Raw genomic sequence first — 53200 nt, forward strand, 5'->3', positions numbered from 1 at the left:
CTTTTGCAACCCTTTGCAAATATATGGAATTTTATTCAAATGAAAAAGAGAGGCTTAAAAAGCCTCTCTTTTAATATAATATTCTTATTAGCTAAGATTTTTTATCCGGATTAATATTTGCTGGTTTTTCTTTTTTAGTTGTTATTGTAACTTGTGTATCCTTTGATTTTATTGTATTTGGAGTCCAACTTGACACTTTATCACTTGCACCTCCATTTAAAGTTATATTTGTAATTCCTGCATTTCTAAGTGCATCTTCAGCTTCTTCACCAGTCATATTAGTATTAATAATATTTCCTATAGTAATTGAAACTTCATCTTTTTTAGTTGTTATTGTAACTGATGCATCTTTTGATGTTATATTATCTGGAGTCCAGCTTGATACTTTATCACTACCGTTACCATTTATTGATACATTTGTTATACCTTTTGCACTTAATGCTTTTACGGCTTGCGCTCCTGTCATATCAGTACTTATTATACTTCCAATGCTTATTTTTTCTTGCTTATAATTTCCAATTTGAACTGTAATTGTATCTCCTTCTTTAGCGTCCGCTCCAGCTGATGGGCTTTGACTAATTACTTTTCCATTTAAGCTTTCATCTGTTGTTGTTGAAGTAGTGGCATTAATCTTTAATCCAACATTGCTAAGCTTATCTCTAGCTTCACTTTCTGTTAGTCCATTTAATGATGGAACTTCAACTGTTTTTGCTTTTTTACCTTTACTTACTACTAAAGTAACCTTAGTATTCTTTTCTACCTCTGCACCACTATCTGGATCTTGAGATATTACTTTGCCTTCTGGTATGTCATCACTATAATCTGTGTTAATAGTAATGTTTGTTAATCCTAGGCTCTCTAATTTATTTTTAGCATCATCTCTACTATCCTCTGTTACATTTGGCATAAATATTTTATCTCCACCACTTACTGTAACTTCAATTGTACTACCTTTATCAACTGCTGTGCCAGCTGTAGGATTTGATTCAATTATTGTTCCAGTTTTGGCTTCATTCTTAACTTCTTTAACCTTTACGACCTTTAAATCTAATGCATTTGCTGCCTTATTAGCTTCATCCATTGTCATACCAACAAAGTTTGGTACATCTACTTTTTTTGAAGTACTCCCTCCACTGAACATGAAGAATGCCCCTACACCTAAAAGTATTACAATAATTGCTGCGCCTATTCCTATGAATAAGCCTTTATTTTTCTTTTTAGTTTTATCTTTTTTTCTATCATCAAATTCATCTTCATCTTCATCATAATAATCTCCATCTTCGTCTTCGTACTCATCATCATAGTACTCATCCGCAAGATCATTAGTTTCAGTATTTTCTGATATTACAGGCTCTTTTACAGCATTCATAACAATTGTATGTTGCGCTGTTTCTTGTGCTTGCAATTCTTCTTCACCAATCAAAGTATCTGGATTAGCTTTTATTTTTTGAAGATCTGCAATAAGCTCTTTAACATTTTGATACCTATTGTCAGCATCCTTTTCCATACATTTTAAAATAACTTTATTTAAACTTTCAGGAACTCTGTTGTTTAATTCCTTAGGTGGAACTACTTCTTCCTGAAGATGTTTTAAAGCAATTGTAACTGGTGAATCTGCTTCGAAAGGCAACTTACCTGTAACCATTTCGTACATTACTATTCCTAAAGAATATATATCTGTTCTTTCATCAATAAAAGCACCTTTTGCTTGTTCTGGTGAAAAATAATGTGCAGATCCTAAAATAGTACTAGTATTTGTTAGTGTTGCTGAATCAGAAGATTTTGCTATTCCAAAATCAGTTACTTTAACCAACCCTTCTTCAGTCACTAATATGTTTTGAGGTTTAATATCTCTATGAATGATATTATTTCTATGTGCACAATCTAATGCTTTAGCTACTTGATTTGCAATTGTTATTGCAGTATCGTAGTTTAAGTTTCCAAATTGTCCAATAACCTCTTTTAAAGTTTTTCCTTCTACTAGTTCCATTACGATATAATTAATATCGCCTTCTGTTCCAACATCTAATACATTTACTATGTTATTGTCAGATAGTTTCGCTATAGCTGTAGCTTCTTTTTTGAACTTTTTTACGATTTCTTCATTATCAGAGTACTCATCTTTTAAGATCTTCACAGCTACAAATCTATTTAGCTTATTGCATCTAGCTTTATAGACAACCGCCATGCCGCCTTCTCCGATTTTTTCAAGAAGTTCATATCTATCGCCTAATACTTCCCCATTCATACATTCTCTCCTCCAAACAACATTACTGTAATATTATCTCTGCCTCCATTTTTATTAGCTTCGCTAACTAAAATTTCTGCAGCAATTCCATTGTTTTCTTCTCTTGTTAAAATATCGTTTATTTCCTCAATAGTTACTTCGTTTGTAAGTCCATCTGAACATATAAGGTATCTAGTATACTCACATTTTTCAAAACTGAAAATGTCCACCTCTAGTTCTTCGTTTGTTCCAACTGCTCTTGTAATTATATTTTTATTAGGATGGTTTTTAGCTTCTTCCTCTGATATACTACCAGCATCAACAAGCTGTTGTACTAAAGAATGATCTTTAGTAAGTTTATGCATTTCTCCATCTTTAATTCCAAAACAAGAACTATCTCCAACATTTGCAATTGTAACTATGTCATTATAGCATAAACATGCTGTTATAGTTGTTCCCATACCTCTAAGGTCAAGATTACTTATTGAATATTCGTGTATTTTAAAGTTAACATTTTCGATAGCTTTCTTAAGAACATCTACACCTTCTTCAGATAAGTTTCTGCTTACATAACTAAGTACAGTTTCAACCGCCATTTTACTAGCAACTTCCCCTGCATTATGACCACCCATGCCATCTGCAACGATATATAAACCATAAGAGTCATTCTCAAAATATCCTAAATTATCTTCGTTAAATTTTCTTCTTACTCCAACATCACTTTTATATCCTACCATACACATACTCTCCCCCTAACTTTGGGACTTAATATAGCTTCTTCTAAGTTGGCCGCATGCTGCATTAATATCATTACCCATTTCACGTCTAACAGTTGCTTCAATTCCTTTACTTTTAAGTATTTCAGCAAAATCTTCAACTCTTTTGTTAGATGATCTTTTAAATGAATTTTCTTTAATTTCATTTACTGGTATTAAATTAACGTGGCATAACATACCTTTTAATAATTGTCCTAAAGCTTTAGCATCTTCGTTTCCATCATTAACATCTTTAACTAATGCATACTCAAAAGTTACTCTTCTATTTGTCTTCTCAATATAGTACTCACACGCATCTAAGATTTCTTTTATTGAATACTTATTAGCAATTGGCATTATCTCTCTTCTCTTTTCATCACTAAATGCATGTAATGAAATAGCCAAAGTTATAGTTAATCCCTCATCTGCTAATTCGTAAATCTTTGGAACTATACCGCATGTTGATATTGTAATATGTCTTTGACCTATATTTAGGCCATATTCTGAATTTACTTCTTTTAAGAACTTTACAACATCATCATAGTTATCAAGTGGCTCCCCACTTCCCATTAAAACTATATTTGAAATTCTTTCTCCAAGAACCTTTTGAGCTATCATTATTTCTGAAAGTATTTCCCCAGAAGTTAAGTTTCTAACTCTTCCATCAATAGTTGATGCACAGAACTTACATCCCATTCTACACCCTACCTGTGTTGAAATACATACAGTGTTACCGTGTTTGTACTGCATTATTACACATTCAATTAAGTTACCATCTTCTAGAGCTAAAAGTAACTTTCTTGTGTTATCATCACTTGACTTAAATGCTTCTATCACTTCTGGTATTACTATTTTAAAATTTTGTTTAAGCTTTTCTTTTAATGATTTTGGTAAGTTCTTCATATCATCAAAGTTCCAAACTTCCTTATAAATCCAAGAATACACTTGTTTTGCTCTAAAAGCACTCTCACCATTTTCCTTTAGCCAAGTTGAAAACTCCTCTAAAGTAAAATCCAATAAATTTTTCATATTCTTATACTCCCACTAAATCTTCTTAAGTTTAGCCATAAAGAAACCATCCATAAATTCATTAGGTAGTACAGTAAGCATCCCTTCATTGTACATAAGGTTATCTCCCTTACCTATAAATACTGGCTCTAACTTGCAATCTTTATGTCTATTTAGGAACCATTCAATGTTTGATTCATTTTCTTCCTTATTTAAAGTACACGTTGAATAAACTAAAGTTCCACCAATTTTTAAATATTGCCAAGCTGTTTCCATTATATCTCTTTGAATTTTAATTATTTCTTTAAGTTCTTCTCTTTTTTTATTCCATTTTATTTCAGGTTTTCTCTTTATTATTCCAATTCCTGAACAAGGAACGTCTATTAATACCTTGTCGCCTGTTCCTATTAGTGATACATCTAATTTTGTTGCATCCATTTCCTTAAGTATAACATTATCTATTCCAAGTCTATCACAATTTTCTTTTATTAAACCAAGTTTATTTTCATGCAAATCAAAAGCTAAAACTTTACCAGTATTATTTAAAATTTCTGATATATGAGTTGTCTTTCCACCTGGTGCACTACATAGATCTAATACAGTATCTCCATCTTCTAAATCTAATAACGGCGCTATAAGCATTGCACTTTCATCTTGAACAGTTATCTTTCCTTCATTGAAAAGTTCATTATTTTCTATATTACTTCCACCTTTGATTGAAATAGCTTCTGGTGCAATGAACCCTTCTTCTACATTATACCCACTTTTTTCTAACTCTTCAAATACTTCATCAAAATCTCCTTTTAATGAGTTTACTCTAACAGTTACTTTAGGTGTATAATTTAGTCCATCTAATATTTTTATAGTTTCATCTTCTCCATATTGCGCTATAAATAATCTTATAAGCCATGGTTCAAAAGAATAGTCATAAGCAAGCTTATATATTCTGTTTTGGAATTTTAAAGAAGAATCTCCCTTTTTTCCATATGTTCTTAATATTCCGTTTACAAGCTTTGAAGACTTATCAGAAATTTTCTTAGCTTCTTCAACTGCTTCATTACATGCAGCATAACTTGGAATTTTATCTAAAAATTTAAGTTGGTATATTGCTATTCTTAGAATATTTAATACTCTTTTATCCATCATTCTTACATCTCTTACAAATGATTCAATAAGAGTATCTAAAGTTCTCTTTCTTCTAATTGTTCCGTATACTATTTCTGTAACTAATGCCTTATCTTTATCGCTTAATGTTGAATTATTTAATTCATTTGATAATGCTAAATTTGAGTATGCACCATCATTGAATACTCTATTCAATACTTTTAAAGCTATGCTTCTGCTATTCATAAAATACCTCTTTCTTAAGTTTAATTATCTCTTCTGTTACTTATAGCAATTAATCTTATAAGTTGAGAGATTGCCATTAATGCTGCTGCAACATATGTCATTGCAGCTGCGCCTAGTACTTGTTTTGCGCCTTTTATTTCTTCTCCGTACAATATACCTCTAGTTTCTAGTATGGTTAGAGCTCTATTTGATGCATTAAATTCCACTGGCAAAGTAATTAATTGAAAAATCACTGCTGCTGAAAATAATACTATACCAATGTTAACAAACATCTTATTACCCATAAGTATGCCAACAAAGAATAAAATCCATGAAATATTAGAACTGAAATTTACAACTGGTACTATTGAATTTCTTATAACTAATGGTTTATATCCTTCTTTATGTTGTATTGCATGCCCTACTTCGTGAGCTGCAATTCCTGCTGATGATATTGTATTGCCACTATATACATCTGGTGATAATCTTAAAACTTTACTACTTGGATCATAATGATCCCCTAACGTTTTATTTACAACTTCAATGTTTACATAAGAGAGCCCTGCTTCATCTAACATTCGTCTTGCAACTTGCTCTCCTGTATATCCATTTCTTGTTCTAACACCTCTATATTTGTTATAAGTAGAACTAACTTTAGTTTGAGCCCAAAAACTAAGTAAAATCGCTGGTACTAATATAAGCATTGTTGGATCAAAGTAAAATGGATAATACATAAAAACACCTCTTTCTATTTACCTAATATAAACTCTTTATTAACATCATGTCCATTAATATACTGTTCTACCTTTAATGGTTTTGAATTTGGAAATTGCATCTTTTTAATTAAAAGAATACCCTCACCTGTTGAAACTTCTATTCCATTTTTTGAAACTGATAATATTTTTCCATTTTCTTCACTTGATTGCTTATCTAAAACTTCACTTTCAAAAATTTTCATAGTGCTTCCATCATATAAAGTATGTGCAACTGGCCAAGGATTTAAACCTCTTATCATATTGTGGATGTTAGTTGCACTATTGCTCCAATCAATTTTGGCCATCTCTTTATTTAGCATTTTAGCATAAAAAGTTTCATTAGTTTGCTTTTCTGGAGTTATTGTTTTATTAAATACACCATCTATAGTATCTAATAATAGTTTTCCTCCTCTTTCTTTTAAAATATCATAAAGCTCACCTGCTGTCATTTCATCTGTAATATCTACTTCATCTTTTAAAAGCATATCTCCAGTATCAAGTCCAACATCCATAAGCATTGTTGTATTTCCTGATACCTTTTCTCCATTTATTATTGCCCAGTTAATCGGAGCTGCCCCTCTATACATTGGAAGTATTGATCCATGTAAATTAATACAACCATACTTTGGTATATCTAAAACTTCCTTATTTAGAAGTTGACCAAATGCTACAACTATTATAAAATCAGGTTTCATTTCTTTAAGCATTTCAATCATTTCTTTTTCATCTTTTAGCTTCTCTGGTTGATATACTTTAATGTCATGTTTTAAAGCTTCTTCTTTAACTGGAGAAAAGGCTAATTTCTTACCTCTGCCCTTTGGTCTATCTGGTTGAGTAAATACAGCTTCCACTCCATATTTATTAATTAATTCCTTTAATGATGGAACTGCAAAGTCTGGAGTTCCCATAAAAACTATTTTCATAAGGTTAATTTCCTCCTTTGTCTATTAATTTTTTTAGATTGCTCTATCTATAAATAATACTCCATCTAAGTGATCATTTTCATGAAGTACTGCCCTTGCAAGTAATTCTTCAGCTTCTAATATAAATTCTTCTCCATTTTCGTTTATGGCTTTTACCTTTACATAATAAGCTCTTTTAACTTCTTCTGATTCACCTGGAAGGCTTAAACATCCTTCTTCATCAATTTGTTCTCCTGAAGTTTTAATTATTTCAGGGTTTATAAATACTCTAGCACCTTCTCCATCATAAACATCGATGACAAATATTCTTTTAAGTATTCCAACTTGTGGTGCTGCAAGACCTACTCCGTCCGCTTCATACATAGTATCTATCATATCTTTTATTAAAGTTAAAGTTCTTCCATCAATTTTTTCTACAACTTTACTCTTCTTTCTTAATACGTCATCCCCATTTAATCTTATACTTCTTATTGCCATTTTAAAATTCCTCCTATAATAAATTGTTTGGGTTAATATCAATATTTATTCTTATTTCATTATATACACTCTTATTCATTTCATAAAGTATATCTTTTATTTTTTTACATAATTCGTCCTTTATTTTCCCTTTAATTAGTATTTGCCACCTGAATTTATCCTTTATCTTTGAAACAATACAAGGTGTAGGACCTAAAATATCTAAATCTTCTTCTATAACTTTTTCTATATTCTCTTTTGCTTTTTTAATGAATTCTTTTAGCTTCTCTTCATTTTTAGAAACCCCTCTAATTAATAATATCTTTCCAAAAGGGGGATATCCCATAGCCTTTCTAACAGCTATTTCTTCTTTAAACATTCCAGTATAATCATTGTTTATTACATACTTAAGACTTGGATGATTTGGGGTATAACTTTGTATTATAACTTTGCCTTCTCTGTCGCCTCTTCCTGCTCTTCCTGCTACTTGAGTTATTAACTGAAACGTTTTTTCTCCAGATCTATAATCAGGTATATTAAGCGACATATCAGCTGATAATATTCCAACTAAAGTTATCCCTTTAAAATCTAAACCTTTAGTTATCATTTGAGTTCCTATTAAAATATCAGCTTCTCTATTTTTAAAAGAATTATATATTCTTTCATAGGAATCTTTATTTCTAGTTGTATCTGCATCCATTCTTAATATTCTAGCATCTTTAAAATATTTCCGTACTTCATTTTCAACTCTTTCCGTTCCAGCCCCAAAGAATTTAACATATTTACTATTGCATTTAGGACATACCTTAACTTGTTTCTCTGCTCTTCCGCAATAATGGCATACTAAATATCCATTTTTATGATACGTCATTGATATATCACATTCTGGACATTTAAAAACATAACCACAACTTCTACAAGATATAAAAGTTGAAAAACCTCTTCTATTTAAAAATAAAATCACTTGTTCTTTTTTCTCTAAAGCTTCTTTTATTTCTTTATATAATTTTCTAGAAAATAAAGATAAATTCTTCACTTTAAGTTCTTCTCTCATATCAACTATTTCCATAGTAGGAAGAGGTTTGTCATCTACTCTTTTTTTAAGTTCAACTAGCTTTAATTTTGAAACCATAGCATCAGCAAAACTTTCAACTGACGGTGTTGCAGAACCTAATATATATTTACAACCTTTTATTATACTTAAAAATTCAGCCACATCTTTTGTATTATACTTTGGATTATGTTCAGATTTATATGTTCCTTCATGTTCTTCATCTATTATTATAAGACCTAAATTATTAACCGGTAAAAATATTGCGCTTCTAGCTCCAACTACAAGCCTGCAATCTCCTGATTTGACTCTATACCATTCATCAAATCTTTCGCCATCTGAAAGTTTACTATGAAAAAGTGCTACATCTTCTCCAAACCTTCCTTTAAATCTTTCAATCATCTGCGGAGTTAATGCTATCTCAGGAACTAATACAATAGCTCCCTTTCCTTCACTTAAAACTTTCTCGACAAGATTCATATAAATTTCTGTTTTACCTGAACCTGTAACCCCTTTTAAGAGTATTCCACTTTGCTCTGAATTTTCAATATTAAAAATAGCTTTTTGCTGTTCATCAGTTAATTTTTTAGAGACATCTTCATCATATATTCTCTTATTAAACCTATTAACTGTCTTTTCAGCAACACTTAAAAATCCCATTTCTATAGATTTATTTATTGTATATGTAGAAAATTTATATTCTTTTGTAAGTTCAGCCTTTGAGAATAATCCGTCATTTTCCTTAATAAAAGATATTAAATTTTCGTATTTTTCATTATTCTTAAGTTCTTCATCTATATCTTTTTCAAATACTATAACTTTTTTCTTTTTGCTTTTAAGTCCTTTAATAAGTCCTGTTGGAATTAATACTCTTATCGCATCTATGTGTTTACATAAAGTTTTATTAACTAAAAACTCTATTAACAATAAATCTTCTTTAGTAAGTATTGGTTCTTCATCACAAAGCTTTGATATTTCTTTTATTTTGTATGTATCATTATACTCTGTTGAAAGAGCAATAATAAAACCTTCAATTGGTTTATTTCTTACTCCAAATGGAACCTTTACTCTATGTCCTACACTAATTAAAGAAACTAATTCTTCTTTAACTTTGTACGTAAAAGGTCTATCTATTTCTACAGCATCACTATTTAAAATAACTTTAGCATATAGTTCCATTTATAAGTCACCCTTTCATAAAATATCTTAAATAAGAGAAGAAAGCGCATAAACTAGCGCTTTCCCCCAATAATATCAAACAAATTACTAGCAACTTCTCTTTTACTCATCATATCAAGTTCTGTTGTAGAACCGTCTTTTGAAATTACAAAAACTTTATTTTGGTCACTTCCAAAACCAGTTTCTTGTGATGTAATATCATTTGCAATGATATAGTCAAGATTCTTTCTTTCTAATTTGCCTTTTGCATTTTGTATCAAGTTACTACTTTCAGCTGCAAATCCTATTAAAATCTGCTTGCCTTTCTTTTCTCCTAATTCTTTTAAAATATCAGAGTCTCTAGTTAGCTCAATATTTAATGAGCCCTCACCTTTTTTTATCTTTTCTTTGCTATATTCTTTAGGCTTATAATCTGCAACAGCAGCAGCCTTTACAACAATATCAGTTGAATCAAAGTGTTTTAGAACTTCTTCTTTCATATCTGAATTAGTCTCTATTTCAATAACTTCTATTCCAATTGGTTTTTCGATACCTTTAGCGCCAGTTATTAATATAACTTCTGCGCCTCTATCTCTAGCCTCTTTTGCAATAGCATAACCCATTTTCCCACTTGATCTATTTGTAATAAATCTAACTGGGTCTATGTTTGCCTTAGTAGGACCCGCTGTAACTAAAACCCTTTTTCCTTTTAAATCTTTAATTGGATAAAGAGCGGTTAAAACATTCTCAACTATAACTTCAGGCTGAGGTAATTTACCTTTACCTATATCACCACATGCAAGTCTCCCTGAATCTGGCTCAATAAATTCATAGCCTAAAGCTTTAAGTTTTTTAATGTTTTCTTGAACTATTGGATTTTCGTACATGTTTGTATTCATCGCTGGTGCAAATATAACTTTTGATTTTGTAGCCATTATAGTAGTTGATAACATATCATCAGCAATACCATTTGCTACTTTTCCAATTATATTAGCTGTAGTTGGTGCAATTAACATTACATCTGCTTTTTGCGCTAAGCTTATATGTTGTATTTCAAAAGCCTTAGGTTCTTCGAACATATCCGTTACAACCATATTTTGGCTTATAGATTGAAATGTAAGGGGAGTTACAAACTCAGTTGCAGACTTTGTCATAATAACTCTTACTTCGATACCTTTCTTTCTAAAAGAACTTGCAACATCTAAAGCTTTATAAACAGCAATACCTCCACAAACTCCTAGTACAACACATTTATCCTTATACATAGTTTTTAGTTTTCCTCGTATTCTACTGTTTCGTATCCTACTTTGCCTTCGTTTACTTCATTTATTGCTATTGTTAATGGCTTATGAGAGTCAACCTTCACTAAAGGTTCACTACCTTCTATTATTTGTCTTGCTCTTTTTGAAGTTACTATTACTAGAGAATATCTGTCTTCTACCTTTTTTAATAATTCCACTACTGATGGATTAATCATAGAGTTGTTCATGTATAAAGCCCTCCTTAGAATCTAAAATATTATGTTTCATTCTGTCTACTCTGCATTTTTCTGCTGTTATTATTGCTTCTAGCTTATTAACAGCAACGTCCACTTCATCATTAACTACAGCATAATTATACTTTGATATATAATTTATTTCTTTGTATGCTGATTTAAATCTTGTCATTAATGATTCTGGTGTTTCGCTTCCTCTTTTTATTATTCTTTGTTTTAACTCTTCCATTGAAGGAGGAAGTATAAATATAAATATACCCTCTTCACAATTCTCTTTTACCTTTAATGCGCCTTGAATGTCTATTTCTAAAATGACATCCTTTCCTTGTTCTAGCATTTTTTCAACGCCAGACTTAGGTGTTCCATAGTAATTACCATACACTTCTGCATGTTCTAAGAAATCTCCTTCTTCCACTTTTTGCACAAAGTTTTCTTTAGTTGTGAAGTAATAATTAACTCCTTCAACTTCACCCTTTCTTGGTGCTCTTGTTGTGGCTGAAACTGATAAGTAAATTTCTTTATGTTTATCTAATAATGCCTTACAAATTGTTCCTTTACCAGCTCCTGAAGGACCTGATATTACTAATAAAACGCCTCTTTTCATTATTCATCTACCTCATCTTCGTGATCATCTTTATTTGATAATCTGTGAGCTACTGTCTCAGGTTGAACTGCTGATAAGATTACATGGTCACTATCTGTTATAATTACGGCTCTTGTTCTTCTACCGTAAGTTGCATCTATAAGCATTCCTCTATCTCTAGCTTCTTGAATTATTCTTTTTATTGGTGCAGACTCAGGACTCACAATCGCAACTAGTCTATTTGCAGATACGATATTTCCAAAGCCAATATTAATTAATTTAATACCCATGTGTTTCCTCCTTTATTATTCTATGTTTTGAACTTGTTCTCTAATCTTTTCTATAAGATTTTTTATGTCAATGACTGTATTTGTCATTTTCATTTCATTTGCTTTAGAAGCAATTGTATTTGCTTCTCTATTCATTTCTTGAACAATAAAGTCAAGCTTTCTTCCTATTGGCTCATCTAACTCTAATGTGCTTTTCATTTGAGATATATGACTTCTAAGTCTTATAATCTCTTCATCAACAGTAGCTTTATCAGCAAATATTGCAATTTCAAGTGCAACTCTATTTTCGTCTATTTCAATTCCTTTAGTTAGTTCTTTTATTCGTTCTTCTAACTTTTCTTTGTATTGTTTTGGAACTAACTCAGATACTTTTTCTACTTCTAGCACAAGATTATCTATTACATCTAATTTTAATATTATATCTTCCTTAAGCTTTTCTCCTTCTCTTTCTCTCATTTCAATCATCTTATCTAAAGAATACTCAATTAAAGTTTTTATTTCTGCGAAAACTTCATCAATATTTTCTTCTTTTTCAACAACTGTAATTACGTCAGGAAATCTTGCTATTTTTGTTGCTGTTGCATCGTTTATTATATCTAACTCTTCTGATATTCTCTTTAAAGAATCATAATAACTTTTTGCAAGACAACTATTTACCTCACAAACACTTTCTGCACCTGCGAAATTTTTAAGGTTTATAAAAACATCAACCTTACCCCTATTTAATCTTCCACTTATTATCTTACGAATTTTCTCTTCTAAAGGAAAAATTGACTTTGGCATTCTAATGTTCATATCTAAATATCTATGATTTACACTTTTCATTTCTATTTGAAAAAGTCTGTCCTTACCTTCTTCACTTCTAGCTCTACCGAAACTAGTCATACTTTTAACCATTATTTCTCCTCCTTTTTTAAAAAGTTTAAATAGTATAAATACATCTTATTTTAACCTCACAGTAAAGTCAATAGTTTGTTCACAGAATGTTTACATTTGAATTGATAAAACGAAAAGCTAACTAATGCCTTTGCAAAAGTTAGCTTTTACTAAAAATTATATATTTTATAGGAAGTACAATTTAAATAAGAATATAAATGCAAGTGCTATCATTACAATAGATACTCTCTTTTTACCCTCTTTATTCTTTACAAATAATGCATTATATAAAATATTAACTATTACATACACTAATACCCCAAGTGTCAGCCCATCACCTATACTGTATGTAAGTGGCATAGCTGCAATTGTTACGAAAGCTGGGAAACCTTCTGTTATTTCATCAAAATCAATTTTTTTAACTGCACCAAGCATTAAATATCCAACATATATTAAAGCAGGTGCTGTTGCACATCCTGGTATCGCTACAAATATTGGTGAGAAGAACATTGCAACTAAAAATAGTAGCCCTGTTGTAACTGAAGTCCATCCTGTTCTTCCTCCTGCTAATACACCAGTAGAACTTTCTACAAAAGTTGTTACTGTTGATACCCCAAGGCACGCTCCTGCAGTTGTTCCTACTGCATCTGCCATAAGTGCCTTACCCGCATTTGGTATATTACCCTTTTCATCAAGCATTCCCGCTCTTGATGATACTCCAACTAATGTCCCTATCGTATCAAAGAAATCTACAAATAAGAAAGTACAAACTATCGCAACAAAATTCCATATAGTATCCGGATGTAACATATAATTAAAATCTAATTTACCAGCTATAGGTGCAATACTTTCAAATTTAATTATTCCATCAGGTAAGAATATACCAAGAGCACTTGCATATTCAGGATCAAACATAGCATATCCCCATGCTAAAAATGTTGATACTATTATTCCAACAAGAATAGATGCTTTAAATTTCTTTTTATCTAATACTGCAATAACTATAACTCCAATAGCTGCGATAACAACTGTTGGGTTTTTAAACTCTCCAAGTGCTAAAAAAGTATCAGGATTTGATACTACAATTCCACTTCCTGTAAGTCCTATAAATGCTATGAATAATCCAATTCCTGCTGTAACTGCAAATTTCATATTCATAGGAATTGCATTTACTACTGCTTGTCTAACTTTAAACAATGACATTAAAATAAATATAATCCCTTCAACAAAAACTGCTGTAAGCGCTACTTCCCAAGATATCCCCTTACCAATAACTACTGAAAATGCAAAGTATGCATTAAGCCCCATACCTGATGCAAGAGCAAAAGGTAAATTTGCATATACTCCCATAAGTATAGTTGCAAAGGCAGCTCCAAGACAAGTTGCTGTAACTAGTGCTCCTTGATCCATACCTGTAGCACTTAGTATACTTGGATTTACAGCTATTATGTACGCCATAGTTAAAAATGTAGTAACACCTGCAATTACCTCTTTCTTGAAATCTACATTTTCATTGTTTAAAATGTCAAAAAATCTTTTCTTTTTCATGTTTTCCCCCCACAATAAAAAAAGTCATTATGAATTACCTAAACAAAGATAACTCATAATGACTTTTCAAAATACATTTTAAATAGTCCATTCTCATAGTCAGATATTAATGGTATCTGGTAGAAACTCACAAGCCTTATTCTTGTAATTATATGAGTACTTCTGTTTACAATACTATTGTATTCAAATTAACGAACATTGTCAATATTATTTTGTATATTGTTTTAATCTGTACGAACGTTTTATAATTTTATCGCTTTTATATTTACATTATTCATGTTCATACAAACCTTTTTCAAACATTTCCCTTATTTCATCCGTATTTTTATCAGCGTTAATTGCAACTAATAATTGTATTCTAGCTTTTTGACCCGGCATGTTATCTCCAAATATAACCCCAAGGTCCATAAGATGTTTTCCGCCACCTTCGTATCCATAACTTTCATAAACTCTTCCTTCAAAGCATCTAGATACCATGACTATTGGAATATTGTTTTCAATAGCTCTTTTCACTCCAGGAACCATTGTAGGTGGTATATTCCCTCTACCCATAGCTTCTAATACAATACCTTGAATACCATTATCTATTACAAAGTCTATGTATGAAGAATCCATACCAGCTACACATTTAATTAATGCAACATCCTTGTCCATACTATTTGGTTCAAATTTTCCACCTTTTTGACCTTTTCTATAAAATATAACTTGGTTATTATCAACAATTCCAACTGGTCCAAAATTAGGTGTTCTAAATGCACTCAATGCCATTGAATTAGCTTTTGTAACCTCTCTTGCATCATTTAGTTCTCCATTAAAGCAAACAATAACTCCTCTGCCTCTTGATTTATCTGATATAGCTGTACAAATTGATGTTGCTAGATTAAAAGGTCCATCATATCCAAGTTCTGAACTACTTCTCATAGCTCCTGTTACGACAACTGGCTTCTTAGTTTTAACTGTTAAATCTAAAAAATACGCTGTTTCTTCTAATGTATCAGTTCCGTGTGTTATAACTATTCCTGATATATCCTCTCTATCTGCAAGTTCTTGAACAAACTTAGATAATTCAAGCATAATTTTAGGTGTCATATGTGGAGATGGAAGAGATGAAAAATTATAATTTATAACTTCTGCATATTCTTCTATTCCTGTTACCATAGCCATTATTTGCTCACCACTAAGACTTGGCACTGCCGCCTTTATTCTATCATCAACTTTCATTGATATTGTTCCACCATTAAAAACAACTGCTACTTTTTTCAAAGTATATCCCTCCATTTTCTTTTGTTATTTATTTAGGACAAAAAAGAACTTTTGGATACTCCAAAAGTCTTTAAATAATTTTTGGTAGGTCGGCGTATCCTACATCCCTATTTACTAATTTACTTTAGCGTGTGAGGGGCCTTTTCTCACCTCAAAAATTCATCCTATTTCATTATACCTATTTACGTTCTAATATTTCAAGAAAATAATACTTTTTATTACACAGCTACTTTAAGTCTGCCACTATATAACTTATTTTTCATTTTACTTTTTGTTACAGGATACATGCTTGCAACATAAATATATTTTTTTTGAATATCAACTTCTAATATTACCATTATATAAGAATCTATTCTTTTAACTAACTCTATTGCACCAGAATCTGTCTTTTTCTTATTAATACCTATATAATCTGGATTACCAATTATTCGTTCAATCATTATAGTTAGATTATCTTTTATATTTCTAGTTAGCTGTTTTCCATGCTTTCTTATTATATGCTTTAATACTCCTGGTGAAGCATATACATCTCCATAAAAATCAAATCCTAATTTTGTTGCAGTCTCTCTATCTATCACCCCAACCTTTTTATAAGCTTTGTATTTATTTATCATAATACCTCACCATGCCTTTTGTGTAATATTATTTCTCTTATATATTATATTCATTCATTTCAAATTTAGTTCTATACATAATTTTAAAAAGCTAGTATTTTAGAAATACCAAAATACTAGCTTTTATATTTACAGGATTATACAGATTAATCCTCCATTACCTTCATTTATAATTTTTTGTAATGTTTTTTGTATTTTAACTTGGACGTCCTCAGGCATCTTATAAAGTTTATTTTGAAGTCCTTCTTTAACCAAAACTTCTAAAGATTTTCCAAACATATTGCTTTGCCATAGCATTGCAGGATCACTTTCAAATTGTTCTAAAAGTGATTTCACAAGTTCTTCTGACTCTTTCTCTGATCCCATTATCGGACTTATTTCCGTTTGAATATTTGCTTTAATAAAATGTAATGATGGTGCGCTAGCTTTTAACTTAACTCCGTATTGTGAACCATGTTTTACTATTTCTGGTTCTTCAAACTTCATTTCCATAAGTTGTGGCGCAACTAAACCATATCCGGTTTCATTTACATCTTTTAATGCATCCTTAACTTTATCATATTCTTTCTTTGCTACATTTAATTCTTTAACTATTGAAAGAAGATCATTCTCTGAATTCACATCAAGTTCACAAATTTCACTAAGCACTTTATAGAATATACCATCTTTAGGTTTCATTATAACATTAGCTGTTCCTACCCCTAGGTCTATTTCTTTTATAAATGCCTCTCCTAAAAATTCCTCCTCTTCTAAATCATCAAGAGAAAGTTTAATATCTCTTACTTTTGATATGTTTTTGCTCATCCCTTTTATTATGTTAAAGAAATCTTTTTTAAGCCAATGTTCTGCTTCTAGCTTTTCAAGCCATTCTGGCATATCAATATTAACTTCTTTTACTGGGAATTCTTTAAGTACATTCTTAAATAAATCCTCAATATCACTTTCAGTCATATTAGCTATATCCATTGCTTGAACTTCAACATTATACTTTTCTTCCATTTCTTTTTTAATCTCTTGTGTTTCTTTAGAATTTGCTCTTTGGCTATTAAGTACTACTACAAATGGCTTATTTATTGATTGTAATTCTGAAATAACTCTTTCCTCAGCCTCAATATAGTCTTCTCTTTCAAGACCTGTAATGCTTCCATCTGTAGTTATAACTAAACCTATTGTTGAATGGTCTGTTATAACCTTTCTTGTTCCTATTTCAGCTGCATCTTCAAATGGAATTTCATAGTCATACCAAGGAGTATTAACCATTTTAATATTTTCCCCTTCAATATAACCTAAAGCTTCTTTAACAATGTACCCAACACAATCAACCATTCTAACCTTAAATTTAATTTCATCATCAATGTTTATTTCAATTGCCTCATTTGGCACAAATTTTGGTTCTGTTGTATGAATCATTTTGCCAGAACCACTTTGTGGTAATTCATCTTTTGCTCTTTCTTTCTTAAATTCATTATCTATCTTTGGTATTACCATAAGATCCATAAACTTTTTAATAAAAGTTGATTTTCCAGTTCTAACTGGACCTACAACTCCTACGTATATGTCACCTTGAGTTCTTTCTGATATATCTTTGTAGATTTTAAAGTTGTCCAAGAAATTACCTCCTAACTATTTTATAACAATATATATATATTCTTAATATAAAATTTATATACTATTTTTTATAAATATTTTTTATTTATATTTCATAATAAATTGCCAAAATATAAGAAATTATGGTAAAATATTAATGTTAACTTTTGATGAATAAAGGAGATGATATTATGGAACTAAAAAAGGAATTTATAAAGTCAACCATTGAATATATCAATAACTTTTCTAAATGTTATTTTATTACTACAATAGATGAACTTGATGTCATAAAACTACTTTTAAATATATTATCAAAAGAAATGGAATCTTCAAGAAAGATTTTTTTACTTTCAGATAACCAAAAACATCTGAATAATGTTTTTAAAAATATTCCTGATGGAGTTAAACTAAATACTCCTTATGCAGTTAAGCAACATAAATTATCATTTAACATTTTAGATAAGAAATTAATAAAAAACGGACCACTTGATGGTGAAGTGATAATAGTATACCCTTATCAGAATATTAAACCTAAAGAACTTGCTAAGTATGTCGATAAGTGTACAAACCTTCAAAAACTAATAATTTTAGGACATAAATTTGATAAAGCTAAATTGCCTTATGAAGTTAGCATTCTAAACGTTTTAGATTTTTCATTTTTACCAAGCCATACTTCACTATATTATAATTATATGACATCTAGACTATCAGATATGAAATAATTTATAAAATAAAAAAGCAACCAATATATTGGTTGCTTTTTTTAATGAGTTTCGTTCTTCTTTTCTCTAAGCATTAATTCCTTAACTGCATTTCTCGGATCCTTGCCTTCAAACAGAACACTATATAGTGCGTCTGTTATAGGCATGCTTACTCCGATTTTGCTATTTAATTCATGGAATGCCTTACAGGCTTTAACGCCTTCTACAACCATTCCAACTTCATTCAATGCCTCATCTAGAGAATATCCTTTACCAATAAGTATACCAGCTCTTCTATTTCTAGAATGCATTGATGTGCATGTAACTATAAGATCTCCCATTCCTGTAAGTCCAAAGAATGTTTCTTCACTACCGCCTAATGCTACACCCACTCTTGATATTTCTTTCATACCTCTAGTCATAAGGGCAGCTTTAGTGTTATCTCCATATCCAACACCATCGCCAACTCCCGCAGCTAAAGCAATAATATTTTTAACAGCTCCCCCTATTTCAACACCAATAATATCTTCATTAGTATATATTCTAAGGTTATCTGTCATAAATAATTCTTGAACCATTTCAGCATATTTCATATCTTTTGAAGTTGATACTAAAGTAGTTGGTATAAGTTCTGCAACTTCTTCTGCATGACTTGGACCTGATAATATTACAACTTTGTTATTTGGAAGTTCATCTTCTATAACTTCTGATAATCTTTTATTACTTGTAGGTTCAATTCCTTTAGCTATTGAGATAACAACTACATTATTATCTATCTTTCCTTTTAATGATTTAGTAACATCTCTTATTACATGAGAAGGGATAGCTAAAACTAAATAATCTATTCCTTCAACTGCTTCATCCATATTATTAAAGGCTTTTACGTTTTCCGGTATTACTAGGTCTTTAATAAATTTATCGTTTCTTCTGTTTGTATTAATATCATTGCAGACATTAATATCTCTATCAAAGATGTTTACCTTATTCCCTTTTTTACAAAGCTGAATAGCTAAGGCTGTGCCAAAGCTTCCTCCTCCAATGAATGCTACTTTACTCATTTTTACATTTTCCTTTCTCTATACTCTATTTGAATACCTGTTCCTTCAAAATCAAAACTATCTCTTAATTGATTCTCTAAGTATCTTTTGTATGAGAAATGTGTTGCATTTGGATCATTTACAAAGAATATAAACTTAGGTGGTCTAGTAGCAACTTGTGCTGCATAGTATACTTTAAGTCTCTTAAGCCCAACTATTGGTGGTTCCTTCATAAGTATCGCTTTGTCTATTACATCATTTAAAATACCAGTTGATATTCTCTTTGAGTAATTACCATAACACATTTTAGCCATTTCAAGAATTTTATGTGTTCTTTGACCTGTAAGTGCTGATATAAATAAATAAGGAGCGTAACTTAAGAATTTAAGCTTTCCTTGTAAATCTTTTTTATACTTATCAAGAGTCTTGTCATCTTTTTCTATAAGATCCCATTTATTAACAACAACCATGATAGCTTTGTTAAGTTCATGTGCATATCCTATTATCTTTTCATCTTGTTCTGTTACACCTTCTTGTGCATCAACCATAAGTATACAAACATCTGCTCTTTCAATTGCAGTATATGTTCTAATTACACTATATCTTTCAATTTCTTCTTTAACTTTACTCTTTCTTCTAAGTCCTGCTGTATCAATTAAGATGAACTTATCATCTCCATGTTCTAAGTATGAATCGATAGCATCTCTTGTTGTTCCTGGAACATTTGATACGATAACTCTATCTTCTCCTAGAAGTTTGTTTATAAGAGATGATTTACCTACGTTTGGCTTTCCAACCATAGCTATTCTTATATATTCATCCTCTTCTTCTTCTAAGTATGAACTATCAAAGTTTTCTACAACTCTATCTAGCATATCTCCAAGTCCAAGACCTTGAGCTGCTGAGATTGTTATAGGATCACCTATTCCTAAGTTATAGAACTCCCAAGCATTGTCTTCTTCTTTAAGTGAGTCTACTTTGTTTACAACAAGCACAACTGGCTTCTTGCTCTTTCTAAGCATTGCAGCAACTTCTCTGTCAGCTGGTGTCAATCCTTCTTTACCATCAACGATAAATACTATAACATCCGCTGTTTCAATTGCTATATTTGCTTGTCTTCTCATTTGTTTTACTATAATATCATTTCTTTCTGGTTCAATACCACCTGTATCAATCATAGTGAAAGTATGTGTTAACCACTCTGCTTCTGCATATACTCTATCTCTAGTAACTCCTGGTGTATCTTGAACTATAGAAATTCTTTTTCCTGCTAATCTATTAAATAATGTAGATTTACCAACATTAGGTCTTCCTACCATTGCAACAATAGGTTTTGCCATATTATTACTCCTCCTTGTTCCTCGCGTATGTTTATCTATAAAACTATCTCTAAAAACTTCATTTTAAGCGCTTAATGCTTAAATTCCTCGAAAGCATTAAGATAAAGACTAATGTTAAGTCATTAGTTTTATAGAATTAATTTATATTTAAATAGTCTATCCAAAAAGATCTTTTTAAATCTTTATTGCTAATAATACTATTAAATATTATATTTTACTTTGTAATATAACTTTTTACAAACTAATCTACCTTTTGTTATATTACATTAATATATGTTTTTAGTCAATAAAACAAGTTAAAAACTACCTTTCCTTTATTATATATAATAAAATTTAAAAAAACCACACTATTTTCTAGCGTGGCTTTATATTATTCATTCAAATCAACATATTCACCTTTTTTACTAAAAATTATCCATTCGCATATGTTAGTTACATGATCTCCTATTCTTTCTAAATATTTACTTACAAACAAAAGCTTTGTTCCAACATCTACTTTAGTATCATCATTTTTTATATAATTGATTGTATCTTTGAATACTTCTTTGTATAAATCATCTACTTCATCATCAAGCTTACAAATCTCATATGCTTTCTCTGCATCTCTTTCTTCATATGCATCCATTGCAAGTGTAATCATATTTTGAATTTTTTCTTCCATAACCCAAAGCTTTTTAGCCTCACTTATGTAAGTTTTATTTTCTGCCTCTTTTGCGAATTTACATATATCCACTGCATGGTCTGCCATTCTTTCTAAATCTGTAACAATTTTTGATGCCGTAAACACTCTTCTTAGATCTTTTGCAAGAGGTTGTGATGTTGCAATAAATTTAATACATTCTTCTTCGATAATTTTTTGAAGATTATCTACTTCATCATCTTTTCTTATTGTAATTATAGCTAACTCATTATCTCTTTCTTTAAGCGCCTTCATACTGTTTCTAAGTTGTTCTTTAACAAGTTCTGCCATAACTTTTAAATTGCTTTGTATTTCATCCGTTTTCATTTTTTGAGATCCTCTTATCATATAATCACCTCTTAAGTTTTATTAACCAAATCTTCCTGTAATATAATCCTCTGTTCTTTTATCTTTAGGTCTGTAGAATATATCCTCTGTCTTACCATACTCTATAACTTCTCCATTTAAGAAGAAGGCTGTCTTATCTGCAATTCTTCCTGCTTGTTGCATATTATGAGTTACTATTATTACTGTATACTCTTTTTTTAATTCATCTATTAATTCTTCAACTTTATTTGTTGAAATAGGATCTAATGCTGATGTTGGCTCATCCATTAAAATAACTTCTGGTGATACTGCAAGAGTTCTTGCAATACAAAGTCTTTGTTGTTGTCCACCTGATAACCCCATAGCACTTTTTTTAAGTCTGTCCTTTGTTTCTTCCCAAAGGGCAGCTCCTTTTAAACTCTTTTCAACAATTTCATCAAGCTTCTTCTTATCTTTTATCCCATGTATTCTTGGTCCATATGCCACATTATCATATATTGACATAGGAAATGGATTAGGTTTTTGGAATACCATACCAATTCTTTTTCTTAGTGCTATTTCATCGTAATCATCAAATATATCATCACCTTCAAATAACACTTGCCCATCTATTTTTACTATATCAATTAAATCATTCATTCTATTTATAGTTCTTAAGAACGTTGACTTACCACAACCTGAAGGGCCAATTAAAGCAGTCACTTCATTTTTATTAAATTTCATATTTATATCTTTAAGCGCTCTGTTAGTTCCATAATAAAGATTTAAATTTTTAGTTTCTATAATATTCATATGTTCCTCCTACTCACCACTATATGACTTTAACATTCTATTTCCAATTACTTTTGCAAGTACATTAAAAAGTAATACCATTATTATAAGTACTGCTGCTGTCCCATTTGCTATTGCTGAAGCATCTGGTACTATTCCTTCTGAGTTTAATTTCCATATATGAACTGCTAGCGTTTCAGCAGGTCTAAATAAAGAAAATGCTGATGTATTTCCTGTAATACTTATTTGATTAAAATTTAATGCTCCAGAACTTAATCCTGCTGTGTATAAAAATGCTGCAGCTTCTCCAAAAATTCTTCCTGATGCTAATATTATTCCAGTTAAAATATCTCTCATAGCGGTTGGAAGTATTACTCTTTTTATAGTCTGCCACTTACTAGCACCAAGACCAAGTGATGCTTCTTTAACCTTAACTGCTGCAGATCTTATAGCATTTTCTGATATTCTTGTCATAGATGGTATGTTTAAAATACTTACAGACAATGCTCCTGCAATTATTGAATAACCAAATCCAGCCATGTTTACAAATACTAACAACCCAAACATACCTATTACTATTGAAGGAAGTGATGACATTGTCTCAAGTGATAGTCTTATTATTCTAAGAACTATGCCTTCCTTTGCATACTCAGCTAAGTATATACCAGCCCCTATACCTATTGGTACAGTAATTACTAGTGATATAACTAGCATGTATAATGAATTAAATATTTGCGGCCCTATCCCACCACCTGCACTTGTCATACTCGGTTTTCCAAAGATAAATGAAGGAGTGATCATTCCTATTCCTTTATAAAAGATATATAAAATAAATGCTCCAAGTATACCTACTACTAAAAAGCTTATTATATACAAAATGACGGTAGCTATCTTATCAACTTTTTTTGCATCCATTTTAGTTCACCCCTTTTTCTATCTTTCTAACTATTAGAATAAATATAAATGATATTACTAATAGAATTAATGCAAGTGTCCATAGTGCATCATTCCACGCTGAACCTGTAACTGTATTTGCCATATCCATTGTTAGTATACTTGTTAATGTTGCTGCTGATGAAGTTAATCCATCTGGAATTTTAATCGCATTACCTATTACCATTTGAACTGCAAGTGCTTCACCAAAAGCTCTAGCGACTCCAAGTACAACACCTGTAAGTATCCCTGATTTCGCACCAGGTGTTATTACATTTTTTATTGTTTGCCATCTTGTAGCTCCAAGTCCGTAAGATGCCTCAATATGTTCATTTGGTATTCCTTTTATTGCATCTATTGAAAGTGTAGCTATAGTTGGTAGTATCATAAGTGATAAAACTATTATTCCTGCTATTAGGGAGAATCCAGCTCCTCCAAAATTATTTTTTATAAATGGAACTAATACAGAAACCCCAACCCATCCATATACTACTGAAGGTATACCTACTAATATTTCTAATGCCGGTTTTATAAGTTTTTCTCCAATACCTTTAGAAATAACATTTACGAATATACCTAGTGCAATAGCCACTGGGGCGCTTAACACAACAGCCCCAAGTGATACTAAAATTGAACCTAATATAAAGGCAAAAGCTCCAAAGGACCCCGGACTTCCTGATGGATTCCACTTGTTAGTAAACAAGAATTCTAATACTCCATATTCCCCTTTAGTAAATGTTTGTATTCCTTTTGATCCTATAAATAATATTATTGATAATGTTATTAGTATTATTAAGATTCCACAAAAACTAGAAAATCCTTTTCCTAAATATTCATTTAAGAACCTTTCTTTGAAACTTCTTTTCTTCATATTACTCATTCCTATCTATTGCTATTTGTAATTATTCTTTAATTTCGCTTCCTTGGATTAATCCAAGATTTTCAATTGATTCTTTATTATCTGTACTTCCTACGAAATCAATGAATTCTTTTGCTAATCCATTAGCTTCGCCTTTAGTGTACATGTGTGCCCATGACCAGAAATCATAGTTTCCAGATTTTATATTATCTATATTTGCTTCTTTTCCATCTATTGAAACTAAGTTTAATGTATTTTTAGCTTCATCATTATTCATGTATGAAAGTGCTACATAACTTATTGCTCCTGCATTTTGCTTCATTGCTGTTAATACTGCACCATTACTATCTTGAGTTGCTCCAATTGAGTCATTTTCTAATTCTTTTTTACCATCTAAAACTTTTTCTACGAAAGTTGCTCTTGTACCAGATGATGCTGGTCTATGGATAACTAATATCTCCATATCCTTTCCGCCAACTTCTTTCCAGTTTTTAACCTTACCTTGGAATATATCTTTTATTTGCGCTTTTGTAAGATTTGTAATTCCTGAATCTTTATTTACTACTACCCCAAAACCTTGTGCTACTACTTTATGATCGACTAATTGTTTTGCTTCTTCTTCTGTTAATTTATCCTTTGCATAAACATCTGAGTTTCCTATGTTCACAGATCCACTTAGAACTTGAGTTAATCCAGTTCCTGAACCTCCAGCTTGAGCATTTATTGTATTACCTGGTTTTATTTCATTAAATTTTTCTATTGATTGTTCCATCAAAGGAAGCATTGCTGATGATCCGCTTATTGTTATTGTACTTCCAGCTTCAGTAGTATTATCACCACTTCCACAACCAACTATCATTCCCCCAACCATCGTTACCATTAACGCGCTAATTAACATTTTAAAACTCTTCTTCTTCATAAATAAATAACCTCCACATATTTTTTAATTGACTATGATTCTATAATATCTTTTGAAAGTTAAGCGATTATTATACTAAAGTTAAACTATATTATCCTTTTGTTAAATAAATTTAACAAAGCTTGTACAATTTTCTTTTAACTAAGGCTAATTTAATAAATAAAAAAAAAGAAGAAGCACATTTTGTGCTTCTTATTACTATAAATGTTTTATTTTAAATATAAATTCTGTTCCCTTATCCACTTCAGAATAAACTTCAATTTCACCACCAAAGCTTTTAACTATATGCTTAACTATAGCAAGTCCAAGACCTGTTCCACCAGCTTTTCTTGCTTTATCAACCCTATAAAACCTTTCGAATATTCTAGGAAGATCTTCCTCTGGAATTCCAGGTCCTGTATCTTTAACAGATAAAATATAACTCTCATTTTCTGAATAGCTTTTTACGAATACGCTGTCACCTTCATTTGAATACTTAATTCCATTTTCAACTATATTTAATACAACTTGAAGGAATTTATCTCTTTGACCTAATATATAATTTTCATTTTTACTTTCGTAAGTTAATGTAATGGACTTTTTAACAGCCTGATCTTTTAATATATTAATAACATCAATAACTGTATCATCTGGCATAAATTCTTCCATTTCCTCAATAGGATTACTTTCTAAATTAGATAAAACTAATATATCATTTATAAGTCTTGTAAGACGTACAGATTCTTTATCAATTATATCTAAGAAATTATTTTTAGTTTCCTCATCATCAACATATCTTAACGTTTCAGCAAACCCTTTAATCGAAGTTAATGGTGTTTTAAGTTCATGAGATACATTTGCAACAAATTGACTTCTTATATTTTCAAGCCTCTTCATTTCTGTAATATCTTGAATAGCAATAACTTTACCTATATGCTTATATCCATTGATTACAGTAGCTTTTTTTATTTTAAGAAACCTTCTCATAGGTTTCTTAATTTTAACTTGAACTTCATTATCATCATCATTTTTTAATATGTTATAAACTTTCTTATCTACTATACAATCTTCAAGTTTTTCGCCCATAACATCTCGAGTTATACCAAAAATCCTTTTAGCATAAGGATTTATTGTTATTATGTCATTATTGTTATCAACTGCGATAACTCCACTTTGCATACTTTTTAATATTGATTCTAACCTATTTTGTTTATCTACTACTTCATTTATTTTACTTTGAAGTTGATCTGCCATATCATTAAATGTTTTACCAAGTTCTCCAAGTTCATCATTTGAATTCATATTTACTCTAGTTTGAAGATTTCCCTTCGCAATTTTAGCTGTAACACTTTCTAAATGCTTTACAGGATCAACTATTATTCGTACAAGCTTTAGAGCTAATGCAACAGAAAGCACTAGTACAATTATCATTGCACCCATATAATATTTCATGTTTTCTCCATCAAATATATTAATACTAGGCTCTGGTACACCAGTTCTTATAATTGTTCCATCTTTAAGCTCTGTCGCACAATATATCATATCACTATTTAAAGCTTCGCTTCTTCTATTTACATAACCTACTTCACTTTCTCTAGCTTTATTCACTTCCTCTTTAGTTGAATAATCTTTGCCCTTTTCATTTGAAGTATCATATATAACTTTATTATTTTTATCTATAATAGTTACTCTAACATCAGTCTTATTTATTTTAAAAGCTCTAAAATCATAGTTATTAACACCTTTCCACTGGGCTATTATTTCATTATAATTTTTTAATGTACTTTTAGTATCCTCAATTTTTTGAATACTTGAAAGAGCCATAAATGATGTTGTTATAATAACTAAGGCAAAAATAACTGTGATTATTACAGACGTTACTATTTTCTTTTTCATACTATATTACCCATTAAACCTATATCCAACGCCTCTTATAGTTTCTATAAGTTTTGGTGATTTATCATCTTCTTCTATTTTCTTTCTTAAATATCTTATATGAACATCAACAGTTCTAGTTTCACCAATATATTCATATCCCCATATCTTATCTAAAAGAACTTCTCTTCTTAAAATTTTACCTTTATTTTTTATAAGTATTTCTAAAAGTTCAAACTCTTTAAGAGTCATATCAATTCTGTCACCATCAATTGTTACTTCATGCCTTTCAAAATCCACTCTTAGCCTACCATTATCATACTTCTCCTCTTCTCCATCTTTTTCATTTATAGAACTTCTTCTAAGCACTGCTTTAATTCTAGCTAAAAGTTCCCGTACAGAAAACGGTTTTGTAATATAATCATCTGCACCAAGTTCTAAACCTAGTATTTTGTCAAGTTCCTCTCCTTTGGCTGTAAGCATTATTATAGAGGTGTTTTTAGTATCTTTATCTCTTTTTATTTCCTTGCAAACATCATACCCATCCATTCCCGGAAGCATTAAATCTAAAAGCACAAGTGCTGGTTTTTCACTCTTTGCTAGTCTAAGCCCCTCAAGACCATTACTTGCAGTTATTACTTCATATCCTGCATTTTTTACATTAAACTTTAAAAGTTCTAAAATATGTTCCTCATCATCTACTATTAATATTTTTTCTTCTGCCAAATATAGCGCCCCCTTATTTAAGGATTATAAATGAAAACAATCTTCCATATGATCCTTCTGATTTTCTATATGAATGTAATTTAATATTTTCACTACAATAAGTGCATTCATTTAAAGTAAATATATTTTCTTTTAAAATCCCACAATCTATAACATCTTTTTCTATACATGCTTCAAGATTTAAATTTCTCCCATCAAAAAGAATAGTTTCATCAATATCTTTTTCTTTTACAAATTTATCTTTAAGTTCTTCTGATACTTCATAGCAGCATCTTTTAATATGCGCTCCTATATAAATTTTTGTGTACTTATTATCAACATTATACTCAGATTCCATTTTCTTTAATGCAACTTTAGTTATAGAATTAAATGTACCCTTCCAACCGCTATGAACTGCCCCAATAACTCCACATTCTTCATTAACTATTATAACAGGAACACAATCAGCTGTGAAAACTCCAATAGCTATATCCTTTTTATTTGTTATTATTCCATCCCCATCATTTTCAATAAAATTTTCACCATTTTCATAACTATAAACTTTATTTGAATGAACTTGATTTAAATATATAACTTCAGAAACTTTAAAATCATCCTTTATACTATTTAAAGCTCTAACTCCATCTTCTGTATTTCTATTAAAGCTTCTATCATTTACAGCAGTTGAAAATCCCACTGTATATTTATCCTTATTTAAAACTAAAAAATCATTATTTAGATTTAGTTGTTCCTTATTTAAAACATTCATTAAATTCCCTCCATATTTCTTTAATACTATTTTAACATTTACTTTTATGTTTATCTATCAAAGTACTATTTTTTTACTTAACTTTAACCTAAATAGTCTTTAAAATACAAAAAAGTACCTTAGGACTTCACATACAGCCCTAAAATACTTTTAGTTATCTCATTAATCTATTAATTTCTTCCATGAAAGTGTTTATATCCTTAAACTGCCTGTATACTGATGCAAATCTTACATAAGAAACCTCATCTATGTCCTTAAGTCTTTCCATAACCATTTCACCTATATAATTAGATTGAACTTCTGTCATCATTTTGTTTGATATTGTTTTCTCTATATCTTCTGCAATTTCTTCAATTTGCTTTCTTGAAATAGGTCTTTTCTGGCATGCTATAATAAGTCCATTTACTATCTTTTCTTTATTAAAATTTTCTCTAGTTGAATCTTTCTTTATAACTAGAATTGGAATATCTTCTACTTTCTCATATGTTGTATACCTTTTGTTGCAGTTTGAACATTCTCTTCTTCTTCTAATTGTAGTGTTGTCATCTGTTGATCTTGAATCAACTACTTTGCTTTCTTCAAAAGAGCAAAATGGGCATTTCATAGATATTTCCCACCTTTCTGTACATTAATTCACTTGTCATATAAGATTATTATACATATTTTTCTCATTCTTGACTACTATTATCTATAAATATTATTCTCTTCATTGGATATATTTAGATTTTCTCCTGAAACTAATATAACATCCATGCCTATTTTCTCTACATTTTCCCATGGTATTTCTATTTCTTCACTCTTTCCAAACCACCCCTTACTTGCACCTGGAACAATTAACGCTAATACCTTGTCCCCTTCACAATCTAATTTTATATCACTTATAAACCCAAGCTTCTTTCCAGTCTTTATATCTATTATATCCATATTCCTCATTGAATTTATTGAGTGTAAATTATCCTCCATATTTCCCTTCCTCCTTTAAACTTTTATATAAATTTCAAGAAAAAGAACTCAAAAATGAGTTCCTTTTCTCTATACATACTTTCTCATATGTTTAAGTGCAGTTTTCTCAAGCCTTGAAACTTGAGCTTGAGATATCCCAATCTCATCTGCAACTTCCATTTGTGTTCTTCCTCTAAAAAATCTCAAATTCAATATATGCTTTTCTCTATCACTTAATCTCTTCATAGCTTCATTAATACATATATTTTCAAGCCAATTCTCATCTGTATTTTTTGAATCACTAATTTGATCCATTACAAATATAGCATCTCCACCATCATGATATATTGGTTCAAATAATGATACTGGGTCTTGAATTGCATCTAATGCAAAAACTACATCTTCCCTTGGTATATTAAGTTCTTTTGCTATTAATGATATATTTGGTTCTTTATTATTTTCTTTAACTAGTCTATCCCTTACAAGTAATGCTTTATAAGCTATATCCCTTAATGATCTGCTAACTCTTATTGAGTTATTGTCTCTTAAGTATCTTCGTATTTCACCTATTATCATCGGTACTGCGTAAGTTGAAAATCTAACATTTTGTGATAAATCAAAGTTATCTATAGCCTTCATAAGACCAATACAGCCAACCTGGAATAAATCATCAACATTTTCTCCTCTATTATTAAATCTTTGTATTACGCTTAATACTAGTCTAAGATTACCTTTTATAAATGATTCTCTTGCATTAGGGTCACCATTTTGCATCTTAATTAGTAATTCTCTCTTTTCCTTTTCTTTAAGTACAGGAAGTTTCGCAGTATTTACTCCGCATATTTCAACCTTATTAATGATCAAAGTTCTCAGCTCCTTCGGAAGTAATATCATTTCTACTAACATTATTTCCTCAAGATGAAAGTTTTATACTAAAGACAACCTAAACCATTTTACTTATTTCTTTTTTCAATCGACTTATTATCTTTTTTTCTAATCTTGAAATATATGATTGAGATATCCCAAGTATGTCTGCAACCTCTTTCTGAGTCTTTTCATTACATCCATTAAGTCCAAATCTAAGTTCCACTATTTCTTTTTCCCTATCATTTAAATTTTTAAGTGCAATAAATAATAATTGTTTGTCAACTTCATCTTCTATTAGATTATATACAGTGTCATTTTCTGTACCTAGTATATCTGATAAAAGAAGTTCATTTCCATCCCAATCTATATTTAAAGGTTCATAAAATGAAATTTCTGCTTTTATTTTATTATTTCTTCTTAAATACATTAATATTTCGTTTTCAATACACCTAGATGCATAAGTTGCAAGCTTTATTTGCTTCTCTGGGTTAAAAGTGTTCACTGCTTTTATAAGACCTATCGTTCCAACAGATATTAAATCTTCTACATAAACACCTGTATTCTCAAATTTTCTTGCTATATACACAACTAACCTTAAATTCCTCTCTATTAATGTGCTTCTTACCTTTTCATCTCCAGCTTTTAATTTATTAACTAATTCCTCTTCTTCAGCTTTTGCAAGTGGTGGTGGAAGTGCATCGCTACCACCTACATAGTGAAGCTTTTTTCTAAAAAGACCTAGTTTTTCTAATATCCTATTTAATAATATTTGTATCTTTAACATAATACCCTCCTTACATTACCCCTCTTGATAATAGCGCATTAAATTCATTATCCCTACTTAATGTATCTCTGCATGGACAGATTATTGCGTTTATTTCTTTAAATACTTTTCCTTCTTTTCTAATCTTTACATTGTCTGCTCTAATTCCCTTTAAGCTTCCATTGTATCCAATTGCACTGTATGGAATTGAAAATATATTTTCATCTTTCATATTAGTTATATTTAAATAACTCTCTTCAACTAAAATACAAGGCAAATTAGTAACCGGTTCCCTTAATTCGTTTCCTGAATCCAAAAAGCCTTTAACATTGATACTACTATTTTTTAAATTTATTTCTACATCATAAAAAAAATTGTTTATAATATTTTTTTCTCTTATATAAGTTGTAATTCTATCAACAGTAATAAATATAATAATTACACATAAAATTAAATATTTGAGTTTAAAATCACTTATTAAAGTTCCACTTCTTATTGTATAAATACCTGTTTCAACTGTAATTTTAAAGCATATTCCACTTAACACACAGGCACATAAAATAAAAGTAGCTCCACATTTTAAGACATGCCCTATCTTTTTATTTTTTATAGGAATATATACAAGCACAATTGCAACTATTACTTGAAATATATTACTAGATAAAAAATTTGCCCATTCTAAAACCATTGTTAACGTGTATATCCCACCTAATAATGCCGATATCAAACATTTTTTAAAGGAATAACCTTCTCTTAAAACTTTATAAGTTATAATTAATAAAAATAAGTTAACAATTAAATTTTCTAAAATTAAAACATCTATATATATATCCACTTAACTCATGCCTCCTATAAAAATTATATAACTATATTCATTAAAATTTTGTCGTATTAATTGTTTAACTTATACTTTTTTAACTCATTTTTTTTACATTAAACAACACTATAATTCTTTTTAAGTTTATAACTTCTTTCTATTTAAATATATTAGTGAATTTCATTTGTTTTCTTATATTTTTATGAAAGAAAAAGAGATTCATATAATTTCTTATATGAATCTCTTAATATACATATTACATATCATCTATTGAAACGTGTGATTGGCTAACTGGTGCCCTATCATTACTAGGTATTGCAGCAAAACTTCTTGGTGAAGCCTTTGTACTTACAGTAAATTTTGGTTTATCATATGAGAATGAAGTACCTGATGCATAAAGATATTTCATTTCTTCAATTTGAGCCCCAATATTTTCAGCATACCAAGGTGTTGTTGCATATTGATGCCACATATTACTTTGACTTGGGTTAAATCTCATCTTATATAAAGTATTTTGTTTATATGATGAACTATTAACATAATTATCAGATACAAATTTAGCTGCTCCTGATATAGCTTTATCAACACTTGTCCATCCTTTATTATAAGCATAGGTTGTTCCAAGTATTAAAGCTCTATTTGTAAATGTTGGTAAGTTATCATATGCTCCTATACCAAATAAGTTATATACAGTAACAGGTTTGTCTAATTTAATCATTTCATATCCTGTTAACTCACCTTTGCTATTTTTTATAGGTTTATCTTGATTTGCTATTTCTGTAATTGTAACCCCTGCTGCAAGTCTACTCTTACCATATCCTGTTTCATGAATAGACTGTGCTACAAAGTATACAGGGTCTATATTATAGCTCTTAGCCGCATTTGCAAAACTTTGTCCTTGGCCTTTTAAAACTCCAGCATTATTGCTATTTAAGTAATTATTTAAGGCACTTACATTTACATTTCTGAATTTATCCAATCTCATAAATTGTGATTGATTAGTTGCTTTTGCAGGATTAATATATTTTTCAAAATAATCATAATTATATGCACCACCCAATGCACTAACTTGTGAGTTAATATATGCATCCATTGACATATTATAATTTGTATAAGTTACTTGTGCATCTTCTGGAAGTTGACTTCCTCCATTTGCTTCATCTTCTGATATTTTTTTAATAAAATCTTTAGATGAATATCCTGTAATACTTCCACTTTTAATTTTGTAGAAACCATTTTCTTCACCAAGAATTTCAACAACCTCATTATTTCTTAAGTTACCAATTATTTTTGAACTTGTATTTGCTTTCTCTCTAATTCTAAGTTCACTTGAAACTGATACCTTGCCATAACTCTTTGTAACTTCTGGTTTTTCTTCCGGTTTTTCTTCTGGCTTCTCGTCCGGCTTATTCTCTTTTGGGTAGAATTTAACATAATCTTGACTTATGTAACCAACAAGGCTACCTTTTTTAATTTTATACCAAGTTCCGTCTTTCCCAACAACATCAAAAGTATCACCATTTAATAAATACCCAACTACACCATGATTTGTACCAGGTCCTTTTCTTACTCTTAAATTACTTGTAATATTTATTACTTTTCCTGTACCCTCTACCTTATTACTTGTATTATTATTACTGTTGTTATTATTATTATTATTGTTATTATTAGTAGTTACTTTTACATAATCTTGATGCACATACCCATAGCTATTTTTATATTTTATTTTATACCATGAACCAGATTTTGAAACTATATCAAGTTTATCACCATTAACTAAATATCCAAGTGTTGAAGAACTAGTTGATGCTCCGCTTCTTACCCTTAAGTTAGTAGTTATATTTATAACTACACCTTTTTCTATTGTTTCCGGTTTATTATTATTATTATTATTATTATTGTTATTACTACTATCATTAGTTACTTTAACATAATCTTGATGCACATACCCATAGCTATTTTTATATTTTATTTTATACCATGAACCAGATTTTGAAACTATATCAAGTTTATCTCCATTTTTCAAGTAACCAAGTGTTGAAGAACTAGTTGATGCTCCACTTCTTACCCTTAAGTTAGTAGTTATATTTACAACTACACCTTTTTCTATTGTTTCCGGTTTATTAGTATTGTTATTATTATTGCTATTACTACTATCACTTGTTACTTTAACATAATCTTGATGCACGTATCCGTAACTACTTTTATATTTTATTTTATACCATGAGCCAGATTTTGAAACTATATCTAACGTATCCCCATTTTTTAAATATCCAAGTGTTGCAGAACTTGTTGATGCTCCGCTTCTTACTCTTAAATTTGTAGTTATGTTTACGACTACACCTTTTTCGGATGCTTTTGAATTAGATGAATTACTAATAGCTTCTACATACTCTTCATATACGTATCCTGTTTTTCCGTCAACTTTTATTTTATACCAAGATCCTTCTTTAGCTAAAATATCAAAAGTTTGTCCCTCTCTTAAATATCCAACAACTTCACTACTTGTACTTTTTCCTGATCTAAGTCTTAAGTTAGTTGTGACATTTACAACTTTTCCTTTTTCATAGGTTGTACCTCTTGATTCTATAGTGCTTGAATTGTTTTGATTAGCTGCATTTGCGTATGTATTATCTACTACAACAGCGCCTGTTGTAGCTGTCGCTGCTACTAATAACATTGATGCTACCCTCTTCTTGTTCATATTCACCTCTCCAAACATATTATTATATATTAATTATTTCTTTAATTTTACCATAATTCTTATATTAATTAAATATTTAACAAATTTCTTTTTGTTAAATTTTAATATTTTCTTAATGGTTTTGTAACTTTTATAGTTACAATTGATTTTTCGAAACAAAACAAAAAAAATCTCTCTACAGTATTTGTAGAGAGATTTATTTACTTTAATAACTAGTTGTTTCTTCTAGGTCTTCTTAAGAATGTTGGGATAGATAAGTCTTCTTCAGTATAAACTGGTACTTCTTCCTTAACTTCTACTTCTGTAGCCGCAACCTCTTCTTTTGGAGACTCTTTCTTTTCCTCAACTTTTTGTTTTATTTGAGATTTTACTTCAATCTTATTAGCTTCTTTAGTTTGACTTGAAACTAATCCTTCTTCTTCAAATCCAGTAGCAATAACTGTAATTCTTATTTCATCTTGTAATGTTTCATCTATCACAGCACCAAATATTATGTTAGCATCTGGGTCTGCTGCTTCTCTTACTACATCCGCTGCTTCATATACTTCTAATGCTCCAAGGTCTGAACCACCTGTGAAGTTAAGTATAACTCCTGTAGCTCCTTCAATTGAAGTTTCAAGTAATGGAGATGCAATAGCTTCATGAACAGCATCAGCTGCTCTAGTATCGCCCTTACCATGTCCAACACCCATATGTGCTAAACCTTTATCAAGCATTACTGCTTTAATATCAGCAAAGTCAGCATTAACTACTCCTGGTATTGTGATAAGATCTGATATAGCTTGAACACCTTGTCTTAAAACATCATCAGCTAATCTGAATGAATCTAATAAAGTAGTCTTCTTATCAGCCATAAATAGTAATCTTTCATTTGGAATTATTACTAACGTATCTACTTTTTCCTTTAATTTTTCAATACCCATTTCAGCATGTCTCATTCTTCTCTTTCCTTCAAATGGGAAAGGTTTAGTAACAACACCTACTGTAAGTATATCTAAAGACTTTGCGATTTCTGCAACAACAGGAGCAGCTCCTGTTCCTGTTCCGCCACCCATTCCAGCAGTTATGAATACCATATTAGCTCCTTTTATTGAAGCTGTAATTTCTTCTCTGCTTTCTTCTGCAGCCTTTTGTCCTATTTCTGGATTAGCACCCGCTCCTAATCCTTTAGTAAGTTTTTCTCCAACTTGGATCTTTTGATTTGCATGTGATAACATAAGCGCTTGCTTATCTGTATTAATAGCTATAAATTCAACATTTTTTAAACCTTCAACTATCATTCTGTTAACAGCGTTACTTCCTCCGCCACCACAACCTATTACCTTTATATTAGTTAATTCTTGCATATCTACTTCAAAATCTAACAAAACAATTCCTCCTTTAGAAAATATCCTCTAGTAAACTTCTTAATTTTCCCCTAATGCTCTCATTTCTTTTTTTCGTTTTTTGTTTAGAATCCTCTATTTTTTCTTGATCTCTATTTATATCACTTACTTTTTCAAGTATTAAAGTATCATCTTTAACTTCTTTTGTAAAATCCTCATATATTAATTTTACCCTATCATGGACCTCTTTAACAATAGCTAATGAGGTAATATTAGAAAAATTTTGCATACCAAACTCGTTTTTTGTAATTATACGAATATTATTATGTATGATATTTTCTGCAATTTCACTTATGTCCTCAAAATTAGTCAAAGAATCACTACATAAAATTATACTACATATATCATTAAAATGACTAGTGTTTTTTAACTCATTATTTACATAATTAAGAATTTCTTCAATTCTTGCCTGACAAACTTTATAAAATAATTCTTTATGAATATTTTTTTCTCCAATTACTATTTCTTTTTCTCTAAAATTACTACATTCACTCTTATATTTATTACTACATTCATATTTTAGCTTTTCTGCCTCTTCATATGAGAGTCCAGCACATATAGATAAATCACTTGTTATATTATCTCCACCTAATGGAATAGAATATCCTTCTTTAAATATTCCATTTCTAAATATTCCAAGTTCAGTTATTCCTGCTCCACATTGAACTATAACACGCTCTCCAAGTTTATTATCAAAGAAAAATATTTTTCTAAGAGACATTATGTTAACTACAAATCCCTTAATCTTATATTTTGTTCCCTTGCACAATCCTTCATATTTATTAAGAACTTTTTTATCACAAACTATAACTGTAGCATTTATTTCAAGCTTTTCCCCTTCCCATTCTAGGACAGGTTCTGTACTAATTTTCTCATCAACTTTGTAATAGTTTACTAAAATATCACAAATTTCCTCATTATCATTTAAATATATACTCTTCTTTAAGTTTTTTATAACTTTATTTAAGTCTTTGTAAGTTACTTTTCCATATATATTTTCAATAAAGCTTCTTTCTATAACTCTTGTATGAGTTGTAGGTATTCCAATATATATATCATTTATCTCTTTATTCACTTCTTCTTCTAGAGTTTTTAATACTTTGATAAATGTTTCTCTACACTTTGATGAATCTATTAATTCACCTTTTTCAACTCCACTTGAATCAACACAAGAACTTCCGAGTATTTCAACTTCTTCATTTTCATAAGATTGTCCACATGAAGCCGAAATTTTTCTAGTTCCTATATCTACTGCTGTAATTAAAAATTCTTGCATCTCCTTCGTCTTCCCTCCTGTCATTTCTACTTACAGTTTATATATTCAACGTATATTTAAAAATTCCTCTTTTATTTTACATATTGTTATCATCTTAATAAATTCTTTATTTTTGTCTCTATTTGTACACAAAAAGTGGCCATAACTATCAACTTTTTCATAGTTATGACCACTAATATTACATCATCAACATTCTTTTTAACATTTCTTTATCAACAGAATATGTTAATGCTGTCTCTTTAGTTATGCTTCCATTTCTAACTAAATCTACTAATGACATATCCATAGTCTTCATTCCATATTTGCTTCCTGTTTGGATAGCAGACTCAATTTGATGAGTTTTACCTTCTCTTATTTGATTTTGTATACCTGGTGTTATTGTCATAGTTTCTAATGCTGCGACTCTTCCCTTACCATCAGTTGTTGGTACTAACTGTTGTGATATTATTCCTTGAAGTACTGCAGCTAACTGTATTCTTATTTGTTGTTGTTGATGTGGTGGGAAAACATCTATAATTCTATCTATAGTTTTTGCCGCACCGATTGTATGAAGTGTTGAGAAAACTAAATGGCCAGTCTCAGCTGCCGTTATAGCAATTGCAATAGTTTCTAAGTCTCTCATTTCTCCTACAAGTATTACATCAGGATCCTCTCTAAGTATAGCTCTTAAAGCGTTTTGATAGCTTTTACTATCTTTTCCGATTTCTCTTTGATTTATTATACACTTTTTATGCTTGTGAAGATATTCTATTGGATCTTCTAAAGTAATAATATGTGCACTTCTAGTTGAATTTATTTCATTTATCATAGCTGCAAGAGTTGTACTTTTACCACTTCCTGTTGGCCCTGTCACAAGTACAAGCCCTCTTTGTTTATCAACTAACTCTCTAACTACATTTGGATGTTTTAACTGATCTAATGTTGGTATCTTTAAGCTTATAGCTCTAAGGGCTATTGCATCACTATTTCTTTGTTTAAATACGTTAACTCTGAATCTTCCAGTCCCTGGTAGTGAGTATGACGTATCAGCCTCTCCTACTTCAATATATGTATCAAACCTATTTCCTAATATTTCTTTCGCAAAACCTTCTATACAGTCTTGAGTTAAACTTTCTTGTCCAAGCGGAATTAACTTTCCATTCCATCTTACTGTTGGTGGTATTCCAACTGTAAGGTGTAAATCTGATGCACCTAGTTCCGTCGTTTTTCCTAATAATTCTTTTAATGTATACATTTTTAGCCCTCCACAATTCATATTCTTCCCATCTTTTGTATAATTTCTATAAAAATATCTAAATTCCTCTATTTTCTAGAGGAATTTAGAATATTTTTTAATTTTTTTTGCCATATAGTACTTTTTGTAGTTTTTTAAGTGCTTTTTTCTCTATTCTTGATACATAAGATCTTGAAATATCTAGTTTTGCTGCAATTTCTCTCTGTGTTTTGCTCTTACCATCTTGAAGTCCATATCTCATAATAATAATATCTCTTTCTCTAGTGCTTAGGATCTCTTCCATTTTATTATATAGCGCTCTGACTTCAAGATTACTTTCTACCTTTTCTAATACTGAATCTTTATCGCTACTAAGTACATCTATTAAGCATATTTCATTTCCCTCTTTATCTACTCCAATTGGATCTTGAAGGTAAACTTCTCCCTTTTGCTTTTTATTATTTCTAAATAGCATAAGTATTTCATTTTCTATACATCGTGAGGCATATGTGGCAAGTCTTGTCCCCTTATCCACATCAAAAGAATCTATTGCTTTAATAAGTCCTACTGTTCCAATAGATATTAGTTCATCTACATCTTTATTCGGGAATGAATACTTTTTAACAATATGTGCAACTAATCTTAAATTTCTTTCGATTAATATGCTTTTTGCTCCCTTATCCCCCTCTTTCAATTTCCTTAAATATTTTTCCTCTTCCTTTTCATCAAGAGGTGTAGGGAAAGTGTTATTATTAGAAATATATCCACTAAAAAACATAGTATTACAGAGTAAATTTATAAAATTTGATACTACTAACACTTTCGTCCTCCTTATAGTGCTTAATACTATAATATGTCTTTCATACCCAAAACTTGCTTTAAGTTATAAAAAATATACATTTTATTTCTAATTCACCCATATTTTTTATTCTGTAAAGAGAAAAGTAAGCTTCATATATATATAAAGCTTACTTTTTTATTATTTATTAAGTTCTAAAACTACATCTTTAAATATAGGTGCTGCAGTATTACCACCACCTAAGCTTTCGTTTTTTTCTGAAACCAAGTCCGGTACAAATACAACCATAGAATACTCTTTATTTTTAACTTTAAAATAACCGGCAAACCATCCATGTGTAGTTTCATTACTACTAGTTGCAGAACCAGTCTTACCACCAATTTCCACGCCTTTAACACTTGCACTTTTTCCTGTACCACTATTTACTACTTCAACCATTCCATTTTTCACAATTTTACTTGTAGTTTCAGTGAAAATTTTTTCTTTTTGTGTAGTATATTTTTTAACCGTCTCATCATTACTATCTTGTATTTCTTCTAATATATATGGTTTTACATAAATACCATTGTTAACAAAAGTATTTATTGCACCTAACATTTGAATGGGTGATGTATTCATTGATTGACCAATTGAAATAAGTGACATGGATTCACTTTTCAAAGGTTTTACACCTTCTGTTTCATTTTTTCCTTCACCTTTTAAATTAAGTACACTTTTATACAATCCCATTTTTTCTGAATATTCCATCAAATCATCATAACCAACTTTAGCACCTATAACTCCAAAAACTTCATTACAAGATTTTATAAGCCCTTCTCTTACAGTTATAGTTCCGTGACTTCCTCTTTCGCACATCTTACCACTACAAGTAACAGTATTGTACTGAGTAGTACATGCTTTTTCAAGCGCCGCGCCATAAGTTATTAATTTATATATAGAACCTGGCTCGTAACCAAGTCCTTCAATCCCTAAATTCACATTTGCTGCACTTTCATTCTTTTGAACTATACCTCGTATTTTACCGGTGTCACTTTCCATGATTGTAACACCAACGTTTTCAAATTTAGAATATTCTTCTTTAGCTAGTACCTTTCTAATTTTGTCTTCTATTTCTCTATCTACTGTTAGCTTTATATTTTTATTATTTTTATTAATATCTAATTCTTCGTGTGAATATACTGCTTTATCATCTAAGTAAAAGTTTTTCTTTGGAATTTCGTTTTCTTTTATATTATTATATATTTCTTCCTGAAGTGAGCCTGCTACTATATTTTTTTCATCTACACTAGAAAACATTCCACTAACTGACCACGCCTCTTTAGTATCAACTTTATCACTTAAAAAAGTGTATATTCCTTTAATATTATTTAATTTATTTACTTTATTATAAGTTTCTTCTGAGATTGTATAATAAAGTTTACCTTGATTTTTTATTACATCTGTATAATTAAAATTAGAGTCCTCCCCCTTCATAATAAAATTCAACGCCATTAAATCTTCTAATGTCTCTTCATAATTATTAAGTTTAAATGGTTTTGTATCTATTACAAGGATGTATTTCTTTTTATACTCCATTAAATCTTTTAAATTTGTATCTAAGAGCATATACTTACTATCACTAATACTTTCTGTTTGATGATTTTTATATTGTGCTTCTACCCTTTCAGTTGGATATACTTGAAGAAAATATAACCTAACTGATAATGCACAAAATATAAGTACTAATACTGCTCTTAAAATATTATATCTATCTTTTTTTATTTTTAACATAAAAAAGAAAACACCTCCTCTTAGCTAATTCTTGACTAAGAAAAGGTGTTTTATACAAATTATTTTAATGTATCTTTAATTTTTGAAACTAAAATATCAATTGCAACTTTATTTCGTCCGCCTTCTGGAACAATTATATCCGCATATCTTTTAGTCGGCTCTATAAATTGCATGTGCATTGGTCTTACAACTGAAAGGTATTGTTCTATAACTGATTCAACAGTTCTTCCTCTTTCGTCTATATCTCTAACCATTCTTCTTAATATTCTTATATCTGCATCAGTATCTACGTATACTTTTATATCTAATAAATCTCTTATTCTCTCATCTTCTAAAATAAGTATTCCCTCTACTATTATAATTTCTCTAGGGCTTACTGGATTTGTTTCCTCTGCTCTTGTGTGAACAGTGAAATCATATATTGGCTTTTTAATGGCCTTTCCATTCATTAAAGAGTTTAAATGTTCTATTAATAAATCATTATCAAAAGCTCTTGGATGATCATAGTTAGTCTTAACTCTTTCTTCCATTGTTAAATGACTTTGATCTTTATAGTATGCATCTTGTTGTATCATTGCAATACAATCTTCGCTGAAACTATTAAAAATCTCATCTGCAATTGTACTCTTCCCTGAACCAGTTCCCCCAGTTATTCCAATAAGTATAGGTTTATTCATTAGTTTTCCTCCTTGCTCTTTATAAGCATATCATTTACTTTTACTGCTTCCTCGACTTTAGCTTCAAATATCATTTGAGCTCTTGGTGTTGACTCTATCTTTCCAGTATTATCTTTTAAATCTTTTAATGTTATGCTATATACATCTCCAACAGGACTAAGCACTTGAACAGTATCACCTTCAAATACTTTATTTCTTTGTTCTATAGTTGCAATCTTTGTTTCGGCATCATATCCTCTAACAACACCAACTATATCAGCATTTCTAATATATGAAGAATTTTCATATATTTGCTTATTATCTTCTCCAAAATAGAAACCAGTTGAGTAATGTCTATGACTAACTTGCATTAGTATATCCATCCATTCTTGTTTGAATTCGTAATTTTCCTTGTCTTCTAAATAAGCATCAACCGCTTGTCTATAAGCTTTAACTATAGCTGCTACGTAGTAACTACTCTTCATTCTTCCTTCAATTTTAAGTGAATGAATACCAGCTTCTATAACTTCTGGCATATGTTCTATCATACATAAATCTTTAGAGTTCATTATGTATGTTCCTTTTTCATCTTCAATAACTGGATAATATTCTCCAGGTCTTTTCTCTTCCATTAGATAATATTTATATCTACATGGCTGAGCACAAGCTCCTCTATTTGAATCTCTTCCTGTCATATAATTAGAAAGTAGGCATCTTCCTGAATAACTCATACACATTGAACCATGTACAAAAGCTTCTAAATCACAATCTTCAGGTAAATTCTCTCTTATAGTCTTTATTTCTTCAAGTGAAAGTTCTCTTGCAAGTACTATTCTTTGAACACCTTGACCATACCAGAACTTAGCTGCTTTCCAGTTTACATTATTAGCCTGTGTGCTTAAATGTATTTCTAAATCTGGAGCAACCTCTTTAGCAGTAACAATAATAGATGGATCTGAAACGATTATAGCATCTATTCCTGTATCTGCTAATTCCTTAATGTACTCTTCCATACCTTCTAAATCAGTGTTATGTGGGAATACATTCATTGTTACGTAAACTTTTTTTCCACGAGAGTGAGCATATTCTACGCCCTCGATTATTTGTTCATTAGTAAAATTATCTGCAAAAGCTCTTAAATTAAGTTTACTTCCACCTAAATAAACTGCATCAGCACCAAAGTCTATTGCTGTCTTTAATTTATCTAAATTTCCTGCTGGTGCAAGTATTTCTGGTCTTTTCATAGTATATCCTACCTCCTTTTTGTAATTGCAATACCATCTCCCATTGGAATGACAGAGGTAATTAAATTTTCGTCATTTGATACCATATCTAAGTAAGTTCTCATTCTTTTAACAATCGTTATTTTTCTTCTTTGAACTAACTCCTGTGATGGAACCATTCCTCTAAATAATACATTATCTGCTATAATTATTCCATCATCATTTAGAAGTCTTAAGCAATGTGGCAGGAAGTGGTTATAATGTCCCTTTCCTGCATCCATAAATATAAGATCAAACTTTTCATCAAGATTTTCTAATATTTCAAGACAATCTCCTTCTTTAACTTTTATCTTATCTTCAAGATTAAACCTTTTAATATTTTCATTTGCAAGTTTAATCATTTCTTCGCTTCTTTCTATAGTAACAATATCTGGATTAGTATTTGAAGCATTGTACATAAGTATTGAAGAGTAACCTATAGCAGTACCAAGTTCTAGTATCTTTAAAGGTTTTTTCATACTAACCATAAATTCTAAAAATCTACCTGCCTCTTTTTGAACTATAGGAACTCCATTTTCTTTTGCAAAGTCTTCTAGCTCTTTAAGCACTCCTGTACTATCTCCAATTAATCCTCTTAAATATTCTTCCATATAGTCATAAGTAATTCCACTCATAAGTTCCTCCTGAAAAGCTTATTTATTGTATCCATATTTTTCTCTTAATTTATTAAACTCATTTCCACTATTTGTGAAATCATGTTTATTTGTACCAGGAACTAATAAATAAAATAAATAATCTGTTTTTGCCGGTTTAAGTGCTGCTATTAATGATGGTTTCCCTGGATTACATATAGGTCCTACTGGTAGTCCTTTATGCTTATAAGTATTATAAGGTGAATCTACCTTTAAGTCATTTAGTGACACAACATCAACATGTTTTCCTAATGCGTATATAACAGTTGCGTCAATTTGAAGATTCATACCCTTTTGTAATCTATTATCAATTACTGATGATATGATAGGTCTATCCTCATCTACTCTAGCTTCTTTTTCTATAACAGAAGCTTTAGTAACTGTCTCATATATCTTATCCTCTGGAATTTGAACTCCAGTTTCTTTTTCTACTTCTTTTAAAACAGTTTCAAATTGAGTTAGCATAGTCTTAATTACTTCATCAGGTGTTATACCTTCTTTAAAAGCATATGTATCCGGGAATAAAAATCCTTCTAAAGGATCTCTTACTTCTTTATTTGTCTTAATATAGCTTGGAAGTTTATAATTTTTTGTAGCTTTTATAAATTCTTCTTTGCTAAATAACCCACTTTTCTCTAGAACGTCACCAATTTGAGATACAGTATACCCCTCTGGAATAACAACCTTTGTTGTATTGACACTTTCTAAAGTATTTATTAAATTTTGAAGGTCAGTATCACTGCTTACTTTATATGTACCTTCTGTAACATTTGGTGTTATTTTATTTAATTTCAAATACATTTTTATAAAAAATTCATTTTTAATTAAATTTTGTGATTTTAAATCATTTAATAATGAATAAAATCCTTCACCTTCTTTTACATTAATAGTTATTGTTTCTTCATTTGACTTTATAGGGTGATTAACAGTTTTATTATACATAAAAATGGTACCGCCAACTACAATTATCAACAGTACTACTACAATTACCCAAAAGTTTCTTTTCTTCCTCATAAAATCCTCCTTATATAAAAGTAAATAGCCAATACTTAGGCTATTTACTTTTATTATAATACTTTTGTTCCATTTTATAAAGATAAAACTCGGAGCAAACTATTTCTTACTTCTGCTTGTTCTTCTTCTTCTTTCAGCGCTATCTAGTACAGTTTTTCTCATTCTTACATTTTCAGGTGTAACTTCTACTAGTTCATCACTGTTTATGAATTCTAAAGCTTTTTCTAATGTCATTTGTATTGGTGGTACTAATTTAACAGCATCATCAGCTCCTGATGATCTTGTATTAGTAAGTTTCTTACCTTTACATACATTTATATCTATATCTTCAGCTCTTCCGCATACTCCAACTATCATTCCTTGGTATACAGGTACACCAGCATCTATGAATAATGATCCTCTTTCTTGAGCATTAAATAATCCATAAGCTATAGCATCGCCTTGTTCAAATGATACGATTGATCCTCTACTTCTTCCAGCAATTTCACCCTTATATGGTGCATATCCGTGGAATACATGGTTCATTATACCGTTACCCTTAGTATCTGTCATGAATTCATTTCTAAATCCAATAAGTCCTCTAGCTGGTATAACGAATTCTAATCTTGTATATCCGTTTACTGCTGATGTCATATTAACCATTTCACCTTTTCTTGGTCCTAATTTTTCCATTACAGGTCCCATGAATTCTTCAGGTACATCAATAGTTAAGTATTCCATTGGCTCTACTTTTTTACCGTTTTCTTCTTTGAAGATAACGCTAGCCTTTGAAACTTGTAATTCATATCCTTCTCTTCTCATTGTTTCGATTAATACTGAAAGGTGAAGTTCTCCTCTACCTGATACTTCGAAACAGTCTGGAGTTATTTCTCTAACTCTTAAACTTACGTTAGTTTCAAGTTCTTTCATTAATCTATCTCTTAAGTGTCTTGAAGTAATAAAGTCTCCTTCTTTACCTGCAAATGGTGAGTCATTTACCATGAAGTTCATGCTAAGTGTTGGCTCATCAATTTCTACAAATGGTAGTGCTTCTGGGTTTTGTGTATCTGCTATTGTTTCACCAATGTTAGCATCTGCAACTCCACTTAAAGCTACTATATCTCCGATTGAAGCTGATTCTACTTCTTCTCTCTTTAATCCGTTATAACCAAATAATGATGTGATTTTGTAATTTGAAGTAGTACCATCTTGTCTTACTAAAACAACCGGTTGGTTCTTCTTAACTGTTCCTCTATGAATCTTTCCTATTGCTATTCTTCCAACAAAGGCATTAGAGTCTAATGTTGTAACAAGCATTTGTAAAGCTCCATCTGCATATCCTTCTGGACATGGAACACTCTTTATTATTGTATCAAATAAAGGTATCATATCAGTGTTTGTATCTTCTACATTATGTCTTGCGAATCCTTCTCTTGCTGAAGCGTAGATTATTTGGAAATCTAATTGTTCATCTGTAGCACCTAATTCTAAGAATAATTCGAATACTTCATCTATTACAGCTTCTGGTCTTGCATCTGGCTTATCAATCTTGTTTATAACAACGATTGGTCTTAAACCTAATTCTAAAGCTTTCTTAAGAACGAACTTAGTTTGAGGCATTGGTCCTTCGTATGAGTCAACAACAAGTAATACTGAGTCAACCATTTTAAGTACACGCTCAACTTCTCCTCCGAAATCTGCATGTCCTGGAGTATCAACAATATTGATCTTTACTCCTTCGTAGTGTACTGATGTGTTTTTTGAAAGGATTGTAATCCCTCTTTCTTTTTCTAGGTCATTTGAATCCATGACTCTCTCTTGCACCTTTTCGTTTGTTCTGAAAGTGTGGCTATCCTTTAATAGTGCATCAACTAAAGTTGTCTTACCGTGGTCAACGTGGGCTATAATAGCTATATTCCTAATATCTTCTCTTTTAATTAGTTCCATTTTCTTCCTCCAATTTTTCTAGCTTTACTTTTGTAAATTTTTTCTATGTAAACCTATAATACTTTTTTTCAAAAAGAAAATTGGATACTACTGTACCCAATTCTCACACTATTTTATATTCTAATCTTAATGTATTAAAAAGTCAATACAAATGATTTGTATTTAAATCATTTATTTTGTTATATTTCCATTATTATTGGAAGTATCATAGGTTTTCTTTTAGTCTTTTCATATAAGAAGTTTCTAAGTTCGTCCCTAATTCTACTCTTAATTGTTGCCCAATCAGTAATTTTTGACTTTTCACATTCACTCAAGACTGCCTTTACAATCTCTCTAGCTTCGTCCATAAGACCTTCTGACTCTCTTACATAAACGAACCCTCTTGAGATTATATCTGGTCCTGCAATAACTGATGCGCTTTCTCTATCTAAAGTTACAACAACAGTTAAAATACCATCTTGTGATAAATGTTTTCTATCCCTTAATACTATATGACCAACATCTCCAACTCCTAAACCATCAACAAGAACTTGACCTGAAGTAACTGATCCATTCTTCTTAATTGAGTTACGAGTTATTTCAATTTGATCTCCAGTTTCAGGTAAAATATAATTTCTACTATTTAAACCAACACTAACTGCTAATTCAGCATGCTGTTTTAAATGTCTAAATTCACCATGCACTGGTATAAAGAATCTTGGCTTAACAATTGTTTGCATAAGCTTTAATTCTTCTTGACAAGCATGACCTGATACATGGACATTTTCATCTGAACCATAGATAACTTCAGCACCTTTTTTGAATAATTGATTTATAACTTTAGAAACTAATTTCTCATTTCCAGGTATTGGAGTTGCTGATATTATAACAGTATCTCCCTCAACTATTGTTATTTTTCTGTGCTCTGAAGCGGCCATTCTTGCTAACGCTGACATTGGCTCACCTTGGCTACCTGTAGTGATAATAACTACTTCATCATTTTTATATTTTGAAACAGCATCAATTGTTATTAGAGTATCCTTTTGAATATTTAAATATCCAAGGTCTATTGCAACTTGTGCAATATTTTCCATACTTCTTCCTGATACTGCAACTTTTTTCTTATACATTTCAGCTGCAGTTATTATTTGTTGAATTCTATGAATATTTGATGCAAATGTTGCAACAAGTATTCTACCCTTCGCTTTACCAAATAATCTTTTAAAGTTTTCACCAACTACACTTTCTGATTTTGTATATCCTGGCTTTTCTACATTTGTGGAATCGGCCATCATTACAAGAACACCTTTTCTTCCAAGTTCTGCAAATCTTGCAAAATCAGTTCTCATTCCATCAATAGGAGTGTGATCTATCTTGAAGTCTCCTGTATGAAGTACAACCCCTAGTGGAGTGTGTATTGCAATAGCTACTGAGTCAGCTATTGAGTGATTTGTTTTAACAAATTCCACAGTAACACTTTCTAATTTGATTTTATCCTTAGGTTTTACTCTAAATAATTTTGTAGTAGCTAATAAACCGTGTTCTCTTAACTTTGACTCTACAATCCCTAGAGTTAATTTTGTTCCATATATAGGAATATCTAACTGTTTTAACACATATGGAAGTGCACCTATATGGTCTTCATGTCCGTGAGTTAAAAATATTCCTCTTATCTTTTCTTTGTTTTTTATAAGGTATGAGATATCTGGTATTACTATATCGATTCCGTACATATCAACGTCTGGAAATTTTAAACCACAGTCAATGATAACAATATCATCCTTGTATTCAACAACTGTAAGGTTTTTACCAATCTCATCTATTCCGCCTAAAGGAATAATTTTAACCTTTGCTTTTTCGTTTTTCATATTTCCCCTCCTTATTAAAGTATCTATAAACAAAGGATGTCATCTCTTTATTTAAGAGGTTTCCTTTAATTATTCTTCATTTTTATTACTACATTCATCACATATGCCAAAAAATTTAACGCTGTGATCTTGTACTTTAAATTTATACTTTGTTTCTATTCTCTGTTCTAGTTCTTCTAGTAGATCTTCCTCTACCTCAATAACTTTATTACATTGATTGCATATTAAATGGTGATGTCTATGTTCCTCATCTTGGTGAATAATTTCATATCTACTACATCCATCACTTAAATCTAATCTTGATAATAAGTTAACTTCCTCTAATAATAAAACAGTTCTATATACTGTAGCTAAACCAATTTCAGGACAATCTTTTTTGACTTCATCATATATTTCTTCTGCAGTCATATGTTTTCCCTCATTTTTTATTATAGTATCTACAATAGCTCTTCTTTGAGGAGTCAATTTATATCCTTTTTTCTTTAAATCTTCTTTAAGTTCTTGCATATCCACTGAAATTATGCGATCCATTTACAACACCTCTTTCCTAAAGCCTAGTCTTCTTGCATTAGAAGATTATACGCCTCTTCTACCATTGCAAACTCTGCTTCATCTTCTATATTTATAAGATTATCTTCTCCATCTTCATCAGTAACTACCTTAAGTACTACTGCTTCTTCTGCTTCTCCATCTGCTGGAGCTAAAACAACATATTCACTATTTAAATCATCTATCTTAAAAAAGCTTATCACCTCGTAAGATGCTTCATTTCCTTCCTCATCTAATAAATCAATGTATTGTACGTCTTTTTCCATTTCTAAATCTCTCCTTTTTTTCTATTTTAATTATTTTACTAAAGTGTTGTCAATAATTATTTTCAATTAATAATCTATATACTATTTGAAATTCTGTCTAAATACCCTTGTAATATATAAGTTGCAGCTACTTTATCAACTATCTTTTTTCTTTTACCTCTTGAAAGGTCTGCTTCAAGCATAGCTCTGTGGGCCGCAACAGTTGTAAGCCTTTCATCCCAGAAAATTATTTCAAGATTAATGCCTTCTTCTAGAAGTTTACTAAATTCTTGTATTTTTTCTCCTGCAAATCCAATAGATCCATCCATATTTTTAGGTAAGCCAACAACTAATTTCTCTACTTTATACTCATCACATATTTTTTTAACATCTAAAACATCTTGAGCTTTTTTAGTTCTTCGTATTGTTGTAATTCCTTGTGCTGTATAGCCTAACGGATCTGAAATAGCTATTCCGATCGTTTTTTGTCCAACGTCTAATCCTAATATTCTCATTTTTTCTCCTATTAAAACAAAAAGTGCCCTTCAACAGGGCACTTTTTTTATTTTATCTCTAAATAAGATTTTATAACTTCTTCAAGAATTTCATCTCTTTCAAGTTTTCTTACTAAAGCTCTTGCTCCGTTGTAATTTGTGATGTAAGTAGGGTCTCCTGATATTAGATAACCAACAAGCTGATTAATTGGATTATACCCCTTCTCTTGAAGTGAATTATAAACCTCTGTTAAAATTGCTTTTGTTAGCACTTCTTTATTTTTTGATAAATCAAATTGCATTGTATGTTCTAAATTGTTACTCATCCTTATGCTGCTCTTTTAGCAGCCCACCCCCTTACCATATATTATTTAAGGAAATTTAATTATACTAATAATAGTATTCTCCATATATTTTATTTTGTATACAAATCTTATAAATTAATTATACATTATATTTTTTTAAAAGTACACTATTTTACCAAACTTTCAACAACAGAATAAGTTTTCTCTACTGCTTCATTTATCTTTTCAGGTAGCTTTCCGCCGGCTTGTGCCATATCTGGTCTTCCACCTCCACCGCCACCAACAACTGATGCAATCTCTTTAATTATTTTACCACAATGTGCACCTTCTGATACTGCATCTTTAGTTGCCATAGCTACTAAATTCACCTTATCATTAACCTTACTAATTAGCACAACAACTGACTTTGGTTCTTTATTTCTTATCTTATCTGCTAAGTCTCTTAATGCATTTCCATCAACATCTTCTAATGCATAAGATATTACATTAACTCCATTGATTTCTTTAGCTGATTTTAATATATCATCTTCAGCACCACTTGTAAGTTTTGATTTTAAATCTAATATTTCCTTTTCTTTTTCTTTAATTTCAGTTACTTGACCTGATATTTTATTTAGTATGTCTTTTTCATTACATTTTAATGCAGCACAAGCTTTCAGTAATGTTTTTTGCTTATCTTCAACATACTTAATTGCTGTAAATCCAGTAACAGCTTCTATTCTTCTAATACCAGCTGCAACTCCAGACTCTCCAATTATTTTAAATAATCCAATTTCTCCTGAATTACATACATGTGTACCACCACATAATTCTTTTGAGTAATTAGCAACTTCAACAACTCTAACTTTATCTCCGTACTTATCATCAAATAATGCCATAGCACCTTTTTCTTTTGCTTCTTCTAATGTCATAAGGTTTGTTTCAACTTTAAATACTTCCATTATTTTTTCATTTACTAGATCTTCTGCTTTTTGAACTTCTTCAGAAGTTAGTCCTTTAAAGTGAGTAAAGTCGAATCTTAATCTTTCATCATCAACATATGAACCTGCTTGATTTACATGATCTCCTAAAACTTCTTTTAATGCTTCATGTAACATATGTGTAGCTGTATGGTTCTTACATATATTATTTCTTCTCTTTAAGTCAAGTTTTAATTCTACTTCTTCGCCTAATTTAACTATTCCACTATTAATTTTAATATAATGTATAGTTTTACCAGCTACGTTTTTCTTTGTATCATATATATAGCCTTCAAAGCTATGTCCTTTTATTATACCTTTATCTCCAACTTGGCCTCCCATTTCTGCATAAAATGGTGTTTTGTCAGTTACAACATATCCTTTTTGACCTTCTTTTAATTCTTCTAAAACTGCTTCTTCTGTAGCTAAGAACATTACTTTTGCTACAGCTTCTACCTTATCATAACCTACAAATTCAGTTTCAATATCTTTATCAACTAAGTTTATTGGAGACTCTTCGCTTCCCATATAAGTGAATTCGCCTCTAGCACTTCTAGCTCTTTCTCTTTGAGCTTGCATTTCTTTATTAAAAGCTTCTCTATCTATTGTCATATCTTTTTCTTCTAATATTTCTTCTGTTAGTTCATAAGGGAATCCATAAGTATCATAAAGCTTAAATGCTTTTTCTCCACTTAATACAGTTTTATTTTCATTATTAAGTTCTTCAATATAACCTAAAAGTATTCCCATTCCTGAATCAATTGTCTCATTAAATCTTTCTTCTTCTAATGTTACAATCTTTTCAATGTAGTCTTTTTTAGCTATTAGTTCTTCATATTCTCCACCATAGTTTTCAACTACTGATTCAACTATATCCTTTAAAAATAACCCTTTAATTCCAAGCACTCTTCCATGTCTTGCAGCTCTTCTTAAAAGTCTTCTTAGAACGTATCCTCTACCTTCATTACTTGGTTGAATACCATCTGATATCATCATAGTAACTGATTTAACATGATCAGTTATTATTCTAAGAGATACATCTTTTGCAGCATCTTCTCCATAAGTAACATTTGAAAGACTAGAAACTTTTCCTAATATATTCTTAACTGTATCTATTTCAAATATATTTGAAACTCCTTGCATTAATGTAGCAAGTCTTTCAAGTCCCATCCCTGTATCTATGTTAGGGTTTTGAAGTCTTTCGTAATTACCTTTTCCATCACCATCAAATTGAGTAAATACTAAGTTCCAGAATTCTATTATTCTATCTTCGTCACTTGCTTTTATGAATTCTTCTGCTGTTTTTACTGGTTCAACATCAATTCCTCTTTCAAAGTGAATTTCTGTACAAGGACCACAAGGACCTGCACCGTGTTCCCAGAAGTTATCTTCTTTACCAAGTCTAAATATTCTACTTGTATCTATATCAGTTTTACTCTTCCATATTTCAAATGCTTCATCATCATCTAAGTATATTGTTACATATAGCTTATCCTTTGGCATTTTTAATACTTCTGTTATAAATTCCCAAGCCCATGGAATTACTTCCTCTTTAAAATAATCTCCAAATGAGAAATTTCCTAGCATTTCGAAGAATGTACCATGTCTTGATGTTTTACCTACATTTTCAATATCACCAGTTCTAATACATTTTTGACATGTTGTTATTCTTGTTCTTGGTGGTTCTTGCATCCCTGTAAAATACGGCTTAAGTGGCGCCATACCTGCATTAATTAATAATAAACTCTTATCATTTTTTGGTACTAAAGGAAAGCTCTTTAATCTTAAATGGCCTTTCCCTTCAAAAAATTGTAAATAAGCTTCTCTAAGCTCATTAGTTCCCATGTACTTCATATCATTACCTCCAAATTTTATACAATAAAAAAAAGCCCTCATCCCTATGACTATGTAAGGGACGAAAGGCTATCACTTCCGCGGGACC

At 30.3% G+C, this 53200-nt stretch carries 50 protein-coding genes and 1 riboswitch; of the genes, 1 reads left to right on the plus strand and 49 read right to left on the minus strand.

Features of this window, described 5'->3' with window-relative positions; genetic code table 11:
* Positions 1-91 precede the first annotated feature (91 nt).
* The 17 genes from pknB to spoIVA all read right to left on the minus strand — a co-directional run bounded on the left by pknB (position 92) and on the right by spoIVA (position 17939).
* Positions 92-2248, minus strand: a complete 2157-nt coding sequence (gene pknB / locus RSF37_RS00830) for a Stk1 family PASTA domain-containing Ser/Thr kinase (RefSeq protein ID WP_332562475.1) — start codon at positions 2246-2248, stop codon at positions 92-94.
* On the minus strand, positions 2245-2964 hold the full coding sequence (locus tag RSF37_RS00835; protein WP_332562476.1) for a Stp1/IreP family PP2C-type Ser/Thr phosphatase: 720 nt from the start codon (positions 2962-2964) through the stop codon (positions 2245-2247). Before RSF37_RS00835 ends, pknB begins: the two co-directional genes overlap by 4 nt.
* Positions 2965-2979: 15 nt before the next feature.
* Entirely contained in the window at positions 2980-4011 is a 1032-nt protein-coding gene (gene rlmN, locus RSF37_RS00840; RefSeq protein WP_332562477.1) for a 23S rRNA (adenine(2503)-C(2))-methyltransferase RlmN, read from the minus strand.
* Between the two features lie 15 nt (positions 4012-4026).
* Positions 4027-5340, minus strand: a complete 1314-nt coding sequence (gene rsmB, locus RSF37_RS00845) for a 16S rRNA (cytosine(967)-C(5))-methyltransferase RsmB (RefSeq protein WP_332562478.1) — start codon at positions 5338-5340, stop codon at positions 4027-4029.
* 20 nt (positions 5341-5360) lie between these two features.
* Positions 5361-6053, minus strand: a complete 693-nt coding sequence (locus tag RSF37_RS00850) for a zinc metallopeptidase (RefSeq protein ID WP_332562479.1) — start codon at positions 6051-6053, stop codon at positions 5361-5363.
* Between the two features lie 14 nt (positions 6054-6067).
* Positions 6068-6997 carry a methionyl-tRNA formyltransferase gene (fmt, locus tag RSF37_RS00855; RefSeq protein WP_332562480.1) on the minus strand — a complete coding sequence of 310 codons (930 nt, stop codon included), beginning with the start codon at positions 6995-6997 and terminating at the stop codon, positions 6068-6070.
* 33 nt (positions 6998-7030) lie between these two features.
* On the minus strand, positions 7031-7474 hold the full coding sequence (gene def / locus RSF37_RS00860) for a peptide deformylase (RefSeq protein WP_332562481.1): 444 nt from the start codon (positions 7472-7474) through the stop codon (positions 7031-7033).
* Between the two features lie 13 nt (positions 7475-7487).
* Positions 7488-9683, minus strand: coding sequence for a primosomal protein N' (gene priA, locus RSF37_RS00865; RefSeq protein WP_332562482.1), 2196 nt, complete (start codon positions 9681-9683; stop codon positions 7488-7490).
* A 53-nt stretch (positions 9684-9736) separates the two neighbouring features.
* Positions 9737-10927, minus strand: a complete 1191-nt coding sequence (gene coaBC, locus RSF37_RS00870) for a bifunctional phosphopantothenoylcysteine decarboxylase/phosphopantothenate--cysteine ligase CoaBC (protein WP_332562483.1) — start codon at positions 10925-10927, stop codon at positions 9737-9739.
* A 5-nt stretch (positions 10928-10932) separates the two neighbouring features.
* Positions 10933-11151 (minus strand): DNA-directed RNA polymerase subunit omega, encoded by a 219-nt coding sequence (rpoZ, locus tag RSF37_RS00875; protein WP_332562484.1) that lies wholly within the window; start codon positions 11149-11151, stop codon positions 10933-10935.
* Positions 11132-11761, minus strand: a complete 630-nt coding sequence (gene gmk / locus RSF37_RS00880) for a guanylate kinase (protein WP_332562485.1) — start codon at positions 11759-11761, stop codon at positions 11132-11134. The genes rpoZ and gmk overlap by 20 nt, the downstream gene beginning before the upstream one ends.
* The gene (remA, locus tag RSF37_RS00885) at positions 11761-12030 is read right to left on the minus strand and encodes an extracellular matrix/biofilm regulator RemA (protein ID WP_039316141.1); all 270 of its coding nucleotides are present in this window, start codon (positions 12028-12030) and stop codon (positions 11761-11763) included. The genes gmk and remA overlap by 1 nt, the downstream gene beginning before the upstream one ends.
* Positions 12031-12045: 15 nt before the next feature.
* Entirely contained in the window at positions 12046-12927 is an 882-nt protein-coding gene (locus tag RSF37_RS00890) for a YicC/YloC family endoribonuclease (protein WP_332562486.1), read from the minus strand.
* A gap of 165 nt (positions 12928-13092) precedes the next feature.
* Entirely contained in the window at positions 13093-14454 is a 1362-nt protein-coding gene (locus tag RSF37_RS00895; protein ID WP_332562487.1) for an NCS2 family permease, read from the minus strand.
* Between the two features lie 76 nt (positions 14455-14530).
* Positions 14531-14630: riboswitch (purine riboswitch) on the minus strand.
* Positions 14631-14724: 94 nt separating this feature from the next.
* On the minus strand, positions 14725-15717 hold the full coding sequence (locus RSF37_RS00900; RefSeq protein ID WP_332562488.1) for an asparaginase: 993 nt from the start codon (positions 15715-15717) through the stop codon (positions 14725-14727).
* A gap of 218 nt (positions 15718-15935) precedes the next feature.
* Positions 15936-16331 (minus strand): PBECR3 domain-containing polyvalent protein, encoded by a 396-nt coding sequence (locus tag RSF37_RS00905; RefSeq protein WP_332562489.1) that lies wholly within the window; start codon positions 16329-16331, stop codon positions 15936-15938.
* 129 nt (positions 16332-16460) lie between these two features.
* A complete protein-coding gene (gene spoIVA / locus RSF37_RS00910) occupies positions 16461-17939 on the minus strand; it encodes a stage IV sporulation protein A (protein ID WP_332562490.1) in 1479 nt (492 codons plus the stop codon).
* A gap of 170 nt (positions 17940-18109) precedes the next feature.
* On the opposite strand from spoIVA, the gene RSF37_RS00915 reads away from it, so the two are divergent.
* The gene (locus RSF37_RS00915; RefSeq protein ID WP_332562491.1) at positions 18110-18640 is read left to right on the plus strand and encodes a hypothetical protein; all 531 of its coding nucleotides are present in this window, start codon (positions 18110-18112) and stop codon (positions 18638-18640) included.
* Positions 18641-18681: 41 nt separating this feature from the next.
* Here the strand turns inward: RSF37_RS00915 and RSF37_RS00920 are convergent, their stop codons facing one another.
* The 32 genes from RSF37_RS00920 to alaS all read right to left on the minus strand — a co-directional run bounded on the left by RSF37_RS00920 (position 18682) and on the right by alaS (position 53112).
* Positions 18682-19677: an NAD(P)H-dependent glycerol-3-phosphate dehydrogenase gene (locus RSF37_RS00920; protein WP_332562492.1), complete on the minus strand. Its 996-nt coding sequence runs from the start codon at positions 19675-19677 to the stop codon at positions 18682-18684.
* 2 nt (positions 19678-19679) lie between these two features.
* Positions 19680-20996: a ribosome biogenesis GTPase Der gene (gene der, locus RSF37_RS00925; RefSeq protein WP_332562493.1), complete on the minus strand. Its 1317-nt coding sequence runs from the start codon at positions 20994-20996 to the stop codon at positions 19680-19682.
* Positions 20997-21366: 370 nt separating this feature from the next.
* Positions 21367-22023 (minus strand): phosphate signaling complex protein PhoU, encoded by a 657-nt coding sequence (gene phoU / locus RSF37_RS00930; protein ID WP_332562494.1) that lies wholly within the window; start codon positions 22021-22023, stop codon positions 21367-21369.
* Positions 22024-22044: 21 nt separating this feature from the next.
* Complete coding sequence (pstB, locus tag RSF37_RS00935) at positions 22045-22794, minus strand: phosphate ABC transporter ATP-binding protein PstB (RefSeq protein WP_332562495.1); 750 nt, start codon at positions 22792-22794, stop codon at positions 22045-22047.
* A gap of 9 nt (positions 22795-22803) precedes the next feature.
* Positions 22804-23688, minus strand: a complete 885-nt coding sequence (gene pstA / locus RSF37_RS00940; protein WP_332562496.1) for a phosphate ABC transporter permease PstA — start codon at positions 23686-23688, stop codon at positions 22804-22806.
* A gap of 1 nt (position 23689) precedes the next feature.
* Positions 23690-24577 carry a phosphate ABC transporter permease subunit PstC gene (gene pstC / locus RSF37_RS00945; RefSeq protein WP_332562497.1) on the minus strand — a complete coding sequence of 296 codons (888 nt, stop codon included), beginning with the start codon at positions 24575-24577 and terminating at the stop codon, positions 23690-23692.
* A gap of 31 nt (positions 24578-24608) precedes the next feature.
* Positions 24609-25484: a phosphate ABC transporter substrate-binding protein gene (locus tag RSF37_RS00950; RefSeq protein WP_332562498.1), complete on the minus strand. Its 876-nt coding sequence runs from the start codon at positions 25482-25484 to the stop codon at positions 24609-24611.
* A gap of 198 nt (positions 25485-25682) precedes the next feature.
* Positions 25683-27359, minus strand: a complete 1677-nt coding sequence (locus RSF37_RS00955) for an ATP-binding protein (RefSeq protein ID WP_332562499.1) — start codon at positions 27357-27359, stop codon at positions 25683-25685.
* 6 nt (positions 27360-27365) lie between these two features.
* Positions 27366-28064, minus strand: a complete 699-nt coding sequence (locus RSF37_RS00960; protein WP_332562500.1) for a response regulator transcription factor — start codon at positions 28062-28064, stop codon at positions 27366-27368.
* A gap of 13 nt (positions 28065-28077) precedes the next feature.
* Entirely contained in the window at positions 28078-28812 is a 735-nt protein-coding gene (gene pgeF / locus RSF37_RS00965) for a peptidoglycan editing factor PgeF (RefSeq protein WP_332562501.1), read from the minus strand.
* Between the two features lie 154 nt (positions 28813-28966).
* On the minus strand, positions 28967-29416 hold the full coding sequence (nrdR, locus tag RSF37_RS00970; protein ID WP_332562502.1) for a transcriptional regulator NrdR: 450 nt from the start codon (positions 29414-29416) through the stop codon (positions 28967-28969).
* 80 nt (positions 29417-29496) lie between these two features.
* Complete coding sequence (locus tag RSF37_RS00975) at positions 29497-29775, minus strand: YlmC/YmxH family sporulation protein (protein ID WP_332562503.1); 279 nt, start codon at positions 29773-29775, stop codon at positions 29497-29499.
* A gap of 69 nt (positions 29776-29844) precedes the next feature.
* Positions 29845-30618: an RNA polymerase sporulation sigma factor SigG gene (gene sigG, locus RSF37_RS00980; RefSeq protein ID WP_332562504.1), complete on the minus strand. Its 774-nt coding sequence runs from the start codon at positions 30616-30618 to the stop codon at positions 29845-29847.
* Between the two features lie 79 nt (positions 30619-30697).
* On the minus strand, positions 30698-31405 hold the full coding sequence (gene sigE / locus RSF37_RS00985; RefSeq protein WP_332562505.1) for an RNA polymerase sporulation sigma factor SigE: 708 nt from the start codon (positions 31403-31405) through the stop codon (positions 30698-30700).
* Between the two features lie 10 nt (positions 31406-31415).
* The gene (locus tag RSF37_RS00990) at positions 31416-32219 is read right to left on the minus strand and encodes a sigma-E processing peptidase SpoIIGA (protein WP_332562506.1); all 804 of its coding nucleotides are present in this window, start codon (positions 32217-32219) and stop codon (positions 31416-31418) included.
* A 238-nt stretch (positions 32220-32457) separates the two neighbouring features.
* Positions 32458-34905: an SH3 domain-containing protein gene (locus RSF37_RS00995; RefSeq protein ID WP_332562507.1), complete on the minus strand. Its 2448-nt coding sequence runs from the start codon at positions 34903-34905 to the stop codon at positions 32458-32460.
* A gap of 212 nt (positions 34906-35117) precedes the next feature.
* On the minus strand, positions 35118-36272 hold the full coding sequence (gene ftsZ / locus RSF37_RS01000; protein ID WP_332562508.1) for a cell division protein FtsZ: 1155 nt from the start codon (positions 36270-36272) through the stop codon (positions 35118-35120).
* A gap of 13 nt (positions 36273-36285) precedes the next feature.
* Entirely contained in the window at positions 36286-37566 is a 1281-nt protein-coding gene (locus RSF37_RS01005) for a cell division FtsA domain-containing protein (protein WP_332562509.1), read from the minus strand.
* A gap of 178 nt (positions 37567-37744) precedes the next feature.
* A complete protein-coding gene (locus RSF37_RS01010) occupies positions 37745-38800 on the minus strand; it encodes a type IV pilus twitching motility protein PilT (protein ID WP_332562510.1) in 1056 nt (351 codons plus the stop codon).
* Between the two features lie 97 nt (positions 38801-38897).
* Positions 38898-39599: an RNA polymerase sporulation sigma factor SigK gene (gene sigK / locus RSF37_RS01015; RefSeq protein ID WP_332562511.1), complete on the minus strand. Its 702-nt coding sequence runs from the start codon at positions 39597-39599 to the stop codon at positions 38898-38900.
* Between the two features lie 159 nt (positions 39600-39758).
* Entirely contained in the window at positions 39759-41348 is a 1590-nt protein-coding gene (locus RSF37_RS01020) for a penicillin-binding transpeptidase domain-containing protein (protein ID WP_332562512.1), read from the minus strand.
* Positions 41349-41407: 59 nt separating this feature from the next.
* The gene (udk, locus tag RSF37_RS01025; protein ID WP_332562513.1) at positions 41408-42025 is read right to left on the minus strand and encodes a uridine kinase; all 618 of its coding nucleotides are present in this window, start codon (positions 42023-42025) and stop codon (positions 41408-41410) included.
* Complete coding sequence (locus RSF37_RS01030; RefSeq protein ID WP_332562514.1) at positions 42025-43248, minus strand: peptidase U32 family protein; 1224 nt, start codon at positions 43246-43248, stop codon at positions 42025-42027. The genes udk and RSF37_RS01030 overlap by 1 nt, the downstream gene beginning before the upstream one ends.
* An 8-nt stretch (positions 43249-43256) precedes the next feature.
* Positions 43257-43901: an O-methyltransferase gene (locus RSF37_RS01035; RefSeq protein WP_332562515.1), complete on the minus strand. Its 645-nt coding sequence runs from the start codon at positions 43899-43901 to the stop codon at positions 43257-43259.
* A gap of 18 nt (positions 43902-43919) precedes the next feature.
* Positions 43920-44933 (minus strand): endolytic transglycosylase MltG, encoded by a 1014-nt coding sequence (gene mltG, locus RSF37_RS01040; RefSeq protein WP_332562516.1) that lies wholly within the window; start codon positions 44931-44933, stop codon positions 43920-43922.
* A 99-nt stretch (positions 44934-45032) separates the two neighbouring features.
* On the minus strand, positions 45033-46859 hold the full coding sequence (gene typA / locus RSF37_RS01045; protein WP_332562517.1) for a translational GTPase TypA: 1827 nt from the start codon (positions 46857-46859) through the stop codon (positions 45033-45035).
* Positions 46860-47038: 179 nt separating this feature from the next.
* Complete coding sequence (locus RSF37_RS01050) at positions 47039-48706, minus strand: ribonuclease J (RefSeq protein WP_332562518.1); 1668 nt, start codon at positions 48704-48706, stop codon at positions 47039-47041.
* Between the two features lie 69 nt (positions 48707-48775).
* The gene (locus tag RSF37_RS01055; RefSeq protein WP_332562519.1) at positions 48776-49237 is read right to left on the minus strand and encodes a Fur family transcriptional regulator; all 462 of its coding nucleotides are present in this window, start codon (positions 49235-49237) and stop codon (positions 48776-48778) included.
* Positions 49238-49260: 23 nt separating this feature from the next.
* Positions 49261-49521, minus strand: coding sequence for a DUF1292 domain-containing protein (locus RSF37_RS01060; protein ID WP_332562520.1), 261 nt, complete (start codon positions 49519-49521; stop codon positions 49261-49263).
* 74 nt (positions 49522-49595) lie between these two features.
* Positions 49596-50015: a Holliday junction resolvase RuvX gene (gene ruvX, locus RSF37_RS01065; RefSeq protein ID WP_332562521.1), complete on the minus strand. Its 420-nt coding sequence runs from the start codon at positions 50013-50015 to the stop codon at positions 49596-49598.
* Positions 50016-50062: 47 nt separating this feature from the next.
* Complete coding sequence (locus tag RSF37_RS01070; protein WP_039315650.1) at positions 50063-50320, minus strand: IreB family regulatory phosphoprotein; 258 nt, start codon at positions 50318-50320, stop codon at positions 50063-50065.
* A 146-nt stretch (positions 50321-50466) separates the two neighbouring features.
* Positions 50467-53112 carry an alanine--tRNA ligase gene (gene alaS / locus RSF37_RS01075; protein ID WP_332562522.1) on the minus strand — a complete coding sequence of 882 codons (2646 nt, stop codon included), beginning with the start codon at positions 53110-53112 and terminating at the stop codon, positions 50467-50469.
* Between the last annotated feature and the right edge of the window lie 88 nt (positions 53113-53200).

Source organism: Clostridium sp. (assembly GCF_036643715.1).
Taxonomy (GTDB): Bacteria; Bacillota; Clostridia; order Clostridiales; family Clostridiaceae; genus Clostridium.

What these genes read in the sequence shown, in the direction of transcription:
- pknB (WP_332562475.1), bottom strand. Translation starts at nt 2,248, where the DNA reads ATGAATGGGGAAGTATTAGGCGATAGATATGAACTTCTTGAAAAAATC.
- RSF37_RS00835 (WP_332562476.1), bottom strand. Translation starts at nt 2,964, where the DNA reads ATGGTAGGATATAAAAGTGATGTTGGAGTAAGAAGAAAATTTAACGAA.
- rlmN (WP_332562477.1), bottom strand. Translation starts at nt 4,011, where the DNA reads ATGAAAAATTTATTGGATTTTACTTTAGAGGAGTTTTCAACTTGGCTA.
- rsmB (WP_332562478.1), bottom strand. Translation starts at nt 5,340, where the DNA reads ATGAATAGCAGAAGCATAGCTTTAAAAGTATTGAATAGAGTATTCAAT.
- RSF37_RS00850 (WP_332562479.1), bottom strand. Translation starts at nt 6,053, where the DNA reads ATGTATTATCCATTTTACTTTGATCCAACAATGCTTATATTAGTACCA.
- fmt (WP_332562480.1), bottom strand. Translation starts at nt 6,997, where the DNA reads ATGAAAATAGTTTTTATGGGAACTCCAGACTTTGCAGTTCCATCATTA.
- def (WP_332562481.1), bottom strand. Translation starts at nt 7,474, where the DNA reads ATGGCAATAAGAAGTATAAGATTAAATGGGGATGACGTATTAAGAAAG.
- priA (WP_332562482.1), bottom strand. Translation starts at nt 9,683, where the DNA reads ATGGAACTATATGCTAAAGTTATTTTAAATAGTGATGCTGTAGAAATA.
- coaBC (WP_332562483.1), bottom strand. Translation starts at nt 10,927, where the DNA reads ATGTATAAGGATAAATGTGTTGTACTAGGAGTTTGTGGAGGTATTGCT.
- rpoZ (WP_332562484.1), bottom strand. Translation starts at nt 11,151, where the DNA reads ATGAACAACTCTATGATTAATCCATCAGTAGTGGAATTATTAAAAAAG.
- gmk (WP_332562485.1), bottom strand. Translation starts at nt 11,761, where the DNA reads ATGAAAAGAGGCGTTTTATTAGTAATATCAGGTCCTTCAGGAGCTGGT.
- remA (WP_039316141.1), bottom strand. Translation starts at nt 12,030, where the DNA reads ATGGGTATTAAATTAATTAATATTGGCTTTGGAAATATCGTATCTGCA.
- RSF37_RS00890 (WP_332562486.1), bottom strand. Translation starts at nt 12,927, where the DNA reads ATGGTTAAAAGTATGACTAGTTTCGGTAGAGCTAGAAGTGAAGAAGGT.
- RSF37_RS00895 (WP_332562487.1), bottom strand. Translation starts at nt 14,454, where the DNA reads ATGAAAAAGAAAAGATTTTTTGACATTTTAAACAATGAAAATGTAGAT.
- RSF37_RS00905 (WP_332562489.1), bottom strand. Translation starts at nt 16,331, where the DNA reads ATGATAAATAAATACAAAGCTTATAAAAAGGTTGGGGTGATAGATAGA.
- RSF37_RS00915 (WP_332562491.1), top strand. Translation starts at nt 18,110, where the DNA reads ATGGAACTAAAAAAGGAATTTATAAAGTCAACCATTGAATATATCAAT.
- RSF37_RS00920 (WP_332562492.1), bottom strand. Translation starts at nt 19,677, where the DNA reads ATGAGTAAAGTAGCATTCATTGGAGGAGGAAGCTTTGGCACAGCCTTA.
- der (WP_332562493.1), bottom strand. Translation starts at nt 20,996, where the DNA reads ATGGCAAAACCTATTGTTGCAATGGTAGGAAGACCTAATGTTGGTAAA.
- phoU (WP_332562494.1), bottom strand. Translation starts at nt 22,023, where the DNA reads ATGATAAGAGGATCTCAAAAAATGAAAACGGATGAAATACAAAGCAAT.
- pstB (WP_332562495.1), bottom strand. Translation starts at nt 22,794, where the DNA reads ATGAATATTATAGAAACTAAAAATTTAAATCTTTATTATGGAACTAAC.
- pstA (WP_332562496.1), bottom strand. Translation starts at nt 23,688, where the DNA reads ATGGATGCAAAAAAAGTTGATAAGATAGCTACCGTCATTTTGTATATA.
- pstC (WP_332562497.1), bottom strand. Translation starts at nt 24,577, where the DNA reads ATGAAGAAAAGAAGTTTCAAAGAAAGGTTCTTAAATGAATATTTAGGA.
- RSF37_RS00950 (WP_332562498.1), bottom strand. Translation starts at nt 25,484, where the DNA reads ATGAAGAAGAAGAGTTTTAAAATGTTAATTAGCGCGTTAATGGTAACG.
- RSF37_RS00955 (WP_332562499.1), bottom strand. Translation starts at nt 27,359, where the DNA reads ATGAAAAAGAAAATAGTAACGTCTGTAATAATCACAGTTATTTTTGCC.
- pgeF (WP_332562501.1), bottom strand. Translation starts at nt 28,812, where the DNA reads ATGAATGTTTTAAATAAGGAACAACTAAATCTAAATAATGATTTTTTA.
- nrdR (WP_332562502.1), bottom strand. Translation starts at nt 29,416, where the DNA reads ATGAAATGCCCATTTTGCTCTTTTGAAGAAAGCAAAGTAGTTGATTCA.
- RSF37_RS00975 (WP_332562503.1), bottom strand. Translation starts at nt 29,775, where the DNA reads ATGGAGGATAATTTACACTCAATAAATTCAATGAGGAATATGGATATA.
- sigE (WP_332562505.1), bottom strand. Translation starts at nt 31,405, where the DNA reads ATGTTAAAGATACAAATATTATTAAATAGGATATTAGAAAAACTAGGT.
- RSF37_RS00995 (WP_332562507.1), bottom strand. Translation starts at nt 34,905, where the DNA reads ATGAACAAGAAGAGGGTAGCATCAATGTTATTAGTAGCAGCGACAGCT.
- RSF37_RS01005 (WP_332562509.1), bottom strand. Translation starts at nt 37,566, where the DNA reads ATGCAAGAATTTTTAATTACAGCAGTAGATATAGGAACTAGAAAAATT.
- RSF37_RS01010 (WP_332562510.1), bottom strand. Translation starts at nt 38,800, where the DNA reads ATGTATACATTAAAAGAATTATTAGGAAAAACGACGGAACTAGGTGCA.
- RSF37_RS01020 (WP_332562512.1), bottom strand. Translation starts at nt 41,348, where the DNA reads ATGTTAAAAATAAAAAAAGATAGATATAATATTTTAAGAGCAGTATTA.
- udk (WP_332562513.1), bottom strand. Translation starts at nt 42,025, where the DNA reads ATGAATAAACCTATACTTATTGGAATAACTGGGGGAACTGGTTCAGGG.
- RSF37_RS01030 (WP_332562514.1), bottom strand. Translation starts at nt 43,248, where the DNA reads ATGAAAAGACCAGAAATACTTGCACCAGCAGGAAATTTAGATAAATTA.
- RSF37_RS01035 (WP_332562515.1), bottom strand. Translation starts at nt 43,901, where the DNA reads ATGAGTGGAATTACTTATGACTATATGGAAGAATATTTAAGAGGATTA.
- mltG (WP_332562516.1), bottom strand. Translation starts at nt 44,933, where the DNA reads ATGAGGAAGAAAAGAAACTTTTGGGTAATTGTAGTAGTACTGTTGATA.
- typA (WP_332562517.1), bottom strand. Translation starts at nt 46,859, where the DNA reads ATGGAACTAATTAAAAGAGAAGATATTAGGAATATAGCTATTATAGCC.
- RSF37_RS01050 (WP_332562518.1), bottom strand. Translation starts at nt 48,706, where the DNA reads ATGAAAAACGAAAAAGCAAAGGTTAAAATTATTCCTTTAGGCGGAATA.
- RSF37_RS01055 (WP_332562519.1), bottom strand. Translation starts at nt 49,237, where the DNA reads ATGGATCGCATAATTTCAGTGGATATGCAAGAACTTAAAGAAGATTTA.
- RSF37_RS01060 (WP_332562520.1), bottom strand. Translation starts at nt 49,521, where the DNA reads ATGGAAAAAGACGTACAATACATTGATTTATTAGATGAGGAAGGAAAT.
- ruvX (WP_332562521.1), bottom strand. Translation starts at nt 50,015, where the DNA reads ATGAGAATATTAGGATTAGACGTTGGACAAAAAACGATCGGAATAGCT.
- RSF37_RS01070 (WP_039315650.1), bottom strand. Translation starts at nt 50,320, where the DNA reads ATGAGTAACAATTTAGAACATACAATGCAATTTGATTTATCAAAAAAT.
- alaS (WP_332562522.1), bottom strand. Translation starts at nt 53,112, where the DNA reads ATGAAGTACATGGGAACTAATGAGCTTAGAGAAGCTTATTTACAATTT.